Genomic DNA, 57,671 nt, shown 5'->3' with positions numbered 1-57,671 from the left:
CGCACGAACGCACCGCACGCGGCTATCTCGCGCACTGCCGGGCGCTGGCCGCCCAGCTCTTCCCCGACGAGGCCGCCGACGCGTACGCCGAGGGCGAGTGCCCGGTCACCTTCGAGGAGATCGGCGGACCCGAGGCCCCTGACCTGGCGGAGGCGTACGCGGCGGGCTCCGTGGTGGTGCTCTCCAGCGTCGTCGAGGGCTTCCCGATCAGCCTCGTCGAGGCGATGTTCTGCGGACGGGCCACCGTCTCCACGGACGTCGGCGCGGTGGTCGAAGTCATCGGCGGCACAGGTCTCGTGGTGCCGCCGCGCAACCCCCGCGCCCTCGCGGACGCCTGCCTCGCACTGCTGCGGGACCCGGAGCGCAGGGCGCGCCTGGGGGCGGCGGGGCGCGCAAGGGCGCTCGAACTGTTCACCGTCGAGCAGAATCTCGCGGCATTTCGCGGCATTTACCTGGAGCTGGTTTCGCACTGCCCGGTGCGCAGAGAGACACAGGACGCCGACCCCCTGCCGTTCGAGTTCCCGGCGGAGGCGTACGTACCGGGCACCTGGACGGGCGGCGCACCGCTCGCCGCAGTGGCGGTCCTGGCCGAACCCGATCCGCCGCGTGCGGAACACCTGATGGACCTGACGGACCTGACGGAACACCTGTTGGACACCACCGACCCCGTACGGGAGGCACGCACATGACCACGCAGACGGCAGACGCGACGGGCATGGCGGAGACCCCCGCCCAGGGCACCGACGTGTCCGCGATGCGGTCCACCGCCGCTTCGGTGCCGGTGCAGCCGGTGAATCTTGGCACCGGTGCCGGTGCTAGAAAGACGGCCAACACCGGTGCCAGGACGGTTGCTTCCCGCAGCGGGCCCGCCGACCCGGTCAAGGTGCTCATGCACCGCCACCGCGAACTGTGCGAACGGGCCGTCGATCCCCTGGAGATCGCCGCGGGTCTCGAAGCCCACGGCGTCACCGACCGCACCGCCGCCCGCTTCCGGCACCGGGACGTCTTCTCCCTCGCCGAGGAGCTCTACGCGCGCGTGCCGCGCACCGACGAGGAGGACGCTCCGGCGCACGCCCCGCAGCCTCTGGCGCACGCCCCGTCCCTCCCGGCCGCCTGGGCGGCGTACGCACTCCTGCCGGGCGTCCTGTGCGCCCTCACGCTGCTCGGCGCGGACAGGCTGGACGGCGGGTTCAGGATCGCGGTCGCCGTCACCGGGGCGCTGGCGACACTCGCCGCCGTCGCCCTGTGCCTGCGGCGCGGACCGCTGCGCGCCGACGGCTACGCGCCGTGGACGCGCACCTGCTGGCTGCTGCTGTACGCGGTCCTCGGCGACGGCGTACTGAACCGGCTGCTCGGCGACGGCCCCCTCTGGGCGCCGGAACCGGCCACCCTCCTCGGGCTCATCGCAGCCCTGGCCCCCGCGGCCTGGTGCGCACGGCTGCTGTCCGTGCAGGCGCGCCGCAGGCTCAGCGTGAGCCGGGGCACCGAGGACTTCGGCGCGGCGGTACGGCCGCTGCTGTTCGGGGTGTTCGGCCTGCACGCCGTGACACTGACGGTGCTGCTCTACGCGGCGGCCGGGCTCGGCTTCGGCGGCGCCTTCGCGGTGTCCGCGCTCGCCGTCGGATCCCTGCTCTTCCTGGCCAGACTGCTCGCCGTGCACGGGATGCCCGGCGCGGGCGCGGCCGGACTCACCGCCGCCTGCACCGTCGAAGTGCTCGCCCTCGCCGCCCCGGCGGCCGCCCGGCTGCCCGGCTGCGAAGCCCTGGCACAGCCCGTGCGCGCCGTCGTGCGCCAGTGGGGCACCGGAGCCGTACCGGCCATCGCCTGCGGAGCCGCCGCCCTCGGCCTCCTCGCCCATGCCGCCGTCGCACTGTCGCGGGCCTCCGCCCACGCGGGACGGCGCGACTGACAGCGCGCAGGCCGGCCCGCCTTCGGCCCGCCCCGCGTGCCCGGCGGCGCACCCACCGTGCCGCCGCCCCCCTCGGTCGTACGCCCCCTTCATCCGTCGTACGACCCGACCGACCACCCCCCTGGCAGCCCCGGAGCCGACGCCGAGGCGGCCGCAGCACCACCCCGTCACACCCGCAGCACCCGTACAACACCCTCAAGGAGAACGTCACATGACCCCCCCACCCCCTCTGTCCGTGCAGTCCGTGCGCGCCCGTCGGCAGCGAGGGGAGGAGACGCGATGAGGGTCCTCCTGCTCGGCGCCAACGGATACCTCGGCCGCTTCGTCGCGGACCGGCTCCTCGCCGACCCCGCCGTCCAGCTCACCGCCCTCGGCCGGGGCGACGACGCCGACGTGCGGTTCGACCTCGCCACCGGCAGCCCCGGAGCCCTCACCCGGTTCCTGGACGCCGTGCACCCCGGAGTCGTCGTCAACTGCGCCGGTGCCACCCGGGGCGGTGCCCGCGACCTCACCCGGCACAACACCGTCGCCGTCGCCACCGTCTGCGAAGCCCTCCGTCGCAGCGGCTGCGGGGCGCGCCTGGTCCAGCTCGGCTGTGCCGCCGAGTACGGGCCCTCCCAGCCCGGCTCCTCCACCGCCGAGGACGCCGTGCCGCGCCCCGGCGGACCGTACGGAGTCAGCAAGCTGGCGGCCACCGAGCTGGTGCTCGGCTCGGGCCTCGACGCCGTCGTGCTGCGCGTGTTCTCGCCGGTCGGGCCCGGCACGCCCGCCGGATCGCCGCTCGGCCGCCTCGCCGAGGCGATGCGCCGGGCCATGCAGTCCGGCGACGGCGAGCTCAAGCTCTCCGGGCTCGGCGTGCAGCGCGACTTCGTCGACGTACGGGACGTGGCACGCGCCGTGCACGCAGCGTCCCTGTCCGCCGCGCAGGGCGTCGTGAACATCGGCACCGGACGCGCGGTACGGCTGCGCGACGCCGCCGCCGTGCTCGCCCGGGTCGCCGGATACGGCGGCGCCCTGCACGAACTGGACGCCCCCAGCGGGTACTCCAGCTCCGCCGCGGCCAGCGCCGCCGTCCGCAACGGAGGCGTCCCCACCATCGGTGCACCCCGCTCCGGCGACGCCCTCACCGAACACCTCGGGGCGGCCCCGTACCCGTACCCCGACGGCTGCGGCAGCTGGCAGCAGGCGGACGTGCGCACCGCCCGCGACCGGCTCGGCTGGCGGCCCCGGATCAACCTGGAGGAATCGCTCGCGGACATCTGGATGGAGGCGGCGTGCCGCATCTGAGCACCTCCGGCGCCGTCCGCCCCGCCATAGGGGCGGACCGGCTCGGGATCGGCGTCCCGGGCTACGCGCACCCGCTCCTCGCGCCGGTGGAGTGGGCCGAACTCCTGCGCTTCTCGCGGCTGTACGCCGGTCCCGGCCACGCGGCACCCCTGCACTGGACGGTGCTCAACGTCGCCGACGGGCCCGGCGCGCGCCCCGACCCGCACTGCCTGGACGCCTCGGGGCGGCTGCGCAACGCGGGCCTGCGGGTGCTCGGGCACCTCGACATGACGTACGGGGCGCGGGCGTTCGGCGAGCTGGTCGCCGACGCCCAGCGCTTCCTGGACTGGTACCGGGTCGACGGCTTCTATCTCGACCGCTGTCCCACAGAGCGGGACGAACTGTCCGAAACCCGGCGGCTGACCGCCACCCTGCGGTCGATGCTGGAGGGCACCGAGGCCCTCGACGGCGGCCGGCTCGTCCTCGGCCACGGCACCCATCCGTACTCCGGATACGCCGAGACCGCCGACCAGTTGGTGACCTTCTCCGGGCCGTGGACCGACTACCGCTGGTCCCAGGCGGCCGAGTGGACGGCCGCCTACCCGGCCTCCCGCTTCTGCCACCTGGTGCACGGAGTGCCCCGTACGCACCTGGAGGAGGCGCTGCGGATCGCCCGCTGGCAGGGCGCGGGCACCATCTGGTTCACCGACCGCACCGAGCGGGCGGGCGCCGACGACCCGGTCGGCAGCCCCTGGGAGGCCCTGCCCGGTTACTGGGACGAGATCGTCTCGCGCATCGGACCTGGTGTCTCGGAATGAGGAGGGGCGTGGCAGTGTTACACGACGAACAACCGTATTGATTGACCGACCACCGGAGTTCCCGTGTCGCTGCCACCCCTGGTCGAGCCCGCTGCCGAGCTCACCGTCGACGAGGTCCGTCGGTACTCCCGCCACCTGATCATCCCGGACGTCGGGATGGACGGGCAGAAGCGCCTGAAGAACGCCAAGGTGCTCGCTGTGGGCGCCGGCGGCCTCGGCTCTCCCGCCCTGATGTACCTGGCCGCCGCAGGCGTCGGCACGCTCGGCATCGTCGAGTTCGACGAGGTCGACGAGTCGAACCTCCAGCGCCAGATCATCCACAGCCAGGCCGACATCGGCCGCTCGAAGGCGGAGTCCGCCAAGGACTCGGTCCTCGGCATCAACCCGTACGTGAACGTCGTCCTGCACGAAGAGCGGCTCGAAGCCGAGAACGTGATGGAGATCTTCTCCCAGTACGACCTGATCGTCGACGGCACGGACAACTTCGCGACGCGCTACCTGGTCAATGACGCGTGCGTGCTGCTGAACAAGCCGTACGTATGGGGCTCGATCTACCGCTTCGACGGCCAGGCCTCGGTCTTCTGGTCCGAGCACGGCCCCTGCTACCGCTGCCTGTACCCGGAGCCCCCGCCGCCGGGCATGGTGCCCAGCTGCGCCGAGGGCGGCGTGCTCGGCGTGCTCTGCGCGTCGATCGGCTCCATCCAGGTCACCGAGGCCATCAAGGTCCTCACCGGCGTGGGCGACCCGCTGGTCGGCCGCCTGATGATCTACGACGCCCTGGAGATGCAGTACCGCCAGGTCAAGGTCCGCAAGGACCCCGACTGCGCGGTCTGCGGTCCGAACGCGACGGTCACCGAGCTCATCGACTACGAGGCCTTCTGCGGCGTCGTGTCCGAGGAGGCCCAGGAGGCCGCCGCCGGTTCGACGATCACTCCCAAGCAGCTCAAGGAGTGGATCGACGCCGACGAGAAGATCGAGATCATCGACGTCCGCGAGCCGAACGAGTACGAGATCGTCTCGATCCCCGGCGCGAAGCTGATCCCCAAGGGCGAGTTCCTGATGGGCACCGCCCTGGAGAGCCTGCCGCAGGACAAGAAGATCGTCCTGCACTGCAAGACGGGTGTCCGCAGTGCGGAAGTCCTCGCCGTGCTGAAGTCGGCGGGCTTCGCCGACGCCGTGCACGTCGGCGGCGGCGTGATCGGCTGGGTCCACCAGATCGAGCCGGAGAAGCCCGTCTACTAGACCGGCTGAGTGTTGCGAGGGGCCGGGCGGCCGTGGGCTGCCCGGCCCCTTCGGCTTGCCCCGAATGAGTGAGCGGGCGGAGCGGCGGCCGGGCGTCGCGGCAGGTGGCGGCGATAAGTAGGGCTGTCCGTTCATGTCCTTCGCGTCGATCGCGCCTTTTGCGTACTTCGCGTTCTCCGTGCCCCGAGAGGTCCCGCCTTCATGACTCACGTTTCCGGGAGGCGGCGGCAGGCGCTGTTGCTGTCCTCGATGCTCGTCGCCACCCCGTTGCTGTCCCTGTCGTCCGTCCTGCCCGCAGCCGCGCAGGCACGTGCGCTCGCGGACTGCACCCCCTCCGCCGGGTTCACGAACTGTGTGCGGTTCGAGCACACGGGCGACGACCAGACCTTCACCGTCCCCACGGGGGTCACGAGTCTCGACGTACGGATGTGGGGTGCGGGCGGCGGCGGGGCGGACCCGTCCTACTTCGCGGGCAGTCTCGCGGGCGCCGGCGGCGGCTTCACCCAGGGCACTCTCGCCGTGTCGCCCGGTACGGCGCTGACCGTCACGGCGGGCGGCGGCGGCGAGGCCAGCTCCACCATCGCCCCTTACGGAGGCGGCGGCGAGGGCGGCAGCACCGCGACTCCGCAGGCCATGGGCGGGGCGGGCGGCGGCATGAGCGCCCTGTGGGCCGGCGCCTACGGCAGCACACCCCTGCTGATCGCGGGCGGAGGAGGCGGGGCGTCCCCGGGCTCCGACCCGGCCCCCTACGGCGGCCCCGGCGGCGGGGAGTCGGGCGGTCAGGACGGCGACGGCACCAAGTCCGGCAGGGGCGGCACCCAGTCGGCGGGCGGTGCGGCGGCGGCCGGAGGCGTCGGCATCCCGTGCACCATTGCCGCCAAGCCGGGGGAGCGGTTCAAGGGCGGCAACGGCGCCGACATCGCGGGTGACGGCGAGGGCGGCGGCGGTGGCGGCGGCGGATACTTCGGCGGCGGCGGTGGCGCCTGCCAGATGACCGGCGGTGGCACCCCCAACGGCGGCGGTGGCGGCGGTTCGGGCTTCATCGGCGGTACGGGCGTCAGCGGCGCGGTGACCGAGGCGGGTACCCCGAGCACCGTGCACGGGGCCGGAGGTGCCGCAGCCCGAGCGGGCGACGACCAGTACGTCGCCGGGAAGGGCAGCGGCGGCGGGGCGGGCGACGGCGGCGACGGCCTGGTCGTCCTCCAGTGGGCCGCCCCCAAGTCCGCGCTCGCCGTCACCAAGAGCGTCGCTCCCGCCCCCTACCTGCCGGGCAAGCCGCTGACGTACACGGTGAAGGTCACCAACTCCGGTCCCGGAGCCGCGAACGGCGCCCGGGTGAAGGACGAACTGCCCGCCGCGCTCAAGGACTTCACCTGGACCTGCGCGCCCACCGGCGGCGGCGTCTGCTCCACGCAGTCCGGCACCGGGAACATCGACGCGACCGTCGACCTGCCGCCGGGCGCGGAAGCAGTCTTCACCGTCACCGGCACCGTCCCGCAGGGCACCACCGGCACCCTCGACAACACGGCCACCGTCACCGCCGCAGGCCAGGACGCCAACTGCGGCCCGACCTGCACCAGCGGCGCGAAGGCCGACGCGGAGACACGGGCCGACCTTGCGATCCGCAAGGAGACCGTGACGTCGGGCGGCAAGGCGGTCAAGCCGGGCCAGACCTTCGGCTACCGGATCACCGTCGACAACCGGGGCCCCGCATCCGCCCCCGACGTCAAGGTCACCGACCCGCTGCCCGCCGCCCTGTCCTTCGCCTCCTCGCCGGACGGCTGCACGGCCGCCGGCCAGGACGTCACCTGCGGCCCCAAGGGCCCGCTGGCCAACGGGGATTCGCTGACCTGGACCTTCCAGGTAAAGCTGGCAGGCGGCTACAAGGGCACCGGCGCCGACATCGACAACCGGGCCACCGTCACCTCCGCCGCCCCCGACCCGGACCTCGGCAACAACACCAGCGCCTCGGGCGCCGCTGTGGTCAAGGTCATCCACCCGGTCGGCCCGGTGAAGCCCGTCAAGCCCGTGAAGCCGACCAAGCCCACCGGCCACGGCAAGAAGCCCGGCCACGGCCACAAGCCCGGCCACGGCGAGCCCCGCAACCACCCGATGCCCCAACTCGCCACCACCGGCACCGAGTCCGGTCACATGTGGGCGGCGGGCGGCTTCGGCCTGATCTTCCTCGGCGGTCTCAGCATGTACGCGGCACGGCAGATCCCCCGGGACTGACCCTCCCCGGCGGCCCGCCACGGCCGCCGGGCAGCACCCGCGGCGGGCACTACGAGCAGACGGTGCCCGCCGCCGGTATTTTCCCGTCCAGCAGATACGCGTTCACGGTCCGCACCACGCAGGCGTTGCCCGTCGGATACGCGCCGTGCCCCTCGCCCTTGAACGTGACGTGCACACCGACGCCCTTGCCCAGCTCCGCCGCCATCCGCTGCGACCCCTCGAACGGTGTCGCCGGGTCACCGGTGCCGCCGACCACCAGCACCGGAGCCGACCCGGGGGCCGAGACATCCGTGTCGGTGTGCGCGCCCTTCACCGGCCAGGAGGCGCACCAGCCCGCCAGGTCCCAGGCCAGGAACGGGCCGAAGACGGGGGAGACCTGCCGGAAGTCCGCCAGGTGCGTGGCGCGGACCTGTTCGGCCGTCGGCCGGGCGGAGGTGTCGGCGCAGGAGATGGCGCGCTGCGAATGGTGCGCCGTGCTGTAGTGCCCCTGCGAGTCGCGGTCGTTGTAGGAGTCGGCGAGCAGGAGCAGCAGGGTGCCGTCCCCGTTCTCCGCGGCCTTCAGGGCGCGGGTGAGGGTGGGCCAGCTGTCCTTGCTGTAGAGCGGGGCGATGATGCCGGTGAGGGCGAGGCTCTGGGTGAGCTTGCGACTTCCGGCCGCCGGGAGGGGCTCCCGGTCCAGGCGCTCCAGCAGGCGTACCACCCGCGCGGTGCCCGCCTTGGCGGAAGTGCCGCCGCTCCGGGAGTAGTTGTCCAGGGCCCGCTGGAAGCCGAGCGCCTGGTTGCGGGCGCCGGCCACGCCGTCGGCGGTGGGGTCGACGACCGCGTCCATCACCAGCCGTCCCACGTTCTTCGGGAACAAGTGGGCGTACACACCGCCCAGTTCGGTGCCGTAGGAGAAGCCGAAGTAGTGCAGCTTGCGGTCGCCCAGGACCTGGCGCAGGAGGTCCATGTCGCGGGCGGCGTCGTCCGTGCCGACGTGCGGGAGGATCTTCCCGGAACGCTCGGCGCAGCCCTCGCCGAAGGCCTTCGCGTCGGCGAAGTACGCCTTCTCCTCGGCCGGGGTGTCCGGGGTGGAGTCCAGGGCCAGCGAGACGTCGGTCTGCTTGTCGTCCCGGCACACCACCTCCGCGCTCTCCGCCACGCCCCGCGGGTCGAAACCCACCAGGTCGTACCGCTCGCGCAGGTACCCGAACATGTCGCCCATCAGCGGCAGGGACGCCACCCCTGACCCGCCCGGACCGCCGAAGTTGAACAGGAGCGAGCCGATCCGCTTGCTGTCGTCGCCCGTCGCGCGGGCCCGGATCAGGGCGATGTCGAGGGTCTCGCCCTTAGGCGAGGCGTAGTCCAGCGGGACCTTGGCGGTGGCGCACTGCCACTCCTGGCCGGGGCGCTGCGCCTCGTTGCCCTGCGCCTTCGTCGGCGCGGAGCACTCCTTCCAGGCCGGCTTCTGGGCGGTCAGGGCCGCCGGGAGCGCGGACTTCGCATCGGGGGCGGGCGGCCGGGGGGTGCCCGGCGGCGGGGCGGCCGCGCCCGTGCGGGTCGATTCCGGCCCGGGCGGATTCGTACCCGTACTGCATCCTGCGGCGGCCACGGCGAGCAGAACCGCCGTCGCCGCCAGGGCGCCCGCCCTCGCCCGTCCCGCTCCCCGTCGTGCCATGACCGATCCCCCCGCCGCGCGCCGTGACGCGCTCGTTCCGACACCTGCCCCGATGTCGAAAGCAGGTGCCAACATCCTAGGGTCGACCACTGAAAGTCACCGAAAACCCTTGCGGTGACTGGCCGTTACCGGTCCGGCCGGCCCTCGGTGCGGTCCTCTTCCCGTCCCTACTCGCAGACCTTCCCGGCCGCCGGAACCTTTCCGTCCAGCAGGTAGTCGTCCACGGTCGACTTCACGCACGTGCTGCCGCTGTTGTACGCGCCGTGGCCCTCGCCCTTGTACGTCAGCTCGACGCCGACGCCCTTGCCCAGCTGCTCGGCCATCTTCTGCGCGCCCTCGTAAGGAGTCGCCGGGTCGCCGGTGTTGCCGATCACGACGATCGGGGCCGCGCCCGGGGCGCTCACGTCCGGCGTCTCCCACTGGCCCGGCACCGGCCACGACGAGCAGCCCGCCAGACCCCAGGCGAGGAAGTCGCCGAAGACGGGGGAGGCGGCCTTGAACGCGGCGACCTTCGACTTGGCGTAGGCCAGGTCGTAACGCTCCTTGGAGTCCACGCAGTTGATGGCGGCGTTGGCCGCGCCGATGTTGCTGTAGGTGCCGTCCTGGTTGCGGCCGTTCATGGCGTCGGCGAGGACCAGCAGCAGCGCGCCGTTGCCGCCGTCCGCCTCGTCCAGGCCCTGCTCCAGGTAGGGCCAGAACTCCTTCGAGTACAGCGTCTGGACGATGCCGTTGGTGGCCTGGCTCTGCGTCAGCTGCCGGCCGCCCGCACCCGGGATCGGCTTCTTGTCGAGCCGCTCCAGGAGGGCCACGATGCCGTCCTCGATCTCCTTCGGGGTGCTGCCCTGGAGCTTGCAGTCGTCGCCGCGCGCCACACAGTCCTTGGCGAAGTTGTTCAGCGCGAGCTGAAAGCCCTTGGCCTGGCCCAGCGAACTCTGCTCGGTCTTCTGGGTGGGGTCCACCACCGCGTCGAACACGGCCCGGCCGACCCGCTTCGGGTACAGGTGCGCGTACACGCCGCCCAGTTCGGTGCCGTACGAGATGCCGAAGTAGTGCAGCTTCTCGTCGCCCAGCACCTGACGCATCAGGTCGAGGTCCTTGGCCGCGTTGGTGGTGCCCACGTACGGCAGTTCCTTGCCGGAGTTCTTCTCGCAGGCCGCCGCGTACTCCTTGATGCCGTCGGCGTACGTCTTCTCCTCGGCGGCGTCGTCGGGGGTGGCGTCCTCGGCGTAGTACGCGTCGAGCGCCTTGTCGTCCTGGCACTTCACGGGGGCGCTGCGGCCCACCCCGCGCGGGTCGAAGCTCACCAGGTCGTACCGGGTGCGCAGCTTCTCGTAGTCCTTGGCGGCGCTCGGCAGGGTGGTCACGCCGGAGCCGCCGGGGCCGCCGAAGTTGAAGATCAGCGAGCCGATGCGCTTGTCCTTCTCGGAAGCCTCCGCGCGGATCAGGGCCAGGTCGATGCGCTCGCCGTCCGGCTTGGCGTAGTCGCGCGGCGCCTGCATGGTGGCGCACTTCCACTCCGTGCCGCCCGGCAGCGGCGACGGCTTCGTGCCCTCGCCCTGGGCGGCGGTGGGGGCAGGGCAGTCCTCCCACTTCAGCTCCTGCGTGGCGAGGTCCTGCTTCGTGTCGGAGTCCTTCTTGCCGCCGTCGGAACAGCCGGACAGGGACAGCAGTACGACGACGGAGGCGGCCAGTGCCGGAGCGCGCAGAGCGGAAGGGGTAGGCATGCCCTCTATCGTGCGCCGGGGCGACCCGGACCGCGCGCGCCGGGGTCCAAGCGGGTGCCCCTGTCGCCGTCTTCGAGGTGACAGGGGCACAGGCTGTTACAGCGCGCCCTTGCGGGTGAGGCTGTTGAAGCAGAGCCAGCCGGGGAGCACGGGCAGCCAGAACGTCAGCAGGCGGAACAGCATCACTGCCGGCGTCGCCACTTCCTTCGGCACCCCCACGAAGGTCAGCGAGCCGATCAGTGCGAGTTCGACCGCGCCGACTCCACCGGGGGTCGGCACCGCCGAACCCGCCGCGTTGGCCGTCAGGAACACCACGGCGACGGCCGCGTAACTGAGATGCTCGGTGTCGCCCTGCCCGAACGCACGGATCGACGCGTCCAGGCACATCACGAACACCACCGTCAGCATCACCATGCCGCCGATGCCCGTGGCGAGCTTCTTCGGGCGCTGGAGCACATCCAGCATGCGCGGCACCACACCCGCGAACAGCGACCGCACCCGCGTGACGACGAACTTCCGCAGGAAGGGCACCGCCGTCACGATCATCGCCAGCACCGCTGCCGTCAGCAGGCCTGCGATCACCGTCCGGGACGGGGTCTCCCAGGAGCTCTGCTCGGTCCCGGTCACGTAACCGAAGATCATCAACAGGCCGATGTGGCTGCCCAGGCCGAAGAGCTGCGCGGCACCCACGCTCGCCACGGCGAGTCCGGGCCGTACGCCCGACCGTTGCAGGAAGCGGGTGTTGAGCGCCACACCGCCGATCGCCGCCGGTGCCACCAGCTTCACGAACGACCCGGCCACCTGCGCCTTGACGGTCTGCCAGAACGAGACCTTCTCCGGGACGAAGCCCAGCAGGCTCATCGCCGCCGCCACATAGCTCAGCGCGGAGAAGAGCGCCGCCACCGCCACCCAAGCCCAGTTCATCTGGGCGAAGGCGTCGGTCACCGGGTTTTCGAGCAGGGACGAGATCAGGAAGTACGCGGCGAACGCGCCGGCCAGCACGCTGACCAGCGTGCGCGGCTTGATGCGCTCCAGGCGGGCCGCCTCGACCGGCGCCTGCGGGCGGATCAGCAGCACCTGGTGACGGATCTGCGTCAGCAGGTCCTCCTCCCGGGCGTCCTCGATCGCAACGTCGATGGCCTCCTTCTCGGCCTTCTTCTCCGCACGCACGGCCTTGCGGCCGGGGACGTCCTCCTCGCCCTTCTCCCGGGCCCTGGCCTCCTTCGCCGCCTCCGACGCGGCCAGCACCGCTTCGCGCTGCCGCTGCGCGCGCTCACGCCCGAGCTTGCGCAGTGTCGCGCGGGTGGAACGGCTCAGCGCGATCGGCTGGAGCAGCGGAAGGCTGTCGGCGACCGTGTCGGGGCCCAGGACGTCCAGGGCGGCCGCCACGGCCCGCTCGGCGCCCGCGCGCAGCCCCAGCGTCGTCAGGAGCTGTGCCACGTCCATCCGCAGCACCACGTCGCCCGCGGCGATCTCGCCGCCGCGCAGATCGGTGAGGATCACCGTGCCGGAACGATCCACCAGGATCGCGTCGCCCGTCAGCCTGCGGTGCGCGATGCGCCGCGACTGGAGAGCCTCCACCTGCCGCCAGGCGTCCCGCAGCAACTCGTCGGTGATCTCCTCGTCGGGCAGCGAGTCCAGGGTCCGGCCGCCCAGGTGCTCGTACACGAGCATCACGGCGTCCGGGCCGAGCTCCGAGGTGGCGATCAGTTTCGGGGCGTTCGCACCGGCCGCGATGGCCGCGTACGCCAACAGTGCTTCTTGCTCCAGCGCCTGTCGCAGGGACTGGATGGAGCGGCGCTGGGTGATGCCGCGCAGGGTGACCCGGCGCCACACCCGGTAGAAGAAACCGTGCGCCTGCTGTTCTCGGTCGACGACGGTGATGTCGAGGGGTGGTCCGTCCTCCAGGGTGACGATGTAGCGCCGTCCCCGGTCGCCCTGGTCGCCCATGTCCGGGTCGTCCTCGGCGCGCATCGCCGACACCGGGCGGAAGCCCACGTGCCGCAGCCCGGCCAGGAGGGTCTGCCCGGTGGGGCGCACATTGGGGGAGCCCACGGCGTAGAGGGTGGCGTACGCCACGGTCCAGCCGATGAGCACCGTCACGACGATCGACAGCGGCGTCGTCTGCCCGCCCACCAGCACGGCGAACGCGTTGAGCAGCAGCACCGCCCACAGCGCCACCCGCCAGCGCGGCCTGCGCGCCATCCCCACGGCCGTCATGTAGGCGATCACCGGTGCGAGGTAGCCGTGCACCGGGTCGGTGAGACCCGTGCCGTCGATCGCGGGCCGGGTCAGTGCCTCACGGATGGGCTTCGGGGCGGAACCGGAGACCCACAGATCGGTGGCGAGGGCGACACCGTGCGCCAGCACGGCGGCCAGCACGCCGTCGGCGATGCGCAGGCCGTCCCGCTTGATCAGCCGCTCGATCGCGAAACCCACGGGGAGGATCAGCACGGCGATGCTGGAGATCAGGCCCGCCAGCCGTACGAAGACCACGGGGGTCTGCGCCGTGCCGTCGATGATGTCCTGCTCCAGGCCCGACGCCGTGCCGTGCGCGAACGCCGCCAGCCCGATGACACAGACGATGCCGAACAGGCCCGACAGCAGCCGCACCAGGTCGGCGGGCCGGTGCACACGCGCCGCCAGCAGCGGTTCGTCGCCGGACACCCGCTCCGGGGGGCCCTTGTCGGTCCGTACGAGCGTCGCCCCTCCGGAGGACCTCTCCACGGCCTTCTCCAGCCGTGGCGGCCCGTCGGCGCTCTGCCCGCCGCCGCCGTCCGGGGCGTCCGTCTCTGGGCGCGGGACGGCGTCAGGAGCGCCCGCCGCCGGTCGAGGCTGCACGTCCTGCTCCTTCATCGTCGTCTCTTCTTGCTCTCGTCTCACCGGTCACCGTCCGGATGATGGTGGCATGACCGGATGATGACGGGGGGCGTCAGGGTGTCGAGCCCCCGTTCGTCTCGTGCACGGTACGCGCGCGCGTGGTCACAGGCCCACCGTGTTTGGCACTGCGTACGGACGGCGGCCGATTGTCGGTGCTGTGGTGCAGGATGGGCCGGATGAGCGACGAGCTGCCCCTGGGCGAGGAACTCCCCGAGTACGCAGAACGGGTCCTGGCGGTCGCCGAGGAGGTCCCTCCCGGACGGGTCATGACGTACGGGGACGTGGCCGAGTGGCTGGGCGAGGGCGGCCCGCGCCAGGTCGGCCGGGTGATGGCCCTGTACGGCGGCGCGGTGCCCTGGTGGCGCGTGGTGCGCTCCGACGGCCGCCTGCTGCCCGGACACGAACTGCGCGCCCTGGAGCACTACCGGGCCGAGGGCACCCCGCTGCGCACCGCCCCGCGCAGCGCCGAGGGCCACCTGCCGCGCCTCGACATGAGGCGGGCCCGGTGGGACGGCGGGACGGACACCGTGGGAGGCCCCGGGGGCGACAACCCCTGAGACCGGGCCCGGTGCGCGGCGGACGGCAGGGCTCACAGCACTCAGCTTCCGCCATCCGGAGCGGTCACGGGCGGTCCGAAGACCGTACGGAGTACGCGCCCGCGCACCCCGGTGCGTGGCCGCGGGCGCCGGAGGCACTGCGTCCAGTGCGTTCACTGGCGTAGCGTCGACAGCACCCGGTGCGTCGGACGCGCACGGCACGCCGGCCCCGTACGGCACAGTCACCCCCTACGGCCGCGAGACGGCCGGCACACCACCCACCAGGACCGGCGATCCACGTGAGCACCTCCACTTCCTCGGGCCCCCCGGGGACCTCCCGGAACCAGCCGAACCGGCACCACCAGCGGTCGCGGCAGCGGACCCCGGGCGCCTACCGTCTGATCCGGACGGCACCGGGCCGCGTGGACCCTCCTCTGCTGGACGCACAACAGCGCGCGGTGGTTGACCACCCCGAAGGCCCCCTGCTCGTCCTGGCGGGCCCCGGCACCGGCAAGACGACCACCCTCGTGGAGGCGGTCGCCGCCCGGATCGCCGCCGGAGTGCGACCCGAGCGGGTCCTGGTCCTGACCTTCAGCCGCAAGGCCGCCGTCGAACTGCGCGACCGGATGGCGCTGCGCCTGGGCTCCCGGCAGGCGCCGCAGGCCACCACCTTCCACTCGTTCTGCTACGCCCTGGTCCGCGCCCACCAGGACAGCGACCTGTTCAGTGAGCCCCTGCGGCTGCTCTCCGGCCCCGAGCAGGACGTGGCGGTGCGCGAGCTGCTCGCGGGCGAGATCGACCTGGAGAAGACCGGCCTGGCGCACGTGCGCTGGCCCGACGAACTGCGCGCCTGCCTCACCACCCGCGGCTTCGCCGACGAGGTCCGCGCCGTCCTCGCCCGCAGCCGCGAACTGGGGCTGGGCCCCGAGGCGCTGCGGGACTTCGCGGTCCGCATCGGCCGCCCCGACTGGAAGGCCGCCGCGACCTTCCTCGCCGAGTACCTCGACGTCCTCGACATGCAGGGCGTCCTGGACTACGCCGAACTGGTGCACCGCGCGGTGCTGCTCGCCGAACGCGAGGCGACCACCGGACGGCTCGCCTCCGCCTACGACGCCGTGTTCGTCGACGAGTACCAGGACACCGACCCCGCCCAGGTCCGGCTGCTGCACGCGCTCGCCGGACAGGGGCGCACCCTGGTGGCCTTCGGCGACCCCGACCAGTCGATCTACGCCTTCCGCGGCGCCGACGTCGGCGGCATCCTCGACTTCCCGCACACCTTCGTCCGTGACGACGGCCGCCCGGCCCGCGTGGAAGTCCTCACCACCTCCCGCCGCTCGGGGGCCGACCTGCTGGCCGCCACCCGGCTGCTGACCCGCCGCATGCCCCTGAACCGGCTTCCGGCCGCCGCCGTGCAGGCGCACCGGGACCTCGCACCCGTGCGCGAGGGCGGCAGGGTCGAGGTCAACACGTACCCGACGGCGGGCGCCGAGCTGGACAACGTCGCGGACATCCTGCGCCGGGCGCACCTGGAGGAGGGCGTGCCGTGGAGCGAGATGGCGGTGCTGGTGCGCGCGGGCGGGCGGACCATACCGTCGGTACGGCGCGCACTGACGTCCGCCGGAGTGCCGCTGGAGATCGACGGCGACGACCTGCCGCTGCGCCACGAGCCCGCGGTGACACCACTGCTGACGGCACTGCGGGCGGTGGCGAAGGCGGCGGTGGCGCAGGTGCCGGTGACGGCGTTCACGGACGACGCGCCGACAGCCGCCCCGGAAACCGCCATCCCCTCCTGGCTCGACCCTGAGACCGCCGCCGAACTCCTCGCGTCCCCCCTCGCCGGCATGGACGCCGCCGACCTGCGCCGCCTCGGGCGCGCCCTGCGCGACGAGGAACGGGAGGCGGGCAACAAGGTGCCGCCGCCCTCGGACGTCCTCCTCGCCCGCGCCCTCGCCGAGCCCGAGCGCCTCGTCGCCCACGACCCGCACTACGCGCGCGGCGCCCAGCGCCTGGGCGCACTCCTGCGCAAGGCCCGCGAACTCCTCGAAGGCGGCGGCACCGCCGAGGAGGCGCTGTGGGCCCTGTGGGACGGCACCCCCTGGCCGGCCCGCCTGGAGCGGGCCGCCCTGCGCGGCGGCGCTCCGGGGCGCAACGCCGACCGCGACCTGGACGCCGTGTGCGCCCTCTTCGACACCGCTGCCCGCGCGGAGGAGCGGTCCGGCGGCCGGGGAGCCCTGAACTTCCTGGAGGAGCTGGACGCCCAGGACATCGCCGCCGACACCCTCAGCAAGCGCACCGTACGGCCCGAAGCCGTACGCCTGATGACCGCACACCGCTCCAAGGGCCTGGAGTGGCGGCTCGTCGTCGTCACCGGTGTGCAGGAAGGGCTCTGGCCCGACCTGCGCCGCAGGGGCTCCCTCCTGGAGGCCGACCGCATCGGCCGCGACGGACTCGCCGAACCGCTCACCCCCGGTGCCCTCCTCGCCGAGGAACGCAGGCTCTTCTACGTCGCCGCCACGCGCGCGCGCGAGCGCCTGGTGGTCACCGCCGTGAAGACCCCCGCCGACGACGGCGACCAGCCCTCCCGCTTCCTCACCGAACTCGGCGTCGAACCCAAGGACGTCACCGGCCGCCCCCGCCGCCCGCTCGCCGTCTCCGCACTGGTGGCGGAACTGCGCGCCACCACCGTCGATCCGGACGCCACCGAGGCGCTGCGCGACGCCGCCGCCCGCCGCCTGGCCCGGCTCGCCGCACTCAGCGACGAGGACGGGCAGCCGATGGTGCCCGCCGCCCACCCGGACCGCTGGTGGGGCCTGTACGAGCCGACGCACAGCACCGTGCCGCTGCGCGACCGCGACCAGCCGGTCGCCCTGTCCGGCAGTGCCCTGGACCAGCTCGCCAACACCTGTTCCCTCCAGTGGTTCCTGGGCCGCGAGGTCAAGGCCGACGCCCCCGCCACCGCCGCCCAGGGCTTCGGCAACGTCGTCCACGTCCTCGCCGACGAGGTCGCCTCCGGGCGCACACCCGCCGACCTCGACGTCCTCATGGAGCGCCTCGACTCGGTGTGGGACGCGCTCGCCTTCGACGCGCCCTGGAAGTCCCGGCAGGAGAAGGCGAACGCGCGCGCCGCCCTGGAGCGCTTCCTGGCGTGGCACGTCACCGACCGCGGCGGGCGCACCGCGGTGGCCACCGAGCACGATTTCGACGTCACCCTGGAGGCGGGCGGCGAGTACGAGGTCCGCATCCGGGGCTCCATGGACCGCGTGGAGACCGACGGGCAGGGCCGTGCGTACGTCGTGGACTTCAAGACCGGCAAGTCCGCGCCCACCCGCGACGAGGTCGCCCACCACCCGCAGCTCGCCGTCTACCAGCTCGCCGTCCGCGAGGGCGCCGTCGACGACGTCTTCGGCGGCAACCGGCCCGAGGCGGGCGGCGCGGAACTCGTCCAGCTGCGGCAGGGCGCCGCCAAGAAGGACGGCGGCGAGACCCTGCCCAAGATCCAGGCGCAGGCGCCGCTGGAGGGGGAGTGGGTCGGCGACCTGCTGGCCACGGCGGCCGGCCGGGTCCTGGACGAACGTTTCGCCCCGAGCACCGGCAGCCAGTGCACCCACTGCGCCTTCCGCGCCTCGTGCAGCGCCCAGCCGGAGGGCAAGCACGTGGTCGATTAGCCGAATGTGCAGGTCAGGGCCCTTGTGAAGACCGTTGTCAGTGGTGCCGGATAGCCTTTTCGAGGTGACCACCAGAATCACCGATCCCGAGCAGCTCAAGCGGCTCCTCGGCATCCCGTTCACCCCGGAGCAGCTGGCGTGCATCACGGCACCCACCGCCCCGCAGGTCATCGTGGCCGGGGCCGGTTCGGGCAAGACGACGGTGATGGCCGCCCGCGTGGTCTGGCTGGTGGGCACCGGGCAGGTCGCCCCCGAGCAGGTCCTCGGCCTGACCTTCACCAACAAGGCCGCCGCCGAGCTCGCCGAGCGGGTCCGCAAGGCCCTGGTCGCCGCCGGGATCACCGACCCCGACGTCATCGACCCCGACAATCCGCCCGGCGAACCCCGCATCTCCACCTACCACGCCTTCGCCGGCCAGCTCCTCACCGACCACGGCCTGCGCATCGGCCTGGAGCCCTCCGCCCGCCTCCTCGCCGACGCCACCCGCTACCAGCTCGCCGCCCGCGTCCTGCGCGAGGCCCCCGGCCCCTACCCCGCCCTCACGCGCTCCTTCGCCACCCTGGTCAGCGACCTCCTGGCGCTGGACGCGGAGCTCGCCGAGCACCTCGTACGACCCTCGGCCCTGCGCACGTACGACACGGAACTCCTCGACACCCTCGCGGGCGTCAAGCTCTCCAACGCCGACCTGCGCAAGGTCCCCGAAGCCGCCGAAGCCCGCCGGGAACTCCTGGAGCTGACCGTCCGCTACCAGGACCAGAAGCGCAGCCGGGACCTCCTGGACTTCGGCGACCAGATCGCGCTCTCCGCACGGCTCGCCGCCCTGCCCGAGGTGGGCGAGATCCTGCGCGGCGAGTTCCGCGTCGTCCTCCTCGACGAGTACCAGGACACCTCCGTCGCCCAACGGCTGCTGCTTTCGGGCCTGTTCGGCGGCGGCACCGGACACCCCGTCACCGCCGTCGGCGACCCCTGCCAGGCGATCTACGGCTGGCGCGGCGCCTCGGTGGCCAACCTCGACGACTTCCCCGAGCACTTCCCGTACGCCGACGGCCGCCCCGCCGACCGGTACGCGCTCAGCGAGAACCGCCGCAGCGGCGGCCGCCTCCTCGACCTCGCCAACGGCCTCGCCGCCCCCCTGCGCGCCATGCACCAGGGCGTCGAGGCACTGCGCGCGGCCCCGGGCGAGGAACGCTCCGGAGTGGTCCGCTGCGCCCTGCTGCGCACGCACGAGGAGGAGATCGCCTGGATCGCCGACTCCCTCGCTCACCAGGTCCGCACCGGCACCGCCCCCGGCGACATCGCCGTCCTGTGCCGCACCGCGGGCGACTTCCCCGAGATCCAGGCCGCCCTGGTCGCCCGGGACGTCCCCGTCGAGGTCGTCGGCCTGTCCGGGCTGCTGCACCTGCCCGAGGTCGCCGACCTGGTCGCGGTCTGCGAAGTCCTCCAGGACCCGGGCGCCAACGCCTCTCTCGTACGGCTGCTGACCGGCCCGCGCTGGCGCATCGGCCCCCGCGACCTGGCCCTCCTCGGCCGCCGCGCCCGCCTCCTCGTGCACCGGGGCAGCGGCGCCGACGACGACCCCGACCGCAGGCTCGCGGAGGCCGTCGAGGGGGTCGACCCGTCCGAGGTGATATCGCTCGCGGACGCCCTCGACACCTTCCTGGAGTCGCCGGAGACGGAGGACGACGGGCTGCCGTTCTCGGCGGACGCCCGGGTGCGCTTCGCCCACCTCGCGCGTGAACTGCGCGACCTGCGCCGCTCACTCGCCGACCCGCTGATGGACGTACTGCACCGCGTCCTGCACACCACGGGCCTGGAGGTCGAACTCTCCGCGTCCCCGCACGCGCTGGCCGCCCGCCGCCGCGAGACCCTCAACAACTTCCTCGACACAGCGGCCGGTTTCGCCTCCCTCGACGGCGAGGCCACCCTGCTCGCCTTCCTCGGCTTCCTGCACACCGCCGCCCAGTACGAGAAGGGCCTCGACAACGCCCTGCCCGGCGGCGAGGACACCGTGAAGGTGCTCACCGCGCACAAGTCCAAGGGCCTGGAGTGGAAGGTCGTCGCCGCCCCCGGCCTCGTCCGGGGCGCCTTCCCGAGCGACCGCGGCCGCGAGTCCTGGACCTCCCAGCCGCAGGTCCTGCCGCACGCCCTGCGCGGCGACGCGCAGACGCTCCCCGACGTGCAGGAGTGGGACAGCAAGGGGATCAAGCTGTTCAAGGACGCGATGAAGGAGCACCAGCACATCGAGGAACTGCGCCTCGGCTACGTCACCTTCACCCGCCCCAAGCAGCTGCTGCTCGGCTCCGGCCACTGGTGGGGCCCCAACCAGAAGAAGACCCGCGGCCCCTCCGACTTCCTCGACGCGCTGTACGAGCACTGCGCGGCCGGTTTCGGCGAGATCGAGGTCTGGGCGGACGCACCGGAGGAGGGCGAGGAGAACCCCGCGCTCCAGGAGTCCGCCGTCGACCGTGCCTGGCCGCTGCCCCTGGACGACGACGCCCTGGCCCGCCGCCGCCGGGCCCGCACCACCGTCCTGGCCCACCTGGACGCCCTGCGCGACGCCCCCGCACCCCCGCCCGTACCGGAGCCCACCGCGTGGGACGACTGGATTCCGGAGGAGGCCCCGGAGGACCCCGAGGCATGGCCCGTACCGGACGAAGAGGCGGAGGCCGCCGACTGGGACGCGCTCTCGTCCCGGCGCCCGGACCCGGAGGCCACCCGGCACGACACCCCCGGCCCCCAGGCCCCCGGCCAGGAGGCGCGCCCCCACCCGGAGGAGCAGACCCTCGGCCCGCAGGACCCGCAGGACCCGCGGGACCCGCAGGACCCGGAGGCCTCGGATGACCCGGAGGACACCCCCACCGCCCTGACCCCCGAAGAAGCCCGCACCGTCGACTCCTGGGACCGCGACCTCGACGCCCTCGCCGACGAGCTGCGGCGCGCCCGCGCCACCACCCGCGACGTCCCCGTGCCGCCGTCCCTGTCCGCCACCCAGCTGATGCGCCTGGCCGAGGACCCCGACGGCTTCGCCCGGGAGCTGGCCCGCCCCATGCCCCGGCCGCCGCAGCCCGCCGCCCGGCGCGGCACCCGTTTCCACGCCTGGGTGGAGTCCCGCTTCGAGGAGCTGCCGCTGCCGATGCTCGGCCCGGAGGAGCTGCCCGGCGGCGACGAGGACGACACCGAGATCGCCGACGAGCGCGACCTGGCCGCCCTCAAGGAGGCCTTCGAGCGCACGGAGTACGCCCGCCGCACCCCGTACCGCACGGAGACCCCCTTCCACCTCAACCTGGCGGGCCGCGTCGTCCGGGGCCGCATCGACGCCGTCTACTACGACGAGGCGTCCGGGACGTACGAGATCGTCGACTGGAAGACCAGCCGCCACCGCGCCGCCGACCCCCTCCAGCTCGCCATCTACCGACTGGCCTGGGCCGAGCTGCACGGGCTGCACCCGGAAGAGGTCCTCGCCACCTTCCTGTACGTCCGCAGCGGCGAGAGCATCCGCCCCCGCAACCTCCCCGGCCGCCGTGAGCTGGAGCGCATCCTCTCCGGCGAGAGAGCCCCCGAGGAGTCCGCGACCCGGGCCCCGGACGCCGCATCTCCACCGGAGAGTTAGGCTCAAGGTCATGAGCGAGACCCCGGACAGCGCCGTCCGTACGTACATCGAAGAGCACCGCGCCGCCTTCCTGGCCGACCTGGCCGAGTGGCTGCGCATCCCCTCCGTGTCGGCCCAGCCCGAGCACGCCGAGGACGTACGGCGCAGCGCCGAGTGGCTGGCCGCCAAGCTCAGGGAGACCGGCTTCCCGGTCGCCGAGATCTGGCCCACCGACGGCGCCCCGGCGGTCTTCGCCGAGTGGCCCTCCGGGGACGCGGACGCCCCCACGGTCCTCGTCTACGGACACCACGACGTGCAGCCCGCCGCCCGCGAGGACGGCTGGCACACCGAGCCCTTCGAGCCGACGACGATCGACGGCCGGATGTACGGGCGCGGCGCCGCCGACGACAAGGGCCAGGTGTTCTTCCACACCCTCGGCGTGCGCGCGCACCTCGCCGCGACCGGCCGCACCGCCCCCGCCGTGAACCTCAAGCTCCTGATCGAGGGCGAGGAGGAGTCCGGCTCGCCGCACTTCCGCGAGCTGATCGAGGCCCGGCGCGAGCGCCTCGCCGCCGACGCCGTGATCGTCTCCGACACCGGCATGTGGTCCGAGGACACCCCGACCGTGTGCACGGGCATGCGCGGCGTCGCCGACTGCGAGATCACCTTCCGCGGGCCCGACCAGGACATCCACTCGGGCTCCTTCGGCGGCGCGGTCCCCAACCCCGCCACCGTCGCCGCCCGCGTGGTCGCCGCCCTGCACGACGAGGACGGCCACATCACCGTCCCCGGCTTCTACGACGGCATCGTGCCCCTCACCGACCAGGAGCGCGCGCTCTTCGCGGAGCTGCCCTTCGACGAGGCGAAGTGGCTGCGTACGGCCAAGTCCTACGCCACCCACGGCGAGGCCGGCTACTCCACCCTGGAGCGCATCTGGGCCCGCCCGACCGCCGAGGTCAACGGCATCGGCGGCGGCTACCAGGGCCCCGGCGGCAAGACCATCGTCCCCGCGTCCGCCGAGCTGAAGCTGTCGTTCCGCCTGGTCGCCGGACAGGACCCGGACAAGATCGAGCAGGCGGTACGGGACTGGATCGCGACCCGCGTCCCCGCCGGAATCCGCTACGACATCACCTTCGGCGCGGCCACCCGCCCCTGCCTGACCCCGCTCGACCACCCCGCCCTGCAGTCCGTCGCACGGGCCATGGGCCGGGCCTTCGAGCAGCCGATCCGCTTCACCCGCGAAGGAGGCTCCGGCCCCGCCGCCGACCTCCAGGACGTCCTCGGCGCACCCGTGCTCTTCCTGGGCATCTCCGTGCCGTCCGACGGCTGGCACGCGCCCAACGAGAAGGTCGAACTGGACCTGCTGCTCAAGGGCGTCGAGACCACCGCGTACCTGTGGGGCGACCTCGCCGCGCAGCCCCTTCGCTGACACAGCCGACACAACCGCTGAGCAGAACAGAATCCCGATCCACCCGGGGGAGTTGGAAGCACCTGTGAGCACCAGCACCGACAACGGCGTCACCGGCACCGGCAACGGCGTCACCACGAGCACCACCGGAAACGGCGTCACCAGCACCACCAGCAGCAGCACCGGAGTCCTCGGCACGAACGCCCGCTTCGACCGGCCGCTCGCCCTCTCCGCCTCCAGCGGCATCGACCGCGCCGCGCACCACCGCATGGACGAGGCCTGGCTGGCCGCCGCCTGGAGCCACCCCTCGACCCGCGTCTTCGTCGTCTCCGGCGGCCAGGCGCTGATCGACGACACCCCCGACGGCCGCACCGAACTGGTCATGACCCCGGCCTTCGAGGCCCCCCTGACCGAGACCCACCGCTACTTCCTGGGCACCGACGACGAGGGCGTCAGCTACTTCGCGCTCCAGAAGGACAGCCTCCCCGGCCGCATGGACCAGTCCGCGCGCCCGGCCGGACTGCGCGAGGCGGGGCTGCTGCTCTCGCCCCGGGACGCGGGCCTGATGGTGCACGCGGTGGCCCTGGAGAACTGGCAGCGGCTGCATCGTTTCTGCTCCCGCTGCGGCGAGCGCACCGTGATCGCCGCCGCCGGGCACATCCGCCGCTGCCAGGCCTGCGGCGCCGAGCACTACCCGCGCACCGACCCCGCCGTGATCATGCTGGTCACCGACGACCAGGACCGCGCGCTGCTCGGCCGCCAGGTGCACTGGCCCGAGGGCCGCTTCTCCACGCTCGCGGGCTTCGTCGAGCCCGGCGAGTCCATCGAGCAGTCGGTGGCCCGCGAGGTCTTCGAGGAGGCGGGCGTCGTCGTCGGCGAGGTCGAGTACCTGGCCAGCCAGCCGTGGCCGTTCCCGTCCAGCCTGATGCTGGGCTTCACGGCCCGCGCCACCAGCTCCGAGATCAACGTGGACGGCGAGGAGATCGAGGAGGCCCGCTGGTTCTCCCGCGAGGACCTGGCCGCCGCCTTCGCGTCCGGCGAGGTGCTGCCGCCGTTCGGCATCTCGATCGCGGCCCGCCTGATCGAGCACTGGTACGGCAAGCCGCTGCCGAAGCCGGGCCGCGCCGCCTGACGTCTGGCGTACGTACGACGAGGGCCGCCCCGCGACATGCGGGGCGGCCCTTGCCGTACACGAAAAGCTCAGGTCAGACGGCGGCCAGCGCCTGCTTGACCTGCGCCAGCGACGGGTTCGTCATGACCGACTCGGTGCCCGCCTCGGACACGACGAGCAGGGTCGGAACGGTCTGGTTGCCCCCGTTGGCCTTCTCCACGAACGCGGCCGAGTCGGCGTCGTGCTCGATGTTGACCTCGTTGTAGGCGATGCCTTCGCGGTCCATCTGGCTCTTCAGCCGGCGGCAGTAGCCGCACCACGTGGTGCTGTACATCGTCACGGTGCCCGACATGTCCCTCTTGCTCCTCTGCTTGGCTGGGGCTCGCCCGGGGTGAACCCTTCAGCGATCCGTACTCCCAGTGGCTCGAACGTAACGGACCCCCGGACCATTCCCGTCACCACTCCCGCATTAGTACGACCGGACCTCACCCCCTGTGGACAACCGCCGCAGCAGTCCCGGGCGACCTGGCAGCATGGCAGGGTGACAGCAGCAACGCACTCCTCCCTTTTCCCGCAGGTCCCGGAGACGGCCGACGCGGTGCTCGACGGGCTCGACCCCGAGCAGCGCCAGGTCGCCACCGCCCTGCACGGTCCGGTGTGCGTCCTCGCCGGAGCCGGTACGGGAAAGACCCGCGCGATCACCCACCGGATCGCCTACGGGGTGCGGCTCGGCACCTTCGAGCAGAACAGCCTGCTGGCCGTGACCTTCACCACCCGTGCCGCCGGCGAGATGCGCGGCCGGCTCCGCCAGCTCGGTGCGGGCGGCGTCCAGGTCCGCACCTTCCACGCCGCCGCCCTGCGCCAGCTCCGCTACTTCTGGCCCAAGGTGGTCGGCGGCGAGCTGCCCCGGCTGATCGAGCGCAAGGTGCAACTGGTCGCGGAGGCCGCCGGACGTCTCGGCATCCGCCTGGACCGGGGCGAGCTGCGCGACGTCACCAGCGAGATCGAATGGGCCAAGGTCACCCAGACCGTCCCCGACGACTACCCCGCCGCCATCGCCAAGGCCCACCGCGCGGCCCCGCGCGGCGAGGCGGAAATCAGCCAGATCTACACGGCGTACGAGCAGCTCAAGCGCGAGCGCGGGCTGATCGACTTCGAGGACGTGCTGCTGCTGACCGTCGGCATCCTCCAGGACCAGCACCTGATCGCCGACGAGTTCCGCCGCCAGTACCAGCACTTCGTCGTCGACGAGTACCAGGACGTCAGCCCGCTCCAGCAGCGCCTGCTCGAACTGTGGCTCGGCGAGCGCGACAGCCTGTGCGTCGTCGGCGACGCCAACCAGACGATCTACTCCTTCACCGGCGCCACCCCCGACCACCTGCTGAACTTCCGCACCCGCCACCCCGAGGCCACCGTCGTCAAGCTGGTCCGCGACTACCGCTCCACCCCCCAGGTCGTGCACCTCGCCAACGGCGTCCTCGCCCCGGCCACCGGCCGCGCCGCCGAGAACCGCCTGGAGCTGATCTCCCAGCGCGAGCAGGGCCCCGCCCCCGTCTTCCGCGAGTACGCCGACGAGCCCGGCGAGGCCGAAGGCACCGCCCGGCGCATCCGCGACCTGATCGCCGCGGGCGTCCCGGCCGGCGAGATCGCCGTGCTCTACCGCGTCAACGCCCAGTCCGAGGTGTACGAGCAGGCCCTCGCCGACGCCGGGGTGCCCTACCAGCTGCGCGGCGCCGAGCGCTTCTTCGAGCGGCCCGAGGTGAACGAGGCGATCAGCAGGCTGCGCGGCGCGGCCCGCTTCGGCGGCAACGACTCCCTCCTCGACGGCGTCGACGGGCTGCCCGCCCAGGTCCGCGCCATCCTCAGCGGCAACGGCTGGAAACCGACCCCCCCGGCCGGGTCCGGCGTGGTCCGCGACCGCTGGGAGTCCCTCGCCGCCCTGGCCCGCCTCGCCGAGGACTTCTCCCGCGCCGCACCGCAGGCCACCCTCGCCGCCCTGGTCTCCGAACTGGAGGAGCGCAAGGCCGCCCAGCACGCCCCCACCGTCCAGGGCGTCACCCTCGCCTCCCTGCACGCTGCCAAGGGCCTGGAGTGGGACGCCGTGTTCCTGGTCGGCCTCACCGAGGGCATGATGCCGATCACGTACGCCAAGACCGAGGAGCAGATCGAGGAGGAACGCCGGCTGCTGTACGTCGGCGTCACCCGGGCCCGCGTCCACCTCAGCCTGTCCTGGGCGCTGGCCCGCTCGCCCGGCGGCCGCGCCTCCCGGATCGCCAGCCGCTTCCTCAAGGGCCTGCGACCCGGCTCGGGCACCCAGGTCTCCCGGGCCGCCGCGGGCAGCTCCCCGAGCGCCTCCGGGGCCGCTCCCGGCACCACCGTGCGGACCTTCCGGGGGCCGGTGCGCTGCCGGGTGTGCGGCAAGACACTCATCGACGGCGGCGAGATGAAGCTGAGGCGCTGCGAGGGCTGCCCCTCCGACATGGACGAGGGGCTGTACGAGCGGCTGCACGGCTGGCGCGGGCGGCAGGCGAAGAAGGTGGGGCTGCCGGGGTACTGCGTCTTCACCGACAAGACCCTGATGGCGATCGCCGAGGCCCGTCCCGAGGACGAGGGCGATCTCACCAGGATCGCCGGGGTCGGACACCGCAAGACGAAGCTGTACGGAACGGCCGTTCTCGCCCTCTGCGCAGGTCAGGAGCTCGACGAGGAAGAGACGGAGGACTGACGGCGGGCCGGTGGGGGAGCGGCGGGGGTGTGAGAAAAACTCGTCGAAAAAATAGTTTGCGCTTCCTGCGGGGAGCCCCATAGGTTCTTAACCACGGGAACAGCGGCTCTTCTCTGAAGCCCTGATTCTGTGCTGTACTTATCCGAATACGTGTGTGTCGGCCTCGGCCGGGACCCCTAGACGCCGAGAGGAGGCGATTCCAGTGACCAGCTTCATTAACTCCACCAAAATGACCGATCGCTCCGTCGTCTCCGCCTGCACTCTCGGCTCTTCCCTGCTCGTCGCCTCTCCCGCCGCTTCGCTGCGTGGCACCGGTCTGTCTGCCGTCTCGGCCCTCAGCCCGGCCCCGCTGGCGAGCCTCCCCGTCCGGGGAACCGTCGAGGGCGGCAATGAGCGACCGACCAAGGCACCGGTGGCAGCAGTAGCGAAGGCGCAGGCGCAGGCCTATGCGTTCGCGGCGACCGGTGCCGGATTTACCACGCAGACGACGACGCAGCACCAGCACAAGATGTGGGCCTTCCGTGGGCTCGAACCCTGGAGTGATCCAGCCTGACGACGATCAGGCCGGCGCCTTCAGGGCCGCGGAACCCCACCCGGGATCCGCGGCCCTTCTGTTTTTCCCGAACCGGGAGGACAGGCCGAAGGGGCCTCGGGACCAAGCAACACCGGTACCAGCCACCACCCGGCCAACAGGCCGGAACGACAGACGAGGAATCCACCACCGTGCAACTCGACACGCACGCCCCGTCCGTACCGACTTCCCACCCGATCCCGCCGCCCGGCTCCACGGAGGACCCGACCTTGACTCCCCTCACCGCGCTCACCGCGCTCGACGACGCCATCGAGAACCTCGGCGTGCCCGTCCCCTGCCGTTCGTACGACCCGGAGGTCTTCTTCGCCGAGACCCCCGCCGACGTCGAGTACGCCAAGTCGCTCTGCCGCACCTGCCCGCTGGTCGAGGCCTGCCTCGCCGGCGCCAAGGAGCGCCGCGAGCCCTGGGGCGTCTGGGGTGGCGAGCTGTTCGTCCAGGGCGTCGTCGTCGCCCGGAAGCGTCCGCGCGGCCGTCCGCGCAAGAACCCGGTCGCAGCATGAACATCACCGGCACAGGACCCATTGACCGCCCCCACACGCACGATCCCCAGAAGCAGGACCCGATGACCCCCACGACCTACGAGCCGTCCGGCTCCGCGACTTCCACCGCAAGCACCATCGGCGCGAACGCCTCGCGTCAGAACAGGACCCGCGAGATGCAACTCATCCCAGAAGCCCTGGCTCGTGCCCATATGCAAGAGCGTCGGCGGGAAGCCGACGCCGAGCGCCAGGCCGTGCGCCTGGTCGCGGCCCGGCGCATGCAGCGTCGCGCGGAGCGCGTGTCGCTCCGTGCCCGCCGTGCGCTGGCCATGGCGGTCATGCAGTAGGCAGACCGCCGAAGGGCACGCAGTACCCGAGCAACAACAGAGCAGTAACCGTGGGGCCGGTCCGCAAGGGCCGGCCCCACGGGCGTGTACGGGGGAGACTGTGCCGACCCGCGGGGTTATCGTCGCGAGGTGGACCCGCAGCAGCCCGGCCCCGCGCAGCCCGCGCCCGACGACGGCGACGCGAGCGTCGTGTGCGCCCAGTGCGGCACGCGCGCCCAGGGGCCCCCGCCGACCTGGACCCTCTCCGTCGAGGGCGGCAGCCGACGCCACTTCTGCGTCGACTGTGCCCGCACCAACCTCCGCGCCATCGAGGGCCGCCTCGACTCCTCCTGGTGGTGACCGGGGCCGAAGCCCGGGCCGAAGCCCGGCCCCGTCACTCGGCCCTGGACCGCTCCACCGGCTCCTCCGCCTCCGGAAGGAACCCCGGCAGCCAGGCCTCCAGCTCCTCCCGCAGCCGCACCGTCGCACCCAGCTGGCAGAGCACCCCGATGGTGCTCAGCGTGACCCGGTGTATCAGCAGGTACGCGGGCGGCAGGTTGAGCTGCTTGCCCAACTGGTGGGCGGGGGAGCGGACATCGGCGATCCGCCCCGCCTGCTGCCGCAACCAGCCCCGGCTGAACGCGAACTCCTCCACCTGCACCGGCTCGATGATCGGCAGCAGATAGTCCAGCACCGCACCGGGGTCCAGCTCGATGTCCTCCTTGACGAAACCGTCGCGGCGCAGCATGTCGTACACCCCGTCCGCGTCGCCCTCCAGCGCCATCCGCAGCGCCTCGCCGATCGCGTCCGGCAGACCGCCCGGCAGCCGGTCGACAGTCCCGAAGTCCAGCACCCCCAGCCGCCACGGCCCCTCGTCGCCGGCCTCCTGGGAACTCGCGGGCAGCAGCCGGAAGTTGCCCGGATGCGGGTCGGCGTGCAGCAGCCCCGTACGCGCCGGGCCCGAGAACAGGAACCGGGCCAGCAACTGCCCCGCCCTGTCCCGCTGTTCCTGCGTGCCGTCCGCGATCACCTCGGCCAGCGGCACACCGTCCATCCACTCCGTCACCAGCACCTGGTCGCACTGGTGCACCACATCCGGCACCACCACGTCCGGGTCGGCGGCGAACTCCGCCGCGTGCTCCCGCTGGGCCCGCGCCTCCAGCTCGTAGTCCAGCTCCTCCGTCACCCGGTCGCGCAGCTCCGTGATCAGCGGCTTGATGTCCATACCGGGAATCAGCGGCCCCAACAGCCGCGCGAACCTGCCCAGTTGATTGAGATCCGACAGCAGTGCCTCACCGGCCCCCGGGTACTGCACCTTGACGGCCACCGCCCGGCCGTCGTGCCACACCGCCCGGTGCACCTGCCCTATCGACGCGGCCGCCGACGGCTTGTCCTCGAACTCCCGGAACAGCTCCCGCCAGTCCTCGCCGAGCCGCTCCGTCAGCACCTTGTGCACCGTGCTCGTCGGCATCGGCGGCGCCGCTTCCTGAAGCTTCGTCAGGGCCGCCCGGTACGGTCCGGCGATCTCCTCCGGCAGTGCCGACTCGAAGACGGACAGCGCCTGCCCGAATTTCATGGCGCCCCCCTTCAACTCCCCGAGGACCTTGAAGAGCTGTTCCGCCGTGCGCTGTTGCAGCTCCCGCCCGACGATCTCCGCCGACTTCCCGCCGATCCGTTTGCCCAAGCCCCAGGCGGTCCGGCCGGCGAAGCCCAGTGGCAACGCGGCCAGCTTGGCGGTACGGGTGACCGCCTTCCGGGGAAGATCAGACATGAGCCCCTCCAAATCCCAGACAGCCGCACCGCACCTGCCCCGGAGGCCCCGCTTCCGCGGCCTTCTCCCCGGCACTTTCGACGGCGCCTACCGTGCCATTGTGTCCTGCGGCCTCAAGCCCTCCTCGGGGGCGTCCCCTTCCCTCACCCGACCTGCACCGCAGGAGCAGTCCCGGTGCGCGGCGACCTCCTCGCGCCGCCAGTCGAGGAGCGGCAGCGCCGCCTCCCACCGCGCCCCGGTGCTCGACGGCAACTCCCCGTCCAGGAAGGCCAGCGCATGGGCGGCCGCCAACCCCGCCACCGCGGTGGCCAACGCCACGTCGCACCCCGGCACCCCGCCCCGCCGCCCCGAGCGCCACTGCGCCTGCATCCTCAGCCACCCCGGATCGCGCTCCGCCCGTGTCCGGAACAGGCACCCGGCGCACGCCGTCCCGCCCGGCAGCACCAGCGGCCCCACCACCCCCGTGGCCTCCACCACCCCCGCGTACAAGTGCGGGACCCCGCCCGTCACCCAGGGCTCGGCCGCCGCGGGGTCCGGCACATAGGCGTCCAGCCCGTCCCGCGGCGCCACCACGACCAGCGACAACGCGGGCTCGGCGTCCGGTGCCGGGCCGGACCGCTGCCGGGGAGCACGCCCGGGAGCGCAGTCCCGTACGACCCGACGGGCGACGGTGTCCCGACGCGTGCCCACCGCCTCCGCCGACGCCCCGCCCGGTGCCACGTCCCACGGCTCCACGCACCCGCCGTCCAGTACGTCGACCCGGCCCACCCCGGCCGCCGACAGCACCCCGGCGAGCGTCGTGCCGACCCGTCCCGCACCGCGCACCTGCACCCGGGCCGACCGCCGGGCCGCCAGCCGCCGCGCCCCGCCGCCCGGCTCCGGATGCACCACGCTCAGCGAGGCCAGGTCGGGCCGCAGCCGGTCGGCCTCCTCGGACCGCGCGAGCAGGGCGACCGCCCCGGGCCCGCCCGCGCCCACGTCGTCGATCAGTCCCGCCGCCGCGAGCCGGGCCACCAGCCGGTCCGCCTGCTCCTCGGGCAGACCCCGCGCCCGCGCCTCCTCGCGCAGCAACGGCATGCCGCGCGTCCCGTCCAGCAGCCCGAGCAGCGTGCCGGTCGCCGTGTCCACCGGGCCGACCAGCACCGCGTGCGCGGACGTCACCCCGAACTGCACGCTCTGCCGGTCCCGCCAGGCCCGCCGCAGTGCGGGCTTCACCCTCGGATGCATCGGTCCCACCCCCGTCCTTCGTCGCTCTCGCCGTGCCGGCGTGATCGCCTGGGTCCAGAGTGCGCCGTCCCGCGCATCCGTGCCGAAAGTTGTCCACAGGGCCGGGCGTTAGTCGTACAAGCAGGGTGTCCGGGGGAGTCGCGGAGTGCGCTTCCGGCCGTAACCGGGCCAAGGCAGGACTTCCGCCGGGCACAGCGGGTAACGTCGTGGCGTGTCCGCCGACCCGTCCCCCCGCTTCGCCGTCGAGGTCCGCAGAAGTGCCCGGCGCAGCCGCACCGTCTCCGCGTACCGCGAGGGCGACCGCACCATCGTGCTCATTCCGGCCCGCATGTCCGAGGCCGAGGAGCAGCGCTGGGTCGGCGTGATGCTCGACAAACTGGCCGCCCAGGAGAGCAAGCGCGCCCTCGGCGACGACGACCTCACCGAGCGCGCCACCCAGCTCTCCGGCCAGTACTTCGACGGCCGGGCCAAGCCCGCCTCGGTGCGCTGGGTGACCAACCAGAACACCCGCTGGGGCTCCTGCACCCCCTCCGAGGGCAGCATCCGGCTCTCCCACCGCCTCCAGGGAATGCCGGAGTACGTCATCGACTACGTACTCCTGCACGAGCTGGCGCACCTCCTCGTGCCCGGCCACGGTGCCCGCTTCTGGCAGCTCCTGGAGGCCTACCCGCGCACCGAGCGGGCCCGCGGCTACCTCGAAGGGGTGGTCGCCGCCGACCGCCTGCCCCACCTGCCCAAAGCGCGCGAGCAGTAACACCGGCCCCGGCCCGCCGCCGCAACGGGGTGCCGCCCTGCGGTGATCTGTACCGACTGTGTACCGGCCTGCTGCACTGTCAGAGTTTGCGGATAGCCTGCTTCGCGACGCATCCACATCCGGGACGGGGGACGGTCGTTACGTATGGCCAGGGAATTCCAGCGCGGCCACAAGGCCAAGATCAGTGACCTCACAGCGGGGACGGACCTGTACGTAGGCGTGCAGATCGGCGCTCCCGGGCTGACCTTCGACATCAGCTGCTTCGGCCTCGACGCGAACGAGCAGCTCACCGACGACCGGTACTTCATCTTCTTCAACCAGCCCAAATCGCCCGAGGAGTCGATCCAGCTCCTGGGCGCGCAGGCCGGTGACACAGAGTCGTTCCGCGTCACCCTCGACCGGCTTCCCGCGCACATCCACAAGCTGTCGTTCACCGCGACCATCGACGGCGCTGGACAGATGTCGCAGGTGTCTCCCGGGTACATCCGGGTCGTGGCGGGCGGCGAGGAAGTCGTCCGGTACTCCTTCAACGGCTCGGAGTTCAGCACCGAGCGCGCCGTGATGCTCGGCGACTTCTACCTCAAGGACGTGTGGCGCTTCGCCGCCGTCGGCCAGGGCTTCGACGGCGGCCTGGAAGCCCTGCTGAAGAACTTCGGCGGCGAGGTCGAGGAGGAGCAGCAGCAGCCCGCGGCCCCGGCGCCCCAGCAGGGCGCGGCGCCCGGATTCGCCCCGCCCGCCCAGTCCGGCCCGCCCGCACCGCCCCAGCCGGCCCCCTCCTTCGGCGCGCCGGCCCCGGCGCCCGCACCCCAGGCACCGACCCCGCACTACACCCCGCCCCAGGGCAGCACCCCGCCCCCGGCGCCCGCACCCGCCGTCCCGCCGGTGCACGCCGCGCAGACCATCGCCGCACCGCTGCACACCCAGCAGCCGTACGGCCAGCCGCCGCACGCCCCGCAGGCGCCCCAGCCGCCGCAGAGCTACGGCCAGCAGGTCCCGGGCCAGAGCCAGGGCGGCCAGTACGGCTACCCGCAGGGAGCACCACCGGCCGCCCCCGGACCGTACGGACAGCCGGGACAGCAGCCCCCGCCGCAGCAGGGCCAGTACCCGCCGCAACAGCACCACCAGCCGTACGGCCAGCAGGGAGTGCCCCCGCAGGGCATTCCCCAGGGCATCCCGCCGCAGGGCGCACCGCAGACCGCGCCCGGCCTCCAGGCCGCCCTCCAGAAGTTCCGCGAGACACCCACCGGCCAGCGCTGGACCCCGCAGAACGAGCAGCTGATGCGGGTCGACCTCGGCAACAACGGCACCGCCGTGCTCGCCCGCCAGGGCAGCATGGTGATGTACCAGGGCAAGGTCGAATTCAGCTACAAGGGCGCCGGTTTCCGGGGCCGCATCGTCGGCAACGCCACCGGCCAGGAGATGCAGCTGATGCGTTGCACCGGCGCCGGACAGGTGTTTTTCGCGGAGAACGCCGCACACCTGCACCCCATCGAGCTCCAGGGCGACGGCATCTGCGTCTCCGCCGAGAACGTCCTCGCGTTCGACGAGACCCTCACGCACGAGGTCCGCCGCATCGAGGGCCACGGCATCCCGGGCGGCGCACTGTTCACGATGATGTTCCACGGCACCGGCACCGTCGTCGTGAAGACCCAGGGCATCCCGGTCGTCCTGCCGGTCACGCCCACCACCTTCGCCGACAGCAACGCCATCGTGGCCTGGTCGGCGGCCTCCCAGGTGATCCTCTCCAGCCAGGTCAGGCTGCGCCGCCAGGCGTTCCCCGGCCACAGCGGAGAGACCGTGAACCTGCAGTTCCGGGGAGCCCCCGGAAACTTCATCGTCGTCCAGCCGTACGAGGTCTGAGGGAGCCCGAAGAAATGAACCAGCAACTCGCGGGCTACGCCCCGACCCCCGTCTCCGCCCGCATGGAGAACCACGGCCGGTCCATGCTGAAGGTCGCCATGGCCTCCGGCCAGGACCTGTTCGCGCGCACCGGCTCGATGGTCGCCTACGAGGGCTTCGTCCAGTACGAGCCCAACCCTCCGGCGGTGCGCCAGATCGCCTCGCAGTGGATCACCGGCGAGGGCGCGCCCCTCATGAAGTGCTCCGGCGACGGCCTGCTCTACCTCGCCGACTACGGCGCGGACGTCGTCGTGATCAACCTCAACAACGACGCCCTCTCCGTCAACGGCACCAACCTGCTCGCCTTCGACGCGACCCTCCAGTGGGGCGTCGAGCGGGTCAAGGGACTGGCCAAGTTCGCCGGCCAGGGCCTGTGGAACGTGAAGGTCACCGGCACCGGCTGGGTCGCCCTCACCTCGCGCGGCACGCCCATCGTCGTCGACTGCGGTCGCGGCGAGGACGAGACGTACGTCGACCCGGACGCCCTGGTCGCCTGGTCCCCGAACCTCAAGGTCAAGGGCAAGCGCAGCTTCAAGGCGTCCTCCCTGATCGGGCGCGGCAGCGGCGAGGCGTACCAGATGGCCTTCTCGGGCCAGGGCGTCGTCGTCGTACAGCCCAGCGAGGACAGCTCGGACCGCCTGCGGATCAGGCACTGAGGGGGATACGGAGATCATGCAGAGCCCGCTTTTCGGCCACACGGAAGTGCAGTCCACCGAGCGCTACACCGCGCAGAACCCGCAGCTCCTGCGCGTCGCCCTCACCGGCCACGACGATGTCCTCGCCCGCAAGGGCAGCATGGTCGCCTACCAGGGCCTGATGGAGTTCGACGGCGAGTACGTCTCGCAGCAGCAACAGCGTGCCCGCGCCAACACCGGCGAGGGCCTGGACCTGATGCGCTGCTCCGGGCAGGGCACCGTCTTCCTGGCCAACCTCGCGCAGTACATCCACGTCGTGGACGTCGACCAGGACGGCCTCACCGTCGACAGCAGCTACGTCCTCGCCCTGGACTCGGCGCTGCACACCGAGGTCGTCGCCGTCGACAGCCAGTACGGCATCTCCGGCTCCGGCAAGTACCAGATGAACATCTCCGGCCGCGGCAAGGTCGCCCTGATGACCTCGGGGCAGCCCCTGATGATGCAGGTCACGCCCGACCGGTACATCAGCGCCGACGCGGACGCGGTGGTCGCCTGGTCGGCGTCGCTGCGGGTGCAGATGCAGGCGCAGACGCACTCCTCGGGGATACGGCGCAGGCGCGGCAACACCGGTGAGGGCTGGGAGCTGAGCTTCCTCGGCCAGGGCATCGTCCTGGTCCAGCCCAGCGAGGTCATGCCGCCGCAGAACGCGGTGATCGGCCAGGGCATGGCCGCCCAGTACGGCATGGGCCAGCACGGCGCGCACGGGCAGAACCAGAACAACGCCTGGAACTAGCACCAGGCAAGAAGTAAGGGGCGACCTCCGGGAGGTCGCCCCTTACCCATGAACTGCTGAAAGCTACTGCGCAGCCAGTGCCGCCCGCGTCCGCTCCACCAGCCGCACCACCGACTCGTCGGCCACGTCCGCGACCTCGTCGAAGGCGAACCAGCGCAGGTCGTCCGACTCGTCGCTGATCGCCTCGACCGCACCCGCCGGCGCGAGCGCCGCGTACTGCACGTCCAGATGCCAGTGGCACGGCGCCGGAATCGGATGCCGGTCCAGCCGGACCGGACCCACCGGAAGCAGCGTCAGGCCCTCGATGCCGGACTCCTCGGTGGCCTCGCGCAGGGCCGCGTCCGCCACCGTGGCGTCACCGCTCTCGCAGTGCCCGCCCATCTGGAGCCACATCTTCAGCTTCTTGTGCAGCGTCAGCAGCACCCGGCCGCCCTCGGCGTCCACCACCAGCGCACTGGCCGTGAGGTGACCGGCCGTGCAGGCCTTCCACATCCCGTCCGGGTGCGCGGAAAGGTGGTCCAGGTACTGCTGGCGCAGCTCGGCCTGGTCCTCTTGCCCCTGGTATCCCTTGAGCACAAGGACCGCGTCGTCGTGCAGGGTCACTTGCCGCCCTCGTCGCCTTCGTCGTCCTTCTTGAGGTCCGGCTTGTCCCCGGCAGAACCGCTCGCCGCCTCGCCGAGCATCTTGTCCAGCTCGGAGAAGTCCATCTGCTCGCGGTGCACGAAGCCGTCCGGGTCGTCCAGGTCGGCGGCCGTCGGCAGCATGTCCGGGTGCTCCCACAGCCCGTCGCGGCCCTCGTGGCCCCGCGCGTCCGTGAGCGAGGCCCACAGCCGGGCGGCGTCCCGCAGACGGCGCGGGCGCAGCTGCATGCCCACCAGCGTCGCGAAGGTCTGCTCGGCCGGACCACCGGTGGCGCGCCGCCTGCGCAGCGTCTCACGCAGCGCGTCGGCGGACGTCAGACGGGGCTTGGCGGCCTCGTGCACGACCGCGTCCACCCAGCCCTCGACGAGCGCCAGCGCCGTCTCCAGACGGGCCAGGGCGGCCTTCTGCGCCGGAGTCTCCTCCGGCTGGAACATGCCCTGCTGGAGGGCCTCCTGAAGCTGCTCGGGGTTGGACGGGTCGAGACCGCCGACCGCCTCCTCCAGCTTCGAGGTGTCCACGGTGATCCCGCGGGCGTACCCCTCGACCGCGCCGAACAGGTGCGAGCGCAGCCACGGCACGTGCGCGAAGAGCCGCTGGTGGGCGGCCTCGCGCAGCGCCAGGTACAGCCGTACCTCGTTCTCGTCGACGCTCAGGTCCTTGCCGAACGCCGCCACGTTCAACGGCAGCAGAGCGGCCTTGCCGGCCGGGCCCAGCGGCAGACCGATGTCGGTCGACCCGGTCACCTCGCCCGCCAGCACACCGATGGCCTGCCCGATCTGCTGGCCGAACATGGCGCCGCCCATGGAGCGCATCATGCCGATCAGCGGGCCCGCCATGGCCTGCATCTCCTCGGGCAGCACATCGCCCATGGCCGCGCCGACGCGCTCCGCCACCGGGTCCACGAGCTGCTTCCACGCGGGCAGGGTCGCCTCGACCCACTCCGCACGGCTCCACGCCACCGCGGTGGTCGCACCGGAGGGCAGCGACGTCACGCCGTCCAGCCAGTGGTCGGCGAGGCGCACGGCCTCCTCGACCGCCGAGCGCTCGCCGGCGCTCACACTGGCGTCCTTGGTGCCGTCGGAGGCGCCCTGCGCGACGGTCTGCCGGGCGACGTCCTTGGCCATGTCCCAGTTCACGGGACCGCCCTCGTAGCTCAGCATCTGGCCGAGCTGCTGGAAGGCGGCGCCCAGGTCGTTCGGGTTCATCGAACCGAACATCGCGGCGAACGGATTGTCACCGCCGGCGCCGCCCATGCCGGGCAGACCGCCGAACCCGAAGGGGTTCTGCGGGTTGCCGGAACCCTGCCCACCACCGGCAGGGTCCTTCTTCTTGCCGTCGCCGTCCTCCGGCTCCTCCGGCGGAAGGCCGAATCCGAATGGGGTGTCACTCACGGGTTTCCTCGGCTCGTAGGGCCGCCGGAGTTGGCCGGCGGCGGCTGCCCGGCTTCTGCACCCAGCGTAGACACCCGAACAGGTTCCGGGCTCGGTGCTCCGCCGACTCGGGGCCTGCGGCAGGATGGACGCCACCTGGTCCGCACGCGCCAACTCGCGTACGTACTGAAGACAACCGCTGGAGACGCCCGGTGAGTTCCCCAGATCCGCAGGTTCGCGCAACAGAATCCCAGGTTCGCGCAGCGCGAAACCCGTCAACCCCCTCCGTCCCGTCGCGCGGCTCCGTGCGCGGCCCGGTCGTCGCGGTCACCGGTGCCGCGTCCGGAGTCGGCGCCCACCTGACCCGGCGACTGGCCGAGTCCGAGGAGATCAAGCAGGTCGTCGCGATCGACGAGCGGCGCGGCGACGTCTCCGAGGCGCAGTGGCACATCCTCGACGTCCGTGACCCGGCCATCGCCGAGAAGCTGCGCGGCGCCGACGTCGTCGTGCACCTGGCGCTCGACCTCGACCTGGAGACCGACCCCGCCGCCCGCACCGCGTACAACGTGCGCGGCACGCAGACGGTGCTCACCGCCGCAGCCGCCGCAGGGGTGCACCGGGTCGTGCTGTGCACCAGCGCCATGGTCTACGGCGCCCTGCCCGACAACGACATCCCCCTCTCCGAGGACGCCGAACTGCGCGCCACCGCCGAGGCCACCGGCGTCGGCGACCTCCTGGAGGTCGAGCGGCTGGGCCGCCGCGCCCCGCGCGCCCACCCCGGCCTCAACGTCACGGTCGTCCGCCCCGCCGTCCTGGTCGGCGGTACGGACACGGCCCTGACCCGCTACTTCGAGTCGCCCCGCCTCCTGGTGGCCGCCGGATCGCGCCCCACCTGGCAGTTCTGCCACGTGGACGACCTGGTGAGTGCCCTGGAGTACGCCGTCCTGGAGAAGGTCGAGGGCGAGATCGCGGTGGGCTGCGACGGCTGGCTGGAGCAGGAGGAGGTCGAGGAGCTCAGCGGCATCCGCCGCATGGAGCTGCCCTCGGCGGTCGCCCTGGGCGCTGCCGCACGCCTGCACCGGATCGGCCTGACACCGTCACCGGCGGGCGACCTGGCGTACACCATGCACCCCTGGGTGGTCAGCGTCTCCCGGCTGCACGACGCCGGCTGGCGGCCCCGGTGGACGAACGAGGAAGTCCTCGCCGAGCTCCTCAAAGAGGTGGAAGGACGGCACACCGTCGCCGGACGCAGGCTCGGCCGGAAAGACGCCACCGCAGCCGGTGCCGCGGGTGCCACCGTCGCGCTGCTCGGTACGGCCGCACTGGTGCGCCGCGCCCGCAAGGCGCGCCGCCGCATCTGACCGCAGCCAAGCCTTGGGTCCGGCGCAACTGTAGGAGGCTCCAGAGGTCGCCCCCGCGTGCCGGGCGATCACGCAATTCCGCGTTGTCAGTGGCGTACGGCACGATGGGGGTATGGCAGGCACTCCCAGCACCATCACCACCCACCCGGGCGAACAGGCGGCGCAGGCCCCGATCCGGCTGCTCGCCATCCGTGACACGGCGCTCTCCCTCGACGAGGTCTTCCGGGCCGTCGGGGAGGACGCGGCGGGCGGCACCGCCCTGTTCGTCGGCACCGTGCGCAACCACGACGGCGGCGCGGACGTCGACGCGCTGGGCTACTCCTGCCACCCCACCGCCGAGGCGGAGCTGCGCCGGGTGGCCGAGCAGGTCGTCGCCAAGTACCCCGTCCGGGCGCTCGCGGCGGTGCACCGGGTGGGTGATCTGACGGTGGGCGACCTGGCGGTCGTCGTCGCCGTCTCCTGCCCGCACCGGGCGGAGGCGTTCGAGGCCTGCCGCATGCTCATCGACGACCTGAAGCACGAAGTGCCCATCTGGAAGCACCAGAAATTCTCCGACGGCACGGAGGAATGGGTGGGGGCCTGTTAGCCGCAAGTCCGGGCTCTAAACACGGATGCCCTCAACCGCACCGATTTGCGTAACCCGACCCCGGGCCCGAGCGTTGAAGCAGCGGATGGTTAATCTGCTGATCGGCTGGCTGCGATCGCTCGGGATTGTTCAGCGGTCGCTCACTGGGTCGGGAGGTCGGAATGGCTGCACTTGCCTGGTTGCTGATTCCGCTTTTCGCAGCCGTAGGGGCTGCGATATGGGGAAGCTGGGCCGCCCGCAATCGCACGACCGGCGATGTCGCCGAGTTGGCGGGCTACGAGAAGTTCCGCGAAGCGATGGAAAAGTCCCACTCCGGTTCCGAGGCCGCCTGACACCCCGGTTCCGAGGCGGCCCGACCCCCGGCCGCCTGACGCCGAGCCCCCTCCGTACGCGAGAGCCGCCGGAACCCCCGAGCGCCCCGTACGGACCGGCCCCAGCGGTGCACGTGCAGGCCCGTCCCGTACTGTCGTTCCATGCCACGCCGCACTGCGACGATGCTCGCTTCCACCCTCGTTCTCATCGCGCTGCTCTGTGCGGGTGTCCTCATCAAGGTTCCGTATTCGGAGATGTCCCCGGGCCCCACGGTGAACACGCTCGGCGAGGCGGGCGGCGAGCCGGTGCTCCAGATCTCCGGCCGCAAGACGTACCCGACCACCGGTCACCTCAACATGACCACGGTCCGCGTCACGGGCGCCGACTACCGGATGAACCTCGTCGAAACGGTGGCCGGCTGGCTGGCCCACGACAGCATCGTGGTGCCGCACGACACGCTCTACCCGGACGGCAAGACCGAGGAGCAGTCCACGCAGGAGAACGCCGAGGAGTTCAGCCAGTCCCAGGAGAGCGCCAAGGTGGCCGCCCTCAAGGAGCTGAAGATCCCCGTCGCCACCCGGGTGGTCGTCGCGAGCGTCGTCAAGGACAGCCCCGCGGAGGACAAGCTGCACGCCGGCGACGTCATCCGTGAGGTCGACGGCACGAAGGTCGTGGAGCCGGGCGACGTCGCCAAGCTGGTCACCAAGCACAAGCCCGGTGAGACGGTCGTCTTCACCATCGTGCCGGTCAAGGACGCCGAGGCAGCCGAGAAGGCGCACAAGGAGCCCACGACCACCGAGAAGGTCAGCGTCACCACCCGCAAGGCCGAGGACAACGACCGGGCGATCGTCGGCATCCAGGCCGGTACCGACCACACCTTCCCGTTCACCATCGACATCAAGCTGGCCGACGTGGGCGGCCCCAGCGCCGGGCTGATGTTCTCGCTCGGCATCTACGACAAGCTCACCGAGGGCGACCTGACCGGCGGAAAGTTCGTCGCCGGTACGGGCACGATCGACGAGAAGGGCAAGGTCGGCCCGATCGGCGGCATCCAGATGAAGACCGTCGCCGCCCGGGCCGCGGGCGCGGAGTACTTCCTGACGCCCAAGGACAACTGCGCGACCGCCTCCGCCGACGTCCCCGACGGGCTCACCCTCGTGAAGGTGGACACCCTCGACGACGCCGTGAAGGCGATGGACGGCATCAGCAAGGGAGACCGGGCGAGCCTGCCGAAGTGCACGACAGGCTGACCCGGGCCGAAGAGCTACGACTCGAACGTCGCCGCCAGCGCCTCCGCGAGCCCCGGCACCAGGTCCGGACCCGTCAGCACCTCGTTCGGCGAGTCCTTCTCGCGCAGCCGGATCGCCGACTCGCGGGCCCCGCCGCGCAGCACCGCCACCGTCATCCGCACTTCCTGGCGGTCCGGGTGCGCGGCGACCCACTTGGTGAGCTGCTTGCCCTTCATCCCCTCCGGCACCGACGCCTCCGCCGACGGCGGCAGCATCAGACGCTCCACCGTGAGCGCGCAGCCCGCCACCTGGCCGGGCCAGGCGATCGTGCCGAGGAACTCGTCCAGCGCCTTGCCGCGCGGAATCTCCTCCTGCTCGATCGGCGTGAACCCGGCGGCCTGCCCCGGCTCGATGCCGAGCTGCTTGGCGAGCCCCGGCTCCTGCTTGCGCAGCTTCGCCGTGTCCACCAGCGCGAACAGCCGCGCGGGCTTGTCCCAGCCGAGGCCGGAGGCGTACTCGTCGATCTCCAGGACCGCCCGGGTGAGCGGACTGGCGGCCATCGGCGTGCCCGGAGCGGGCATCGGAGGGATGTGGTCTGAGGGGGAGGAGTTGGACATGGTGAATATCCTGCCTCCTTCGGCCCCCAAAGCGGGAACTGAGTAAAGCTTCAGTAAGTTGCATAGGTACGGGTCCTACGATCGCGGGGCCCGGAGATACCTGCTAGACCCGCTAGACACCGCAAACACAACAGCGAACTTCGAGGTGCGCACGTTGGCTTTCCAGATGCCGGACCGCGGCGGAGGCCCGACCGGGCCACGGATCAGAGTGGGCCGGCCCTCCCGGCGCGCCCGGACCCTGCTCATGACACTGGGGGTCCTGGCCGTCCTGGCCATGGCGTTCGTCATGTTCGCAGGGTTCTGGACGGACTGGCTCTGGTACCGGTCGGTCAAGTTCTCCTCCGTCTTCACCACCACCCTGTGGACCAAGATCGGGCTGTTCGCCGTCTTCGGTCTCCTCATGGCCGCCGCCGTCGGCGTGAACGTCTGGCTGGCGCACCGCCTGCGGCCCCCGCTCAGCGCGATGTCGATGGAGCAGCAGAGCCTCGACCGCTACCGGATGGGTCTGGCCCCGTACAAGAAGTGGGTGCTGATCGCGATCACCGCCCTCGTCGGGCTGATCGCGGGCGCCTCCGCCGCCGGACAGTGGCGCACCTGGCTGCTGTGGGTCAACGGCGAACTGTTCGGGCAGAAGGACCCGCAGTTCGGGCTCGACGTGGCGTTCTACGCCTTCGACCTGCCCTGGTACCGGTTCCTGCTCGGCTTCGGGTTCGCCGCCGCGGTGATCTCGCTGGTCGCCGCCGCCCTGGTGCACTACCTGTACGGCGGACTGCGGATCACCAGCCCCGGTGCCCGGGCGACCGCCGCCGCCACCGGTCACCTGTCGGTGCTGCTCGGCATCTTCGTCGCGCTGAAGGCCGTGGCGTACTGGCTGGACCGGTACGGGCTGGCGGTGAAGTCCAGTGACTTCAAGGCCACCGGCAACTGGACCGGTCTGCGGTACGTCGACGCCAACGCCTACCTCCCGGCGAAGACGATCCTGTTCTGCATCGCCGTCATCTGCGCCGTGCTGTTCTTCGCGACGCTGTGGCGCCGCACCTGGCAGCTGCCGGTGATCGGCTTCGGCCTGATGGTGCTCTCCGCGATCCTGATCGGCGGGCTCTACCCGGCGATCGTCCAGAAGTTCCAGGTCCAGCCGAACGAGCAGGCCAAGGAAGCGGAGTACATCAAGAAGAACATCGATGCGACCCGCAAGGCGTACGCCATCGACGGCGCGAAGGTCACCGACTACCAGGGTGCGGGCGACGGCGGCGACAACGCGCAGTTGCGCAAGGACGCCGACACGGCGGCCAGCTACCGCCTGCTCGACCCGAACGTGGTCTCGCCCACCTTCCGCCAGCTCCAGCAGGAGCGGAAGTACTACCAGTTCCCCGAGACTCTCGACGTGGACCGCTACAACGGTCAGGACACCGTCATCGGTCTGCGCGAGCTGGACCTCAAGGGCATCCCGAAGCGGAACTGGATCAACGACCACTTCTACTACACGCACGGTTACGGTGCGGTGACCGCCAAGGGCACGTCCATCAACACGGACACCGAGGGCGGCCCGGAGTTCACCGAGTCGGGGCTGCCGTCCAAGGGCGTCCTCACCGACAAGGCGAAGTACGAGCAGCGGATCTACTACGGCGAGAAGACCGAGCAGTACTCGATCGTCGGCGGCCCGCAGCAGGAGCTCGACTACGAGAAGAACGGAGAGGACACCAAGACCACCAGCTACAAGGGCAACAGCGGTGTCAACCTCTCCAACCCGTTCAACCGTGCGGCCTACGCCGTCACGATGAGCGAGCCGCAGATCCTCTACTCCGGCGCCATCGGCGAGGGCTCGCGGATCCTCTACAACCGCACGCCCAAGCAGCGCGTCGAGGCCGTCGCCCCCTGGCTGACCATCGACGGCGACGCCTACCCGGCGATCATCGGCGACCGCATCCAGTGGATCGTCGACGCCTACACGACGACCAACGGCTACCCGTACGCCTCGCGCACCACGCTCGGCGACACCACGACCGACTCGCTGACCACCAACCAGCGCGCCGTCGTCGCCCAGCAGAACCAGGTCAACTACATCCGCAACTCGGTGAAGGCGACCGTCGACGCGTACGACGGCACGGTCAAGCTCTACGAGTGGGACGAGAAGGACCCGGTCCTCAAGACCTGGAAGAAGGCGTTCCCGGGCACGGTCGAGGACAAGGACAAGATCCCCGCGCAGCTCAAGGAGCACCTGCGCTACCCGCAGGACATGTTCAAGGTCCAGCGCGAGCTGCTCACCCGCTACCACGTGGAGGAGCCGAAGCAGTTCTACTCGGGCTCCGACGCCTGGCAGGTCCCGGACGACCCGACGACCGACGCCAAGGGTGCGGTCCCGCCGTACTACCTGAGCCTGAAGATGCCCGACGACAAGGAGCAGAAGTTCTCCCTGACGACGACCTTCACGCCCAACGGACGCCCCAACCTCGGCGGGTTCATGGCGGTCGACGCCGACGCCTCCAGCCCGGGCTACGGCACCATAAGGCTCTTGAGGGTCACGGGCGACGTGCCGGGTCCGCAACAGGTGCAGAGCCGCCTCAACGGCAACGCCGACGTCGCCGAGTTCGTCCGCAACATGAAGGGCGCCAACTCCAACATCGAGTACGGCAACCTGCTGACGATCCCGCTCAACAACGGCTTCCTGTACGTGGAACCGGTGTACGCGGAGGGCAACAGCGCCCAGTACCCGCTGCTGAAGAGGGTCGCCGTGTCGTACGGCAAGGAGACCGTCTTCAAGAACAGCCTGGCCGAGGCGCTCAACGCGGTCTTCGGCGAGAAGGGTGCGGAGACTCCGCCGGACAAGGGTGACGACGGCACCACCAAGCCGCCGGCCACCGGCTCCGCCGCCCTCCAGAAGGCCATCGCGGACGCCACCGCGGCGTACGACGAGGGCCAGAAGGCGCTCCAGAAGACCCCGCAGGACTGGGTCGCGTACGGCAAGGCGCAGGAGAAGCTGCAGGACGCGCTCCAGCGTGCGGCCGACGCGCAGAAGTCGGCGCCCCCGGCCAAGGAGGACCCGAAGGCGCCCGAGAAGAAGGACCCTGCGAAGAACGAGTAGTCGCAGGCCGGAGAGGTCCGGCAGGGCCCGCGAGGGCTCAGAAGGGCTCCACCCCGCGTCGTGGTACGGTTGCAGGACAACGACGCGGGGTGGAGCAGCTCGGTAGCTCGCTGGGCTCATAACCCAGAGGTCGCAGGTTCAAATCCTGTCCCCGCTACTGAAGGAAGAGGGCCCGAATCCATTGAGGATTCGGGCCCTCTTCGTATGTCCGTACACCGTATGTGTTTGACTTGTCGCCCTGTGGGCATGTCGACAAAACGCTGAAGTGACCTCAATGGCTGCGGTATACCAGGTGTACCCGGGTTGCGGGTGGTGCGACGATGAAAACTATGGGGGACAGGGCAACTCTGTTGGAGACAGGGCAGGTTGAGAAAACGCGGGACGAGACGGCACGGGACGGGTCCGGGCAGGACCGGGCGGCCCTGCTGGAACAGCGGCGGGCCGACGACGGCACCGACACTGCCACGGCCGAGGACGAAGCACGCCACCGGCAGGCCGCCGCGAACGGCGACGCCGCGTCCATGAGCGTTCTCGGCTCCCTGCTGCTGCGCCGCGGCGACCTCGACGGAGCCGAACCCCACCTCCGCGCCGCCACCGCCGCCGGTGACCGCGCCGCCGCCAACAACCTGGGCGTCCTGCTGCACCAGCGCGGGTACGCCGACGAGGCCGCCGGATGGTGGCGCATCGCCGCCGTCGCCGGATCCTCCGCCGCCGCCCACGCACTCGGCCGCCACTACCGCGAGCGCGGCGACGAGCCCGCCGCCGAATACTGGCTGCGCCAGTCCGCCGAGCACGGGCACGCCCTGGGCGCGTACGCGCTGGCCGACCTCCTGGAGCACCGGGGCGACGTCGGCGCCGAGCGCTGGCTGCGGGCCGCCGCCGAACAGGGGCACCGGGAGGCTTCGTACCGACTGGCACGCCTGCTGGACCGGCGGGCCGGTACGCCCACGGGCGGCGGGCCCGCCGCCGATGTGGCGAGCCGTCGCGGGATCACGTGGGACACCGATCCGCGGATGATCCGTACGTCGTCGGTGGCGCCCGGCGAGAAGCCGCCCGCTGTCGAGGCCGAGCAGTGGTACCGGCAGGCCGCCGCGCGCGGGCACCGGCGCGCCGCCCTGCACCTGGGCGTGATTCTGGAGGCGCGGGGCGAGCTGAAGGAGGCCGGGCGCTGGTACCTGACCTCCGCCAAGGACGGCGAGCCGCGTGCCGCCTGCGCGCTGGGCTTCCTGCTGCGCGACGCGGGCGACGAGGAGAGCGCCGCCGTGTGGTGGCTGCGCGCCGCCCAGGAGGGTGACGGGAACGCCGCCAACGCGCTGGGGGCGCAGCATGCCGCCAGGGGTGAGCAGCAGACCGCGGAGCGGTGGTACCGGGCCGCGCTGGACGCCGGTGACATCAACGGGGCGTACAACCTGGGGCTGCTGTGCGCCGCCCAGGGGCGTACGGCGCAGGCCGAACAGTGGTACCGGCGGGCCGCCTACGCCGGGCACCGGGAGGCGGCGAACGCGCTCGCGATTCTGCTGATGCAGGGCGGCGACGCGTCCGGGGCCGAGCCGTGGTTCTCCAAGGCCGCCGAGGCGGGCAGCGTGGACGCCGCGTTCAATCTGGGGATTCTGTACGCGGGCCGAGGCGACGAGCAGGGTGCCTTCGAGTGGTACGAGCGGGCCGCCGCCGCCGGCCACACCGAGGCGGCGCTTCAGGTCGGCATCGCGCTGCTGCGGGACGGCGACGAGCAGGACGCGGAAGCGCACCTGCGACGGGCCGCGGGCGGGGGCAGCGCGGAGGGTGCGTTCCGGCTCGGGATGCTGCTGGATGCGCGTCGCCCGCCCGCCGGACCGCCCGTGCTGGGCGAGCCGGTGGACGAGAAGTCCGAGTGCGAGGAGTGGTACGAGCGGGCCGCCGAGCAGGGGCACCGCCGTGCGCAGGTACGGGTCGGGATGCTGGCCGCCGGGCGGGGCGACGCGGAGGGGGCGGCGCGGTGGTACCGGGAGGCGGCCGAGGCGGGAAGCCTCGGGGGTGCCTTCAACCTGGGGCTGCTGCTGGCGCGTGAGGGGCGGGAGCCCGAGGCACAGCTGTGGTGGACGCGGGCGGCGCATGCCGGGCACGGGCGGGCGGCGTTGCGGCTGGCGTTGCTGGCGGCGCGGCGGGGGGAGCTCGGGGAGGGGGAGCGGTGGTGTGTGCGGGCCGTGGAGTTGGGGCCGGCGGAGGTGGCGGAGAGGGCGGCGCGGCTCAGGGACGCGTTGCATCAGGAGTTGACGGCTTAGGGGCCCGGTGGGCCCGGTGCGTGAACCGATTTGCGCTGGTCGGGGGCGGGGCGTAAGGTTGCGTTTACCGACGCGGGGTGGAGCAGCTCGGTAGCTCGCTGGGCTCATAACCCAGAGGTCGCAGGTTCAAATCCTGTCCCCGCTACTAGAGGCCGAAGGCCCGGGATCCGTAAGGGTTCCGGGCCTTCGGTCGTTTTTGTGCGGGTGGGGCGTTGGTTGCTGTTCCGGCCGGGGGCTCCGCCCCCGGACCCCCGGGTTTTGCCCCGGTCCCGCCCCTTCACCTAAAGCGCTCGCCGCGCGGCTTTGTGGTGGGTTGCTCGGGCAGTTCCCCGCGCCCCTTATGGGGCGCAGTTGGGGCAGATGCCTCGGTAGGTGACTTCCACGTCCGAGATGGTGAAGCCGAAGCGTTCTGTGGCCGGGAGGTCGGAGAGCGGGTTGCGGGACGGGTGCACGTCGCGGATGGCGCCGCACTGCGCACACACCAGGTGCTGGTGGGGGCGGTGGGCGTTCGGGTCGTAGCGCTTGGCGCGGCGGTCCGTGGAGACCTCGATGACCTCGCCCAGGGAGACCATCTCGCCCAGCGTGTTGTACACCGTGGCGCGCGAGATCTCCGGCAGCCGGTCGACCGCGCGGGCGTGGACCTCGTCGGCGGTCAGGTGCATGTGGTCCCCGTCGAGGACCTCGGCCACGACGCGGCGCTGTGCCGTCATGCGCCAGCCGCGTCCGCGCAGTCGTTCCAGTAGGTCGCTCATGTCTTCCAGCCTAACAGGGGAGAGGCCTCAGTCCCGAACTGGTGTGGAGTTGGATGCTTGTTTGACTTGGACAATGTCCAGAGTAGGATCGGCTTCGTTGGAAGCCACGGGACAGGGCTTGCAGGGATCAGGCAGGGAACGACACAGGAGGCGCACGTGACGACGCAGGGACCGCTCACCACCGAGGCCGGCGCACCGGTTGCCGACAACCAGAACAGCGAGACGGCCGGTATTGGGGGGCCCGTCCTCGTACAGGACCAGGCGCTGCTGGAGAAGCTGGCGCACTTCAACCGGGAGCGTATTCCGGAGCGCGTGGTGCATGCGCGCGGTGCCGGTGCGTACGGCACCTTCACGGTCACCCGTGATGTCTCGCAGTGGACGCGTGCCGCGTTCCTCTCCGAGGTCGGCAAGCAGACCGAGACGTTTCTGCGCTTCTCGACCGTGGCGGGGAACCTGGGTTCCGCCGACGCCGTCCGTGACCCGCGCGGCTTCGCGCTGAAGTTCTACACGGAGGAGGGGAACTACGACCTCGTCGGGAACAACACGCCCGTGTTCTTCATCAAGGACGCGATCAAGTTCCCCGACTTCATCCACACGCAGAAGCGCGACCCGTACACGGGAAGCCAGGAGGCCGACAATGTGTGGGACTTCTGGGGGCTGAGCCCGGAGAGCACCCATCAGGTGACGTGGCTGTTCGGCGACCGGGGCATCCCGGCGACGCTGCGCCACATGAACGGCTACGGCTCGCACACGTACCAGTGGAACAACGCTGCGGGCGAGGTCTTCTGGGTCAAGTACCACTTCAAGACCGACCAGGGGATCAAGAACCTCACCCAGGACGAGGCCAACAAGCTCGCCGGTGAGGACCCCGACAGCCACCAGCGCGACCTGCGCGAGGCCATCGAACGCGGCGAGTTCCCGTCCTGGACGGTGCAGGTGCAGATCATGCCGGCGGCGGACGCGGCGACGTACCGCTTCAACCCGTTCGACCTCACCAAGGTGTGGCCGCACGAGGACTACCCGCCGATCGAGATCGGCAAGCTGGAGCTCAACCGCAACCCGCAGAACGTCTTCGCCGAGGTCGAGCAGTCGATCTTCAGCCCCGCGCACTTCGTGCCGGGCATCGGCCCGTCCCCGGACAAGATGCTTCAGGGGCGGTTGTTCGCCTACGGCGACGCGCACCGCTACCGCGTCGGCATCAACGCCGACCACCTGCCGGTGAACCGTCCGCATGCGGCGGAGGCGCGGACGTACTCCCGTGACGGCTTCCTGTACGACGGCCGCCACGCGGGGGCCAAGAACTACGAGCCGAACAGCTTCGGCGGCCCGGCGCAGACGAATCAGCCGCTGTGGCAGCCGGTCCCGGTGACCGGTGCGACCGGCAACCACGAGGCGCCGAGCCACGCCGAGGACGACGACTTCGTGCAGGCGGGGAATCTGTACCGGCTGATGTCGGAGGACGAGAAGGGGCGTCTCGTCGACAACCTCGCCGGGTTCATCTCCAAGGTCTCGCGCGACGGGATCGCCGAGCGCGCGGTGAACAACTTCCGCCAGGCCGACGCCGACTTGGGCAAGCGCCTGGAGGCTGCGGTGCGCGAGCTCCGCAGTAAGTAACCAGTGTGACGAGGCCGGTGGGCAGGGACTCCTTCGGGACCCGGCCCACCGGCTTTTTCGTACGGTACGAGGCTCTTCTTGCGGTACGGGCCTCAGCCGGCCAGTGTCGCCGGGCGGCGGCGGCTCGGGGCCCAGCAGCGGATGATGTCGCGGACCGAGACGACGCCGACCGGCTCGCCCCGCTCGTCCAGCACGATCAAGTGACGGAAGCCGCCGTGCGCCATGGCCTCCGCCGCCTCCTCCAGGGTCCAGGACGGCGCGGCGAAGACGACGTCGGTGGTGGTGTGGGAGCCGGCCGTCTCCAGGTCGGGGTCCTGGCCGGTGCCGATGGAGTTGAGGAGATCGCGCTCGGTCAGGATGCCCAGACCGCTGGTGTCGGAGTCGAGGACGATGGCCGCGCCGACATGGCGGGCGGACATCAGCCGGGCGGCCTGGCGGAGGGTGTGGGCGGGGCCGATGGTGAGGACCATCGTGCTCATGGCATCGCGTACGAGCATGGAGTGCAGCCACCTCCTGGGTGTGCATCCGCTGCCCCGCGGCGGTCTCCGCAACGGGAACGGATTCACAAGTTCACAAACGAGGGAACTTTCAGAGTCGCAGGCTCGCCAAGGGTCAACAAGGGGCAGGTAGAGGCAAACTGAGGGGCGCGTAAAAAGATGAAACACGCCCCTCAGGGGACTCAGGAGCGCTGGTTGAGGTAGCCGAGCAGCTCGTCGTGGAGCAGGCCGTTGGAGGCCGCCGCGTTGCCGCCGTCGACGCCCGGGACGCCGTCCAGGCTGGTGAAACTCCCCCCCGCCTCCTCGACGACGATCGCGTTCGCGGCCATGTCCCACAGGGACAGCTCGGGCTCGGCGCAGATGTCGACGGAGCCCTCGGCGACCATCATGTACGGCCAGAAATCGCCGTAGCCACGGGTCCGCCAGCAGGCGCGCGTCAGGTCCAGGAAGCCGTCGAGGCGGCCCTGCTCCTCCCAGCCGGTCAGCGAGGAGTACGCGAAGGACGAGTCGGCGATCTCCGGGACCTTGGAGACGTGGATGCGGGTCGCGGAGGTCAGGCTGCGGCCGGTGTACGCGCCCGCGCCCTTCGCCGCCCACCAGCGGCGGCCGATCGCGGGGGCGGAGACGACGCCGACGACAGGGCGGTAGCCGCCCTCGCCCGCCTCCATCAGGGAGATGAGGGTGGCCCAGACGGGGACGCCGCGCACGTAGTTCTTCGTGCCGTCGATCGGGTCGATCACCCAGCGGCGCGGGCCCGAACCCTCCAGGCCGTACTCCTCGCCGAGGATCGCGTCGCGCGGGCGGGCGCGCTTGAGCTGACCGCGGATCAGCTCCTCCGCCGCCTTGTCCGCCTCGGTCACCGGGGTCATGTCCGGCTTCGTCTCGACCTTCAGGTCCAGGGCCTTGAACCGCTCCATGGTGGTGGCGTCGGCGGCGTCGGCGAGGACGTGGGCGAGGCGCAGGTCATCGTGATAGTCGGGCATGGGCGTCACAGTATCGAGCGTGATCGCCGGGTGGCCACGCGGACGGGGCAGGGACGGGTGCTCTTGACAGTGGGTGACGGGCCGTCAACGCTGGCATGCGGGAGGCGAGGCTATGCCCACTGCGCGAGAAGCCCTGTTGGACGCCGCCTACACGTCGCTGGCGACGCGGCCCTGGACGGCGGTACGGATGGTCGACGTGGCCGCCGCGGCCGGAGTGTCCCGGCAGACCCTCTACAACGAGTTCGGCTCCAAGGACGGCCTGGCGCGGGCGCTGGTGCGGCGGGAGGCGGACGGCTTCCTGGCGGGCGTCGACCGGGTGCTGGCGGACCGCACCGGGGCGGACGCGGACCGGCTGGCCGGCGTCGCGGAGTGGATCGTGCGGGCGGCGCGGGCGAATGTGCTGGTGCGGGCGCTGGTGACGGGGTGCTGGTCGGAGCGGTTGCCGTCGGGGCGGCCTGTGAGGGGGCTTTCGGCGGGGGCTGCGGGGGTGGCGCAGAGGCGGGCCGATGAGGGGGTGCCCGGGGCGTCCGAGTTGGTGGAGCTGGTGAGGGTGCGGGTGGAGGAGGGGGTGGGGGTGCCGGGTGAGGTGGTGGTGAGGGTGGCGGTGTCGTGGGTGGTGGCCCCTGGGGCGGGTGGGGTGGGGGAGGTCGTGCGGAGGCTGTTGTGAGGGGGCCGGGGCCCGGGTCAGTGCGACGAACCCGAGAGCTGGAGGCCGATGACGCCGATGATGACGAAGGAGATCGAGACCAGCTTCAGGGTGGAGACCACGTCGTCCAGGAAGACCATGCCGTAGATGGCCGTTCCGGCCGCCCCGATGCCGGTCCACACCGCGTAGGCCGGGCCCACGTCCAGGCGCTTCAGGGCCAGGGTGAGGAGGCCGAAGCTGCCCAGGGCGAAGGCGGCGAACGCGATCGTCGGCCAGAGTCTGGTGAAGCCGTGGGAGAGCTTGAGGCAGACGGCGAAGCCGGTTTCGAGGATGCCTGCGACCACCACTAGCAGCCACGCCATTGAGTGCCTCCCGCGTCGGCCGGAGCCGCGTCGGCCCCGGTAGGTGACTGCTTCGTCTCGCTTGGTGTGATTATGCCTTTGCCAGAGGGACGCCGGGGCAAACGCGTTCGGTTCAGTCGCCGTCGCGGCGTTCCCGGGTGGCGAGCAGTCGGCGCAGCGAGTACAGGCGCGCCGGGTCCGCGTGACCGTCCGACACCCACTTGTCGAGCGCGCAGTCCACTGCCTGGTCGTCGTGGGTGCAGCCGCGCGGGCACTCCTCCGTCCCCGGCTCCAGGTCGGGGAAGGCGTTGATCACGCGGGAGGGGTCCACGTGGTGCAGCCCGAAGGACCGCACACCCGGAGTGTCGATCACCCAGCCGGACTCGGCCGCCAGAGGGAGCGCGAGGGCGGAGGTGGTGGTGTGGCGGCCGCGTCCGGTGACCGCGTTGACGTGGCCCGTCGTACGCCGCCGCTCCTCCGGGACGAGGGTGTTGACGAGGGTCGTCTTGCCGACGCCGGAGTGCCCGACGAAGGCGGTGATCTTGCCGTCGAGGTGGTTGCGCACGACCTCGCTCGCCGCGCCGTTCTCCAGCTCCTCGCGGCTGGTGACGATGTACGGGACGCCCAGCGGCACGTACATCTCCAGGAGCGAGTCCGCCGAGGCCAGGTCGGACTTGGTGAGGACCAGGAGCGGTGTCAGACCCCCGTCGTACGCTGCAACCAGGCAGCGGTCGATCATGCGGGGGCGCGGCTCGGGGTCGGCGAGCGCGGTGACGATGGCGAGCTGGTCGGCGTTGGCGACGACGACCCGCTCGAAGGGGTCGTCGTCGTCGGCCGTGCGTCGCAGCACGGAGCTGCGCGGCTCGATGCGGACGATGCGGGCGAGGGTGTCCTTCGCGCCCGAGAGATCCCCGACGATCATGACCTTGTCGCCCACCACCGCCGCTTTGCGGCCCAGCTCACGGGCCTTCATCGCGACGACCTGACGGTCCTCGACGAGGCAGGTCAGCCGCCCCCGGTCCACGGTGAGGACCATGCCCTCCTGGGCGTCCTCGTGCTTGGGCCGGATGTGGGTGCGCGGGCGGTTGCCCTTGCGGTTGGGGCGGACGCGGATGTCGTCCTCGTCGGGGTTCTTGCCGTAGCGGCGCATCGTCGCGTCCCCGGCCCGTCAGTTGCCCGCGAGCATGTCGGACCACATGGTGGGGAAGTCGGGCAGGGTCTTGGCGGTCGTGCCCACGTTCTCGATCTCCACGCCGTTCACCGCCAGGCCGATGATCGAACCGGCCGTCGCCATGCGGTGGTCGTCGTACGTGTGGAACGTGCCGCCGTGCAGCGGGCGCGGCCGGATGTGCAGGCCGTCGGCGGTCTCGGTGACGTCGCCGCCGAGCTCGTTGATCTCCTTGGTGAGCGCGGCCAGGCGGTCCGTCTCGTGCAGGCGCAGGTGGGCGACGCCCCGCAGGGTGGAGGGGGAGTCGGCCAGGGCGGCGACGGCGGCGATGCCCGGGGTCAGCTCGCCGACCTCGCTCAGGTCCCAGTCGATGCCGTGGACGGTGCCCGTGCCGGTGAAGGTCAGGCCGCGCTCGGTCAGTTCGTACGTACCGCCCATGGCCGTGAAGATCTCGCGCAGCGCGTCGCCGGGCTGGGTGGTGCGCTCCGGCCAGTCGGGGATGGTGACCCGGCCGCCGGTGATCAGGGCGGCGGCGAGGAAGGGCTGCGCGTTGGAGAGGTCGGGCTCGACGGTGAGGTCGCGGCCGAGCAGGGCACCGGGGGTGACCCGCCAGACGTTCGCCTCGCCCCCGGACTCGGGTGTGTCGACCTGGGCGCCGATCGTACGGAGCATGTCGACGGTCATCCGGATGTGCGGCAGGGACGGCAGGGTCGCGCCCACGTGCCGTACCTCCACGCCCTGGTTGAAGCGCGGCGCGGACAGCAGCAGCGCGCTCACGAACTGGGAGGAGGACGAGGCGTCGATCTCGACGACACCGCCGTCGAGGGCACCCCCGCCGAACACCGTCAGCGGCAGCGCGCCCCGGTTGTCGTCGTCGATGCGGGCGCCGAGCGCGCGCAGCGCAGTGATCACGGCTCCGAGGGGGCGTTCGTACGAACGGGGGTCGCCGTCGAAGCGGATCGGGCCGTCCGCGAGGGCGGCGACCGGGGGCAGGAAGCGCATGACCGTACCGGCGTTGCCGACGTCGACGGTGGCCGGGCCGTGCAGCCCGTTCGGGATGATCCGCCAGGCCTCGCCGGAGCCGTCCGGGCCGACGCCCTCGTCGATGCCGACGCCCATCGAACGCAGCGCCTCCGCCATCAGCAGGGTGTCCCGCGAGCGCAGCGGGCGGCGCAGCCAGCCCGGCTCGGCGGCCAGGGCGGCGAGGACGAGCGCACGGTTGGTGACCGACTTGGAGCCGGGCACGGTGACCGTCGCGTCGACGGCCCCGCTCGCGTAGGGGGCGGGCCAGAGGGCAGAGTGCACGGCGCTTTCGGTCATGCTGCCGAGTTTAGTGGGTGGGCACGACGCCTCCGGCCGTACGGCAGGGGGTCACAGGCCGAGCAGCCAGCGGCCTCCGCCGAGCAGCGCGCACACCGAGACCACGTGGAACATCCCCAGCCACATCAGCGGCGGTACGTGGGTGAGCCGGGCCAACTGGTCGGCGTCGGAGTCCGGAGCCCCGCCGTGCCGCCGCTTCGACTGGAGCTCGAAGGCGGGCCGCACGCCGCCGATCAGCAGGAACCACACCACCGTGTACGCGAAGGCCGCCTGCACGTCGGGCCCGGTCAGCCAGGAGACCAGCACGAACGCCGCACCCGTGAGGACGACGGTCAGCACCCCGTACGCATTGCGGATCATCACCAGCATCGCCAGCAACAGGGCCGTGGCCAGCCACAGGAACAGCGTGATGTGGTCGGCGGCCAGCAGCCACGCCCCGCCGAGCCCGAGCAGCGGGGGTGCGGTGTACCCGGCGGCGGCGGTCAGGATCATGCCGATGCCGGTCGGCTTGCCGCGGCTGACGGTGAGGCCACTGGTGTCGGAGTGCAGCCGGATGCCGGTCAGGGTGCGCCCGGTGAGCAGGGCGATCAGCCCGTGGCCGCCCTCGTGCGCGATGGTGATCGCGTTCCGGGACAGCCGCCAGACCGGGTGCGGGACGACGGCTATGAGGGCGAGGGCGGCCGTCGCGTACAGGATCCACTTCTCGGGATCGGGCTGGGTGCCGGTGAGGCGGTCCCAGAGGGAGCCGAGGTCGGAGGAGGCGGACGCGAGGAGCAGACCGTGGGAGAGGGCGTTCATTTCTGCGGACGGCTCCTTGCTGGCTGTACGGGCGTGGCAGTGTGGCACGTATGTGTGGACGCTACGCGGTGAGCCGGGGGGCCGAAGACCTCGCCGGGATTTTCGACGTGCAGAAGTGGGACCCGGCCGAGACCTTCGTCCCCGACTGGAACGTGGCGCCGACGAAGACGGTGCCGGTGATTCTCGAACGTGCAGTGAAGGACGCAGAGGACCCGCGTCCGGTTCGTCAGCTGCGGATGTTGCGCTGGGGTCTGGTGCCGTCCTGGGCGAAATCGCCCGAGGGGGCGGCGCGGATGATCAACGCGCGGGCCGAGACGATCCACGAGAAGCCGTCCTTCAAGCGGGCGTTCGCGACGCGGCGGTGCATCGTGCCGGCGGACGGCTATTACGAGTGGGTGACGGGGGCGGCGGAGCGGGGTCTGGAGGAGGAGGGCAAGAAGAAGCGGCCCCGGAAGCAGCCGTACTTCGTGACACCGGCGGACGGGGCGGTCATGGCGATGGCCGGGATCTACGAATTCTGGCGGGACCGGTCGCTGCCGGACGAGCATCCGCTGGCGTGGTGGGTGACGTGCTCGGTGGTGACCACCGAGGCGGAGACCACCCCCCTGGCCGGGGGCCCGGCGGGGGAGGGCGGACCGTCGACCCTTGCCGAGATCCACCCCCGGATGCCGCTGATGCTGACGCCGGACAAGTGGGGGGCGTGGCTGGACCCCTCCCTCACGGAGGTCGAGGAGGCCCGGGGGCTGCTGGTGCCGCCGGGGGCGGGGTCCGTGCGGGCCTATCCCGTGGGGACGGCGGTCAGCAATGTGCGGAACAACGGGCCGGAGCTGGTGGGGGAGTTGGAGGGACCGGAGGTCGGCACGCTTTTCTGAGGGGTACGGGGGCGGCTTGGCCGGTGCTGGGGGCGCGCCCAAGGGGGGCCAGGGGGGGGCGGCAGGATGGGCCCCATGAACCGTGTGGTGAGTGTGGAGACCGAGGCCGGTGAGGCCAGGGTGCATTGGTACGGGGCGAAGAAGGCTTGGGCGGTGGTGGCGCTCGGCCACGGTGCCGGGGGTGGGGTGGAGGCCCGCGACCTGCAAGCCCTCGCCGCGACCCTGCCCGGTGAGGGCGTCAGCGTCGCCCTCGTCGAGCAGCCCTGGCGGGTCGCCGGGAAGAAGGTGGCCCCGGCGCCCAGGACGCTGGACGTGGGCTGGCACGGCGTCTGGCCGGAGCTCGCGAAGCCGGGACTGCCCGTGATCGCCGGAGGCCGCAGCGCGGGGGCCCGCGTCGCCTGCCGCACCGCCCAGGACCTGGGCGCCCGCGCCGTACTGGCCCTGAGCTTTCCCCTGCACCCCCCGGGCAAGCCCGAGAAGTCCCGGCAGGACGAGCTGCTGAAGACCGGCGTCGACACCCTCGTCGTACAGGGCGGGAACGACCCGTTCGGGAAGCCGGAGGAGTTCCCCGAGGGGGACTTCGGCCTGGTGGAAGTGGCGTACGGCGACCACGGGTTCAAGGTCCCCAAGAAGGCGGGGCTGACCGAGGAGCAGGTTCTGGAGGTCATCACGGGCGGCGTCGTGAAGTGGATCCGGACACTGCGTTGACGCCTCGGGAATGTTGAGCGACGTACCACTGTTGTCGCCTGCGTCCGACGTAGAAACGAGAGGGAGTTCGCCGCATGGGTTCCACCATCTGCCCGCGCCGCCCGCAGGCCTCCGACCTGGAGTGGACGGTGATCTCCGGGGCGGCGGCCACGGCCGCTCAGGCGGCGGGCAAGCAGGGTAGTCGTCTATCCTCCGAGGCGAGCGGGTCCGCATTCGGGCTCGCCACGGCGCTGAAGGAGGTGGGTCCGGTCACTGGGACCGACGCAGGGACCGATGCCGGCCACGCGGAGGAGACCACCGCCGAGCGCAATGCGCGCTTCGAGCGGGACGCGCTGGGCTTCCTCGACCAGATGTACTCGGCGGCGCTGCGCATGACGCGCAACCCCGCCGATGCCGAGGACCTGGTGCAGGAGACGTATGCGAAGGCGTACGGCTCCTTCCACCAGTTCCGCGAGGGCACCAACCTCAAGGCCTGGCTCTACCGGATCCTCACGAACACGTTCATCAACTCCTACCGGAAGAAGCAGCGCGAGCCGCTGCGCAGCGCTTCCGAGGAGATCGAGGACTGGCAGCTGGCCCGCGCCGAGTCGCACATGTCGACCGGACTGCGCTCCGCCGAGTCGCAGGCGCTGGACCACCTGCCCGACTCGGACGTGAAGTCCGCCCTCCAGGCCATCCCGGAGGAGTTCCGTATCGCGGTGTATCTCGCCGATGTCGAGGGGTTTGCCTACAAGGAAATCGCGGACATCATGGGGACACCCATCGGTACGGTCATGTCCCGGCTGCACCGGGGCCGCCGCCAGCTGCGCGGCATGCTGGAGGACTACGCACGCGAGCGCGGACTGGTGCCCGCGGGCGCCTCGTCCGCCTCCGGAGAGTCGAACGACGGGAAAGGCTCGGGCTCATGAGCTGCGGAGATCCGCACGAGACGGACTGCTCAGAGGTGCTCGACCATCTCTATGAGTTCCTCGACAAAGAGATGCCGGACGGCGAGTGCACCAAGTTCGAGGAGCACTTCGAGGAGTGCTCGCCGTGCCTGGAGAAGTACGGCCTGGAGCAGGCCGTGAAGAAGCTCGTCAAGCGCTGCTGCGGCTCGGACGACGTGCCCGTCGACCTCCGCTCCAAGGTACTCGGCCGCATCGACCTCATCCGGGCCGGGCAGGCCGTCCCCGAGCAGGACGTGGCCGCACCGGACCTGATGTCGCCCGAGGTCCCGGCCGACCTCGCCTCCGAAGTCACTTCCGAGGCCAAGAAGTAGGCCAGAAGTAGGCCGG

At 71.9% G+C, this 57,671-nt stretch carries 48 protein-coding genes and 2 tRNA genes (1 of these 50 cut by a window edge); 34 read left to right on the top strand and 16 right to left on the bottom strand.

Going from position 1 to position 57,671, the window contains the following annotated elements; translation table 11 throughout:
• The 6 genes from IE269_RS00785 to IE269_RS00760 all read left to right on the top strand — a co-directional run.
• Positions 1-689 carry the 3' end of a DUF3492 domain-containing protein gene (locus IE269_RS00785; protein WP_189821322.1) on the top strand. It extends 1,087 nt beyond the left edge of the window, so only the last 689 of its 1,776 coding nucleotides appear in the window; its start codon lies off the left edge, out of view; the stop codon is at positions 687-689.
• Positions 686-1,909, top strand: coding sequence for a hypothetical protein (locus IE269_RS00780; RefSeq protein ID WP_189820697.1), 1,224 nt, complete (start codon positions 686-688; stop codon positions 1,907-1,909). The genes IE269_RS00785 and IE269_RS00780 overlap by 4 nt, the downstream gene beginning before the upstream one ends.
• A gap of 279 nt (positions 1,910-2,188) precedes the next feature.
• Entirely contained in the window at positions 2,189-3,196 is a 1,008-nt protein-coding gene (locus tag IE269_RS00775; protein ID WP_189820696.1) for an SDR family oxidoreductase, read from the top strand.
• On the top strand, positions 3,184-3,993 hold the full coding sequence (locus IE269_RS00770; protein WP_189820695.1) for a spherulation-specific family 4 protein: 810 nt from the start codon (positions 3,184-3,186) through the stop codon (positions 3,991-3,993). Before IE269_RS00775 ends, IE269_RS00770 begins: the two co-directional genes overlap by 13 nt.
• Positions 3,994-4,056: 63 nt before the next feature.
• Positions 4,057-5,235, top strand: a complete 1,179-nt coding sequence (gene moeZ, locus IE269_RS00765) for an adenylyltransferase/sulfurtransferase MoeZ (RefSeq protein ID WP_189820694.1) — start codon at positions 4,057-4,059, stop codon at positions 5,233-5,235.
• A 201-nt stretch (positions 5,236-5,436) separates the two neighbouring features.
• A complete protein-coding gene (locus IE269_RS00760) occupies positions 5,437-7,467 on the top strand; it encodes a DUF11 domain-containing protein (RefSeq protein WP_189820693.1) in 2,031 nt (676 codons plus the stop codon).
• Positions 7,468-7,516: 49 nt separating this feature from the next.
• Here the strand turns inward: IE269_RS00760 and IE269_RS00755 are convergent, their stop codons facing one another.
• The 3 genes from IE269_RS00755 to IE269_RS00745 form a co-directional block, all read right to left on the bottom strand.
• Complete coding sequence (locus IE269_RS00755; protein ID WP_189820692.1) at positions 7,517-9,124, bottom strand: alpha/beta hydrolase; 1,608 nt, start codon at positions 9,122-9,124, stop codon at positions 7,517-7,519.
• A 167-nt stretch (positions 9,125-9,291) separates the two neighbouring features.
• The gene (locus tag IE269_RS00750; protein WP_189820691.1) at positions 9,292-10,848 is read right to left on the bottom strand and encodes an alpha/beta hydrolase; all 1,557 of its coding nucleotides are present in this window, start codon (positions 10,846-10,848) and stop codon (positions 9,292-9,294) included.
• Positions 10,849-10,944: 96 nt separating this feature from the next.
• On the bottom strand, positions 10,945-13,689 hold the full coding sequence (locus IE269_RS00745; RefSeq protein WP_189820690.1) for a lysylphosphatidylglycerol synthase domain-containing protein: 2,745 nt from the start codon (positions 13,687-13,689) through the stop codon (positions 10,945-10,947).
• Between the two features lie 215 nt (positions 13,690-13,904).
• Between IE269_RS00745 and IE269_RS00740 the strand changes: the two genes are divergently transcribed.
• The 5 genes from IE269_RS00740 (at position 13,905) to nudC (ending at position 24,058) form a co-directional block, all read left to right on the top strand.
• On the top strand, positions 13,905-14,285 hold the full coding sequence (locus IE269_RS00740; protein ID WP_189820689.1) for an MGMT family protein: 381 nt from the start codon (positions 13,905-13,907) through the stop codon (positions 14,283-14,285).
• A gap of 278 nt (positions 14,286-14,563) precedes the next feature.
• A complete protein-coding gene (locus IE269_RS00735; RefSeq protein ID WP_189820688.1) occupies positions 14,564-17,929 on the top strand; it encodes an ATP-dependent helicase in 3,366 nt (1,121 codons plus the stop codon).
• A 64-nt stretch (positions 17,930-17,993) separates the two neighbouring features.
• Positions 17,994-21,539, top strand: coding sequence for an ATP-dependent DNA helicase (locus IE269_RS00730; RefSeq protein ID WP_189820687.1), 3,546 nt, complete (start codon positions 17,994-17,996; stop codon positions 21,537-21,539).
• Positions 21,540-21,549: 10 nt separating this feature from the next.
• On the top strand, positions 21,550-22,947 hold the full coding sequence (locus IE269_RS00725; protein ID WP_189820686.1) for a dipeptidase: 1,398 nt from the start codon (positions 21,550-21,552) through the stop codon (positions 22,945-22,947).
• Between the two features lie 223 nt (positions 22,948-23,170).
• Positions 23,171-24,058: an NAD(+) diphosphatase gene (nudC, locus tag IE269_RS00720; RefSeq protein WP_189821321.1), complete on the top strand. Its 888-nt coding sequence runs from the start codon at positions 23,171-23,173 to the stop codon at positions 24,056-24,058.
• A 73-nt stretch (positions 24,059-24,131) separates the two neighbouring features.
• Here nudC and IE269_RS00715 read toward each other — a convergent pair whose 3' ends face one another.
• Positions 24,132-24,389 carry a glutaredoxin domain-containing protein gene (locus IE269_RS00715; protein WP_189820685.1) on the bottom strand — a complete coding sequence of 86 codons (258 nt, stop codon included), beginning with the start codon at positions 24,387-24,389 and terminating at the stop codon, positions 24,132-24,134.
• 189 nt (positions 24,390-24,578) lie between these two features.
• Between IE269_RS00715 and IE269_RS00710 the strand changes: the two genes are divergently transcribed.
• The 5 genes from IE269_RS00710 (at position 24,579) to IE269_RS00690 (ending at position 28,519) form a co-directional block, all read left to right on the top strand.
• Positions 24,579-26,762 (top strand): ATP-dependent DNA helicase UvrD2, encoded by a 2,184-nt coding sequence (locus tag IE269_RS00710; protein ID WP_189820684.1) that lies wholly within the window; start codon positions 24,579-24,581, stop codon positions 26,760-26,762.
• A 202-nt stretch (positions 26,763-26,964) separates the two neighbouring features.
• Positions 26,965-27,315 carry a hypothetical protein gene (locus IE269_RS00705; RefSeq protein WP_189820683.1) on the top strand — a complete coding sequence of 117 codons (351 nt, stop codon included), beginning with the start codon at positions 26,965-26,967 and terminating at the stop codon, positions 27,313-27,315.
• 170 nt (positions 27,316-27,485) lie between these two features.
• Entirely contained in the window at positions 27,486-27,854 is a 369-nt protein-coding gene (locus IE269_RS00700) for a WhiB family transcriptional regulator (RefSeq protein WP_189820682.1), read from the top strand.
• Positions 27,851-28,180 carry a hypothetical protein gene (locus IE269_RS00695; RefSeq protein ID WP_189820681.1) on the top strand — a complete coding sequence of 110 codons (330 nt, stop codon included), beginning with the start codon at positions 27,851-27,853 and terminating at the stop codon, positions 28,178-28,180. The genes IE269_RS00700 and IE269_RS00695 overlap by 4 nt, the downstream gene beginning before the upstream one ends.
• Before the next feature lie 129 nt (positions 28,181-28,309).
• Complete coding sequence (locus tag IE269_RS00690; RefSeq protein WP_189821394.1) at positions 28,310-28,519, top strand: hypothetical protein; 210 nt, start codon at positions 28,310-28,312, stop codon at positions 28,517-28,519.
• Positions 28,520-28,553: 34 nt separating this feature from the next.
• Here the strand turns inward: IE269_RS00690 and IE269_RS00685 are convergent, their stop codons facing one another.
• Positions 28,554-29,930, bottom strand: a complete 1,377-nt coding sequence (locus IE269_RS00685; protein ID WP_189820680.1) for an ABC1 kinase family protein — start codon at positions 29,928-29,930, stop codon at positions 28,554-28,556.
• A gap of 87 nt (positions 29,931-30,017) precedes the next feature.
• On the bottom strand, positions 30,018-31,157 hold the full coding sequence (locus tag IE269_RS00680) for a ThiF family adenylyltransferase (protein ID WP_189820679.1): 1,140 nt from the start codon (positions 31,155-31,157) through the stop codon (positions 30,018-30,020).
• Between the two features lie 211 nt (positions 31,158-31,368).
• Here IE269_RS00680 and IE269_RS00675 point away from each other — a divergent pair, with 211 nt between their 5' ends.
• From IE269_RS00675 to IE269_RS00660, 4 genes are all read left to right on the top strand, one after another.
• Complete coding sequence (locus tag IE269_RS00675) at positions 31,369-31,911, top strand: M48 metallopeptidase family protein (RefSeq protein WP_189820678.1); 543 nt, start codon at positions 31,369-31,371, stop codon at positions 31,909-31,911.
• Positions 31,912-32,055: 144 nt separating this feature from the next.
• Entirely contained in the window at positions 32,056-33,771 is a 1,716-nt protein-coding gene (locus IE269_RS00670; RefSeq protein WP_189820677.1) for a TerD family protein, read from the top strand.
• Between the two features lie 14 nt (positions 33,772-33,785).
• Complete coding sequence (locus IE269_RS00665) at positions 33,786-34,466, top strand: AIM24 family protein (RefSeq protein ID WP_189820676.1); 681 nt, start codon at positions 33,786-33,788, stop codon at positions 34,464-34,466.
• Between the two features lie 16 nt (positions 34,467-34,482).
• On the top strand, positions 34,483-35,238 hold the full coding sequence (locus tag IE269_RS00660; protein WP_189820675.1) for an AIM24 family protein: 756 nt from the start codon (positions 34,483-34,485) through the stop codon (positions 35,236-35,238).
• Positions 35,239-35,301: 63 nt separating this feature from the next.
• Here IE269_RS00660 and IE269_RS00655 read toward each other — a convergent pair whose 3' ends face one another.
• Positions 35,302-35,841 carry an NUDIX hydrolase gene (locus IE269_RS00655; RefSeq protein WP_189820674.1) on the bottom strand — a complete coding sequence of 180 codons (540 nt, stop codon included), beginning with the start codon at positions 35,839-35,841 and terminating at the stop codon, positions 35,302-35,304.
• Entirely contained in the window at positions 35,838-37,271 is a 1,434-nt protein-coding gene (locus IE269_RS00650; protein WP_189820673.1) for a zinc-dependent metalloprotease, read from the bottom strand. The genes IE269_RS00655 and IE269_RS00650 overlap by 4 nt, the downstream gene beginning before the upstream one ends.
• A gap of 191 nt (positions 37,272-37,462) precedes the next feature.
• Between IE269_RS00650 and IE269_RS00645 the strand changes: the two genes are divergently transcribed.
• The 4 genes from IE269_RS00645 (at position 37,463) to IE269_RS00630 (ending at position 40,759) form a co-directional block, all read left to right on the top strand.
• The gene (locus tag IE269_RS00645; RefSeq protein WP_189820672.1) at positions 37,463-38,611 is read left to right on the top strand and encodes an SDR family oxidoreductase; all 1,149 of its coding nucleotides are present in this window, start codon (positions 37,463-37,465) and stop codon (positions 38,609-38,611) included.
• A gap of 112 nt (positions 38,612-38,723) precedes the next feature.
• On the top strand, positions 38,724-39,197 hold the full coding sequence (locus tag IE269_RS00640; protein ID WP_189820671.1) for a molybdenum cofactor biosynthesis protein MoaE: 474 nt from the start codon (positions 38,724-38,726) through the stop codon (positions 39,195-39,197).
• A 161-nt stretch (positions 39,198-39,358) separates the two neighbouring features.
• A complete protein-coding gene (locus tag IE269_RS00635; RefSeq protein ID WP_189820670.1) occupies positions 39,359-39,529 on the top strand; it encodes a hypothetical protein in 171 nt (56 codons plus the stop codon).
• A gap of 141 nt (positions 39,530-39,670) precedes the next feature.
• Complete coding sequence (locus tag IE269_RS00630; RefSeq protein WP_189820669.1) at positions 39,671-40,759, top strand: YlbL family protein; 1,089 nt, start codon at positions 39,671-39,673, stop codon at positions 40,757-40,759.
• 14 nt (positions 40,760-40,773) lie between these two features.
• Here IE269_RS00630 and IE269_RS00625 read toward each other — a convergent pair whose 3' ends face one another.
• Entirely contained in the window at positions 40,774-41,355 is a 582-nt protein-coding gene (locus IE269_RS00625) for a PPA1309 family protein (protein ID WP_229897377.1), read from the bottom strand.
• A gap of 166 nt (positions 41,356-41,521) precedes the next feature.
• Between IE269_RS00625 and IE269_RS00620 the strand changes: the two genes are divergently transcribed.
• The 4 genes from IE269_RS00620 to IE269_RS00605 all read left to right on the top strand — a co-directional run bounded on the left by IE269_RS00620 (position 41,522) and on the right by IE269_RS00605 (position 46,843).
• Positions 41,522-44,437 (top strand): UPF0182 family membrane protein, encoded by a 2,916-nt coding sequence (locus IE269_RS00620; protein WP_189821319.1) that lies wholly within the window; start codon positions 41,522-41,524, stop codon positions 44,435-44,437.
• An 83-nt stretch (positions 44,438-44,520) separates the two neighbouring features.
• Positions 44,521-44,594, top strand: a tRNA-Met gene (locus IE269_RS00615).
• Positions 44,595-44,766: 172 nt separating this feature from the next.
• Positions 44,767-46,698 carry a tetratricopeptide repeat protein gene (locus IE269_RS00610; RefSeq protein WP_474200922.1) on the top strand — a complete coding sequence of 644 codons (1,932 nt, stop codon included), beginning with the start codon at positions 44,767-44,769 and terminating at the stop codon, positions 46,696-46,698.
• A 71-nt stretch (positions 46,699-46,769) separates the two neighbouring features.
• Positions 46,770-46,843, top strand: a tRNA-Met gene (locus IE269_RS00605).
• Positions 46,844-47,036: 193 nt separating this feature from the next.
• Here the strand turns inward: IE269_RS00605 and IE269_RS00600 are convergent.
• Complete coding sequence (locus tag IE269_RS00600) at positions 47,037-47,450, bottom strand: Fur family transcriptional regulator (protein WP_189820667.1); 414 nt, start codon at positions 47,448-47,450, stop codon at positions 47,037-47,039.
• Between the two features lie 126 nt (positions 47,451-47,576).
• On the opposite strand from IE269_RS00600, the gene IE269_RS00595 reads away from it, so the two are divergent.
• The gene (locus IE269_RS00595) at positions 47,577-49,064 is read left to right on the top strand and encodes a catalase (protein WP_189821318.1); all 1,488 of its coding nucleotides are present in this window, start codon (positions 47,577-47,579) and stop codon (positions 49,062-49,064) included.
• A 92-nt stretch (positions 49,065-49,156) separates the two neighbouring features.
• Here IE269_RS00595 and IE269_RS00590 read toward each other — a convergent pair whose 3' ends face one another.
• Positions 49,157-49,561 (bottom strand): CBS domain-containing protein, encoded by a 405-nt coding sequence (locus IE269_RS00590; protein WP_189820666.1) that lies wholly within the window; start codon positions 49,559-49,561, stop codon positions 49,157-49,159.
• Positions 49,562-49,743: 182 nt separating this feature from the next.
• A complete protein-coding gene (gene hisN, locus IE269_RS00585) occupies positions 49,744-50,544 on the bottom strand; it encodes a histidinol-phosphatase (RefSeq protein ID WP_189820665.1) in 801 nt (266 codons plus the stop codon).
• Positions 50,545-50,656: 112 nt separating this feature from the next.
• Here hisN and IE269_RS00580 point away from each other — a divergent pair, with 112 nt between their 5' ends.
• Complete coding sequence (locus IE269_RS00580) at positions 50,657-51,211, top strand: TetR/AcrR family transcriptional regulator (protein WP_189820664.1); 555 nt, start codon at positions 50,657-50,659, stop codon at positions 51,209-51,211.
• 17 nt (positions 51,212-51,228) lie between these two features.
• Here IE269_RS00580 and IE269_RS00575 read toward each other — a convergent pair whose 3' ends face one another.
• The 4 genes from IE269_RS00575 to IE269_RS00560 form a co-directional block, all read right to left on the bottom strand.
• Positions 51,229-51,552 carry a DMT family transporter gene (locus tag IE269_RS00575; RefSeq protein ID WP_189820663.1) on the bottom strand — a complete coding sequence of 108 codons (324 nt, stop codon included), beginning with the start codon at positions 51,550-51,552 and terminating at the stop codon, positions 51,229-51,231.
• A 112-nt stretch (positions 51,553-51,664) separates the two neighbouring features.
• The gene (rsgA, locus tag IE269_RS00570; protein WP_189820662.1) at positions 51,665-52,681 is read right to left on the bottom strand and encodes a ribosome small subunit-dependent GTPase A; all 1,017 of its coding nucleotides are present in this window, start codon (positions 52,679-52,681) and stop codon (positions 51,665-51,667) included.
• Positions 52,682-52,699: 18 nt separating this feature from the next.
• Positions 52,700-54,019 (bottom strand): 3-phosphoshikimate 1-carboxyvinyltransferase, encoded by a 1,320-nt coding sequence (gene aroA, locus IE269_RS00565; RefSeq protein ID WP_189820661.1) that lies wholly within the window; start codon positions 54,017-54,019, stop codon positions 52,700-52,702.
• A 51-nt stretch (positions 54,020-54,070) separates the two neighbouring features.
• Positions 54,071-54,817, bottom strand: a complete 747-nt coding sequence (locus IE269_RS00560; protein WP_189820660.1) for a M50 family metallopeptidase — start codon at positions 54,815-54,817, stop codon at positions 54,071-54,073.
• A gap of 50 nt (positions 54,818-54,867) precedes the next feature.
• Between IE269_RS00560 and IE269_RS00555 the strand changes: the two genes are divergently transcribed.
• From IE269_RS00555 to rsrA, 4 genes are all read left to right on the top strand, one after another.
• The gene (locus tag IE269_RS00555; RefSeq protein WP_189820659.1) at positions 54,868-55,689 is read left to right on the top strand and encodes an SOS response-associated peptidase; all 822 of its coding nucleotides are present in this window, start codon (positions 54,868-54,870) and stop codon (positions 55,687-55,689) included.
• Between the two features lie 75 nt (positions 55,690-55,764).
• The gene (locus IE269_RS00550) at positions 55,765-56,397 is read left to right on the top strand and encodes an alpha/beta hydrolase family protein (RefSeq protein ID WP_189820658.1); all 633 of its coding nucleotides are present in this window, start codon (positions 55,765-55,767) and stop codon (positions 56,395-56,397) included.
• A 239-nt stretch (positions 56,398-56,636) separates the two neighbouring features.
• Entirely contained in the window at positions 56,637-57,305 is a 669-nt protein-coding gene (locus IE269_RS00545) for a sigma-70 family RNA polymerase sigma factor (protein WP_189821317.1), read from the top strand.
• Entirely contained in the window at positions 57,302-57,655 is a 354-nt protein-coding gene (gene rsrA / locus IE269_RS00540; protein WP_189820657.1) for a mycothiol system anti-sigma-R factor, read from the top strand. The genes IE269_RS00545 and rsrA overlap by 4 nt, the downstream gene beginning before the upstream one ends.
• Positions 57,656-57,671: the final 16 nt, after the last annotated feature.

It is taken from the genome of Streptomyces spiroverticillatus, from assembly GCA_014650415.1.
GTDB lineage: Bacteria > Actinomycetota > Actinomycetes > Streptomycetales > Streptomycetaceae > Streptomyces > Streptomyces spiroverticillatus.
The sequence above is the reverse complement of the archived record's forward strand: the minus strand, read 5'-3'. Positions and strand labels throughout refer to the sequence as shown.

Excerpts from the sequence above, each read along its gene's own strand:
- IE269_RS00780 (WP_189820697.1), top strand. The coding sequence starts at position 686 with ATGACCACGCAGACGGCAGACGCGACGGGCATGGCGGAGACCCCCGCC.
- IE269_RS00580 (WP_189820664.1), top strand. The coding sequence starts at position 50,657 with ATGCCCACTGCGCGAGAAGCCCTGTTGGACGCCGCCTACACGTCGCTG.
- IE269_RS00630 (WP_189820669.1), top strand. The coding sequence starts at position 39,671 with ATGCCACGCCGCACTGCGACGATGCTCGCTTCCACCCTCGTTCTCATC.
- IE269_RS00750 (WP_189820691.1), bottom strand. The coding sequence starts at position 10,848 with ATGCCTACCCCTTCCGCTCTGCGCGCTCCGGCACTGGCCGCCTCCGTC.
- IE269_RS00575 (WP_189820663.1), bottom strand. The coding sequence starts at position 51,552 with ATGGCGTGGCTGCTAGTGGTGGTCGCAGGCATCCTCGAAACCGGCTTC.
- IE269_RS00625 (WP_229897377.1), bottom strand. The coding sequence starts at position 41,355 with ATGTCCAACTCCTCCCCCTCAGACCACATCCCTCCGATGCCCGCTCCG.
- IE269_RS00635 (WP_189820670.1), top strand. The coding sequence starts at position 39,359 with ATGGCTGCACTTGCCTGGTTGCTGATTCCGCTTTTCGCAGCCGTAGGG.
- IE269_RS00740 (WP_189820689.1), top strand. The coding sequence starts at position 13,905 with ATGAGCGACGAGCTGCCCCTGGGCGAGGAACTCCCCGAGTACGCAGAA.
- IE269_RS00550 (WP_189820658.1), top strand. The coding sequence starts at position 55,765 with ATGAACCGTGTGGTGAGTGTGGAGACCGAGGCCGGTGAGGCCAGGGTG.
- aroA (WP_189820661.1), bottom strand. The coding sequence starts at position 54,019 with ATGACCGAAAGCGCCGTGCACTCTGCCCTCTGGCCCGCCCCCTACGCG.
- IE269_RS00640 (WP_189820671.1), top strand. The coding sequence starts at position 38,724 with ATGGCAGGCACTCCCAGCACCATCACCACCCACCCGGGCGAACAGGCG.
- IE269_RS00610 (WP_474200922.1), top strand. The coding sequence starts at position 44,767 with ATGGGGGACAGGGCAACTCTGTTGGAGACAGGGCAGGTTGAGAAAACG.
- IE269_RS00670 (WP_189820677.1), top strand. The coding sequence starts at position 32,056 with ATGGCCAGGGAATTCCAGCGCGGCCACAAGGCCAAGATCAGTGACCTC.
- IE269_RS00725 (WP_189820686.1), top strand. The coding sequence starts at position 21,550 with ATGAGCGAGACCCCGGACAGCGCCGTCCGTACGTACATCGAAGAGCAC.
- IE269_RS00665 (WP_189820676.1), top strand. The coding sequence starts at position 33,786 with ATGAACCAGCAACTCGCGGGCTACGCCCCGACCCCCGTCTCCGCCCGC.
- hisN (WP_189820665.1), bottom strand. The coding sequence starts at position 50,544 with ATGCCCGACTATCACGATGACCTGCGCCTCGCCCACGTCCTCGCCGAC.
- IE269_RS00685 (WP_189820680.1), bottom strand. The coding sequence starts at position 29,930 with ATGTCTGATCTTCCCCGGAAGGCGGTCACCCGTACCGCCAAGCTGGCC.
- IE269_RS00590 (WP_189820666.1), bottom strand. The coding sequence starts at position 49,561 with ATGCTCGTACGCGATGCCATGAGCACGATGGTCCTCACCATCGGCCCC.
- IE269_RS00715 (WP_189820685.1), bottom strand. The coding sequence starts at position 24,389 with ATGTCGGGCACCGTGACGATGTACAGCACCACGTGGTGCGGCTACTGC.
- IE269_RS00760 (WP_189820693.1), top strand. The coding sequence starts at position 5,437 with ATGACTCACGTTTCCGGGAGGCGGCGGCAGGCGCTGTTGCTGTCCTCG.
- IE269_RS00620 (WP_189821319.1), top strand. The coding sequence starts at position 41,522 with ATGCCGGACCGCGGCGGAGGCCCGACCGGGCCACGGATCAGAGTGGGC.
- IE269_RS00695 (WP_189820681.1), top strand. The coding sequence starts at position 27,851 with ATGAACATCACCGGCACAGGACCCATTGACCGCCCCCACACGCACGAT.
- rsgA (WP_189820662.1), bottom strand. The coding sequence starts at position 52,681 with ATGCGCCGCTACGGCAAGAACCCCGACGAGGACGACATCCGCGTCCGC.
- rsrA (WP_189820657.1), top strand. The coding sequence starts at position 57,302 with ATGAGCTGCGGAGATCCGCACGAGACGGACTGCTCAGAGGTGCTCGAC.
- IE269_RS00775 (WP_189820696.1), top strand. The coding sequence starts at position 2,189 with ATGAGGGTCCTCCTGCTCGGCGCCAACGGATACCTCGGCCGCTTCGTC.
- IE269_RS00680 (WP_189820679.1), bottom strand. The coding sequence starts at position 31,157 with ATGCATCCGAGGGTGAAGCCCGCACTGCGGCGGGCCTGGCGGGACCGG.
- IE269_RS00755 (WP_189820692.1), bottom strand. The coding sequence starts at position 9,124 with ATGGCACGACGGGGAGCGGGACGGGCGAGGGCGGGCGCCCTGGCGGCG.
- IE269_RS00660 (WP_189820675.1), top strand. The coding sequence starts at position 34,483 with ATGCAGAGCCCGCTTTTCGGCCACACGGAAGTGCAGTCCACCGAGCGC.
- IE269_RS00600 (WP_189820667.1), bottom strand. The coding sequence starts at position 47,450 with ATGAGCGACCTACTGGAACGACTGCGCGGACGCGGCTGGCGCATGACG.
- IE269_RS00555 (WP_189820659.1), top strand. The coding sequence starts at position 54,868 with ATGTGTGGACGCTACGCGGTGAGCCGGGGGGCCGAAGACCTCGCCGGG.
- IE269_RS00560 (WP_189820660.1), bottom strand. The coding sequence starts at position 54,817 with ATGAACGCCCTCTCCCACGGTCTGCTCCTCGCGTCCGCCTCCTCCGAC.